47 protein-coding genes (2 of these 47 cut by a window edge) are annotated in these 57,671 nt (G+C 32.1%); 18 read left to right on the top strand and 29 right to left on the bottom strand.

Annotated features, from left to right (window positions below; genetic code table 11):
* Positions 1-728: the 3' portion of a pectate lyase family protein gene (locus KHA90_RS18685; protein ID WP_213304530.1), read on the top strand. The gene continues 388 nt to the left of window position 1, outside the view; the window shows 728 of its 1,116 coding nt (coding positions 389-1,116); its start codon lies beyond the left edge, outside the window; its stop codon occupies positions 726-728.
* Between the two features lie 318 nt (positions 729-1,046).
* Here KHA90_RS18685 and KHA90_RS18680 read toward each other — a convergent pair whose 3' ends face one another.
* The 3 genes from KHA90_RS18680 to KHA90_RS18670 all read right to left on the bottom strand — a co-directional run bounded on the left by KHA90_RS18680 (position 1,047) and on the right by KHA90_RS18670 (position 3,440).
* Positions 1,047-1,430, bottom strand: a complete 384-nt coding sequence (locus KHA90_RS18680; protein ID WP_213304527.1) for a DUF3037 domain-containing protein — start codon at positions 1,428-1,430, stop codon at positions 1,047-1,049.
* Positions 1,420-2,202: a HipA family kinase gene (locus KHA90_RS18675; protein ID WP_213304524.1), complete on the bottom strand. Its 783-nt coding sequence runs from the start codon at positions 2,200-2,202 to the stop codon at positions 1,420-1,422. Before KHA90_RS18675 ends, KHA90_RS18680 begins: the two co-directional genes overlap by 11 nt.
* 389 nt (positions 2,203-2,591) lie before the next feature.
* The gene (locus KHA90_RS18670) at positions 2,592-3,440 is read right to left on the bottom strand and encodes an NAD(P)H-hydrate dehydratase (RefSeq protein WP_213304521.1); all 849 of its coding nucleotides are present in this window, start codon (positions 3,438-3,440) and stop codon (positions 2,592-2,594) included.
* 373 nt (positions 3,441-3,813) lie between these two features.
* Between KHA90_RS18670 and gcvT the strand changes: the two genes are divergently transcribed.
* The 3 genes from gcvT (at position 3,814) to KHA90_RS18655 (ending at position 8,195) form a co-directional block, all read left to right on the top strand.
* Entirely contained in the window at positions 3,814-4,896 is a 1,083-nt protein-coding gene (gcvT, locus tag KHA90_RS18665; RefSeq protein WP_213304518.1) for a glycine cleavage system aminomethyltransferase GcvT, read from the top strand.
* A 274-nt stretch (positions 4,897-5,170) separates the two neighbouring features.
* Positions 5,171-7,201: a S41 family peptidase gene (locus KHA90_RS18660; protein WP_213304515.1), complete on the top strand. Its 2,031-nt coding sequence runs from the start codon at positions 5,171-5,173 to the stop codon at positions 7,199-7,201.
* A gap of 280 nt (positions 7,202-7,481) precedes the next feature.
* On the top strand, positions 7,482-8,195 hold the full coding sequence (locus tag KHA90_RS18655) for a YebC/PmpR family DNA-binding transcriptional regulator (protein WP_213304501.1): 714 nt from the start codon (positions 7,482-7,484) through the stop codon (positions 8,193-8,195).
* Between the two features lie 234 nt (positions 8,196-8,429).
* On the opposite strand, the gene KHA90_RS18650 is transcribed toward KHA90_RS18655, so the two are convergent.
* From KHA90_RS18650 to KHA90_RS18550, 21 genes are all read right to left on the bottom strand, one after another.
* Positions 8,430-13,115, bottom strand: a complete 4,686-nt coding sequence (locus tag KHA90_RS18650) for a hypothetical protein (protein WP_244860429.1) — start codon at positions 13,113-13,115, stop codon at positions 8,430-8,432.
* A 123-nt stretch (positions 13,116-13,238) separates the two neighbouring features.
* The gene (locus tag KHA90_RS18645) at positions 13,239-15,695 is read right to left on the bottom strand and encodes a hypothetical protein (RefSeq protein ID WP_213304498.1); all 2,457 of its coding nucleotides are present in this window, start codon (positions 15,693-15,695) and stop codon (positions 13,239-13,241) included.
* 7 nt (positions 15,696-15,702) lie between these two features.
* A complete protein-coding gene (locus tag KHA90_RS18640) occupies positions 15,703-17,046 on the bottom strand; it encodes a PKD domain-containing protein (protein WP_213304495.1) in 1,344 nt (447 codons plus the stop codon).
* A gap of 73 nt (positions 17,047-17,119) precedes the next feature.
* Positions 17,120-18,433: an IPT/TIG domain-containing protein gene (locus KHA90_RS18635; protein WP_213304491.1), complete on the bottom strand. Its 1,314-nt coding sequence runs from the start codon at positions 18,431-18,433 to the stop codon at positions 17,120-17,122.
* Between the two features lie 77 nt (positions 18,434-18,510).
* A complete protein-coding gene (locus KHA90_RS18630; RefSeq protein WP_213304488.1) occupies positions 18,511-19,563 on the bottom strand; it encodes a hypothetical protein in 1,053 nt (350 codons plus the stop codon).
* Between the two features lie 27 nt (positions 19,564-19,590).
* A complete protein-coding gene (locus KHA90_RS18625; RefSeq protein WP_213304485.1) occupies positions 19,591-20,439 on the bottom strand; it encodes a hypothetical protein in 849 nt (282 codons plus the stop codon).
* Between the two features lie 227 nt (positions 20,440-20,666).
* Positions 20,667-21,149, bottom strand: a complete 483-nt coding sequence (locus KHA90_RS18620; protein ID WP_213304482.1) for a hypothetical protein — start codon at positions 21,147-21,149, stop codon at positions 20,667-20,669.
* Positions 21,150-21,241: 92 nt separating this feature from the next.
* The gene (locus tag KHA90_RS18615; protein WP_213304479.1) at positions 21,242-21,739 is read right to left on the bottom strand and encodes an HD domain-containing protein; all 498 of its coding nucleotides are present in this window, start codon (positions 21,737-21,739) and stop codon (positions 21,242-21,244) included.
* Positions 21,740-21,836: 97 nt separating this feature from the next.
* The gene (locus KHA90_RS18610) at positions 21,837-22,445 is read right to left on the bottom strand and encodes a hypothetical protein (RefSeq protein ID WP_213304476.1); all 609 of its coding nucleotides are present in this window, start codon (positions 22,443-22,445) and stop codon (positions 21,837-21,839) included.
* A gap of 263 nt (positions 22,446-22,708) precedes the next feature.
* Complete coding sequence (locus KHA90_RS18605; protein WP_213304474.1) at positions 22,709-23,068, bottom strand: hypothetical protein; 360 nt, start codon at positions 23,066-23,068, stop codon at positions 22,709-22,711.
* A gap of 4 nt (positions 23,069-23,072) precedes the next feature.
* Positions 23,073-23,408, bottom strand: a complete 336-nt coding sequence (locus KHA90_RS18600) for a hypothetical protein (RefSeq protein WP_213304471.1) — start codon at positions 23,406-23,408, stop codon at positions 23,073-23,075.
* A complete protein-coding gene (locus tag KHA90_RS18595) occupies positions 23,408-23,599 on the bottom strand; it encodes a hypothetical protein (RefSeq protein WP_213304468.1) in 192 nt (63 codons plus the stop codon). The genes KHA90_RS18600 and KHA90_RS18595 overlap by 1 nt, the downstream gene beginning before the upstream one ends.
* A gap of 79 nt (positions 23,600-23,678) precedes the next feature.
* Positions 23,679-24,044, bottom strand: coding sequence for a hypothetical protein (locus tag KHA90_RS18590; RefSeq protein WP_213304465.1), 366 nt, complete (start codon positions 24,042-24,044; stop codon positions 23,679-23,681).
* A gap of 29 nt (positions 24,045-24,073) precedes the next feature.
* Entirely contained in the window at positions 24,074-24,523 is a 450-nt protein-coding gene (locus KHA90_RS18585; protein WP_213304462.1) for an SMI1/KNR4 family protein, read from the bottom strand.
* A 270-nt stretch (positions 24,524-24,793) separates the two neighbouring features.
* Positions 24,794-25,234 (bottom strand): hypothetical protein, encoded by a 441-nt coding sequence (locus tag KHA90_RS18580; RefSeq protein ID WP_213304460.1) that lies wholly within the window; start codon positions 25,232-25,234, stop codon positions 24,794-24,796.
* 303 nt (positions 25,235-25,537) lie between these two features.
* Positions 25,538-26,035 (bottom strand): hypothetical protein, encoded by a 498-nt coding sequence (locus KHA90_RS18575; RefSeq protein WP_213304457.1) that lies wholly within the window; start codon positions 26,033-26,035, stop codon positions 25,538-25,540.
* A gap of 213 nt (positions 26,036-26,248) precedes the next feature.
* Entirely contained in the window at positions 26,249-26,683 is a 435-nt protein-coding gene (locus KHA90_RS18570; RefSeq protein WP_213304454.1) for a hypothetical protein, read from the bottom strand.
* A gap of 1 nt (position 26,684) precedes the next feature.
* On the bottom strand, positions 26,685-27,134 hold the full coding sequence (locus KHA90_RS18565) for a hypothetical protein (RefSeq protein ID WP_213304451.1): 450 nt from the start codon (positions 27,132-27,134) through the stop codon (positions 26,685-26,687).
* Positions 27,131-32,362, bottom strand: coding sequence for a fibronectin type III domain-containing protein (locus KHA90_RS18560; protein ID WP_213304448.1), 5,232 nt, complete (start codon positions 32,360-32,362; stop codon positions 27,131-27,133). The genes KHA90_RS18565 and KHA90_RS18560 overlap by 4 nt, the downstream gene beginning before the upstream one ends.
* A gap of 2 nt (positions 32,363-32,364) precedes the next feature.
* Complete coding sequence (locus KHA90_RS18555; RefSeq protein ID WP_213304435.1) at positions 32,365-37,512, bottom strand: T9SS type A sorting domain-containing protein; 5,148 nt, start codon at positions 37,510-37,512, stop codon at positions 32,365-32,367.
* 4 nt (positions 37,513-37,516) lie between these two features.
* Entirely contained in the window at positions 37,517-39,583 is a 2,067-nt protein-coding gene (locus KHA90_RS18550) for a fibronectin type III domain-containing protein (protein WP_213304432.1), read from the bottom strand.
* A 551-nt stretch (positions 39,584-40,134) separates the two neighbouring features.
* Between KHA90_RS18550 and KHA90_RS18545 the strand changes: the two genes are divergently transcribed.
* The 7 genes from KHA90_RS18545 (at position 40,135) to KHA90_RS18515 (ending at position 44,054) form a co-directional block, all read left to right on the top strand.
* Positions 40,135-40,830, top strand: coding sequence for a hypothetical protein (locus KHA90_RS18545; protein ID WP_213304429.1), 696 nt, complete (start codon positions 40,135-40,137; stop codon positions 40,828-40,830).
* Between the two features lie 130 nt (positions 40,831-40,960).
* The gene (locus KHA90_RS18540) at positions 40,961-41,380 is read left to right on the top strand and encodes a hypothetical protein (RefSeq protein ID WP_213304426.1); all 420 of its coding nucleotides are present in this window, start codon (positions 40,961-40,963) and stop codon (positions 41,378-41,380) included.
* A 40-nt stretch (positions 41,381-41,420) separates the two neighbouring features.
* A complete protein-coding gene (locus KHA90_RS18535; RefSeq protein WP_213304423.1) occupies positions 41,421-41,882 on the top strand; it encodes a hypothetical protein in 462 nt (153 codons plus the stop codon).
* 209 nt (positions 41,883-42,091) lie between these two features.
* On the top strand, positions 42,092-42,580 hold the full coding sequence (locus tag KHA90_RS18530; RefSeq protein WP_213304420.1) for a hypothetical protein: 489 nt from the start codon (positions 42,092-42,094) through the stop codon (positions 42,578-42,580).
* Between the two features lie 145 nt (positions 42,581-42,725).
* Positions 42,726-42,926: a hypothetical protein gene (locus KHA90_RS18525; RefSeq protein ID WP_213304417.1), complete on the top strand. Its 201-nt coding sequence runs from the start codon at positions 42,726-42,728 to the stop codon at positions 42,924-42,926.
* Position 42,927: 1 nt separating this feature from the next.
* On the top strand, positions 42,928-43,482 hold the full coding sequence (locus KHA90_RS18520) for a hypothetical protein (protein ID WP_213304414.1): 555 nt from the start codon (positions 42,928-42,930) through the stop codon (positions 43,480-43,482).
* A gap of 152 nt (positions 43,483-43,634) precedes the next feature.
* Complete coding sequence (locus tag KHA90_RS18515; RefSeq protein ID WP_213304411.1) at positions 43,635-44,054, top strand: helix-turn-helix domain-containing protein; 420 nt, start codon at positions 43,635-43,637, stop codon at positions 44,052-44,054.
* A 261-nt stretch (positions 44,055-44,315) separates the two neighbouring features.
* Here the strand turns inward: KHA90_RS18515 and KHA90_RS18510 are convergent, their stop codons facing one another.
* Positions 44,316-45,245: a LamG domain-containing protein gene (locus tag KHA90_RS18510; RefSeq protein WP_213304408.1), complete on the bottom strand. Its 930-nt coding sequence runs from the start codon at positions 45,243-45,245 to the stop codon at positions 44,316-44,318.
* 446 nt (positions 45,246-45,691) lie between these two features.
* On the opposite strand from KHA90_RS18510, the gene KHA90_RS18505 reads away from it, so the two are divergent.
* Positions 45,692-46,219: a hypothetical protein gene (locus KHA90_RS18505; protein ID WP_213304405.1), complete on the top strand. Its 528-nt coding sequence runs from the start codon at positions 45,692-45,694 to the stop codon at positions 46,217-46,219.
* Between the two features lie 19 nt (positions 46,220-46,238).
* Positions 46,239-46,973 (top strand): hypothetical protein, encoded by a 735-nt coding sequence (locus KHA90_RS18500; protein WP_213304402.1) that lies wholly within the window; start codon positions 46,239-46,241, stop codon positions 46,971-46,973.
* A gap of 136 nt (positions 46,974-47,109) precedes the next feature.
* Here the strand turns inward: KHA90_RS18500 and KHA90_RS18495 are convergent, their stop codons facing one another.
* The 3 genes from KHA90_RS18495 to KHA90_RS18485 all read right to left on the bottom strand — a co-directional run bounded on the left by KHA90_RS18495 (position 47,110) and on the right by KHA90_RS18485 (position 51,708).
* Positions 47,110-48,030, bottom strand: a complete 921-nt coding sequence (locus KHA90_RS18495; RefSeq protein ID WP_213304399.1) for a LamG domain-containing protein — start codon at positions 48,028-48,030, stop codon at positions 47,110-47,112.
* Positions 48,031-48,458: 428 nt separating this feature from the next.
* Complete coding sequence (locus tag KHA90_RS18490) at positions 48,459-49,499, bottom strand: PLP-dependent cysteine synthase family protein (protein ID WP_213304396.1); 1,041 nt, start codon at positions 49,497-49,499, stop codon at positions 48,459-48,461.
* 70 nt (positions 49,500-49,569) lie between these two features.
* Entirely contained in the window at positions 49,570-51,708 is a 2,139-nt protein-coding gene (locus KHA90_RS18485; protein ID WP_213304393.1) for a S9 family peptidase, read from the bottom strand.
* 68 nt (positions 51,709-51,776) lie between these two features.
* Between KHA90_RS18485 and KHA90_RS18480 the strand changes: the two genes are divergently transcribed.
* Complete coding sequence (locus KHA90_RS18480) at positions 51,777-52,097, top strand: YbaB/EbfC family nucleoid-associated protein (protein WP_213304390.1); 321 nt, start codon at positions 51,777-51,779, stop codon at positions 52,095-52,097.
* A 259-nt stretch (positions 52,098-52,356) separates the two neighbouring features.
* Here the strand turns inward: KHA90_RS18480 and KHA90_RS18475 are convergent, their stop codons facing one another.
* Positions 52,357-53,376 carry a threonine aldolase family protein gene (locus KHA90_RS18475; protein WP_213304387.1) on the bottom strand — a complete coding sequence of 340 codons (1,020 nt, stop codon included), beginning with the start codon at positions 53,374-53,376 and terminating at the stop codon, positions 52,357-52,359.
* 151 nt (positions 53,377-53,527) lie between these two features.
* Here KHA90_RS18475 and prfB point away from each other — a divergent pair.
* The 4 genes from prfB to KHA90_RS18455 form a co-directional block, all read left to right on the top strand.
* A protein-coding gene (prfB, locus tag KHA90_RS18470; protein WP_213304384.1) for a peptide chain release factor 2 occupies positions 53,528-54,626 on the top strand; the annotation gives its coding sequence in 2 pieces (ribosomal slippage) (positions 53,528-53,590 and positions 53,592-54,626; 1,098 coding nt in all).
* Positions 54,627-54,743: 117 nt separating this feature from the next.
* Positions 54,744-55,190 (top strand): peptide-methionine (R)-S-oxide reductase MsrB, encoded by a 447-nt coding sequence (gene msrB / locus KHA90_RS18465; protein ID WP_213304380.1) that lies wholly within the window; start codon positions 54,744-54,746, stop codon positions 55,188-55,190.
* Between the two features lie 582 nt (positions 55,191-55,772).
* Positions 55,773-56,771 carry a UDP-3-O-(3-hydroxymyristoyl)glucosamine N-acyltransferase gene (lpxD, locus tag KHA90_RS18460; protein ID WP_213304366.1) on the top strand — a complete coding sequence of 333 codons (999 nt, stop codon included), beginning with the start codon at positions 55,773-55,775 and terminating at the stop codon, positions 56,769-56,771.
* A 237-nt stretch (positions 56,772-57,008) separates the two neighbouring features.
* Positions 57,009-57,671, top strand: the beginning of a protein-coding gene (locus KHA90_RS18455; protein ID WP_213304363.1) for an acyl-CoA carboxylase subunit beta. It continues 966 nt past the right edge of the window; only the first 663 of its 1,629 coding nucleotides appear in the window; it begins with the start codon at positions 57,009-57,011; its stop codon lies off the right edge, out of view.

Genomic DNA, 57,671 nt, shown 5'->3' with positions numbered 1-57,671 from the left:
AAACTAAAGATGCGTCTGGTATTATCAACATTAAAAGATGTAAAAACATTATCATCAGAAACCTTATTTTTGAAGGTCCTGGTGCTTATGATACTGACGGATGGGATAATGCAATCCTTGACGAATGTACAAATGTATGGGTGGATCACTGCGAATTTAGAGATGGTGTTGACGGAAACTTTGATATCAAAAACAAATCAGATTATATTTCGGTTACTTATTCTAAATTCCATTACTTGAAACCACCAAAAGCTGGAGGTTCTGGAGGATCAGATGATCATAGATATTCAAACTTAATTGGTTCAAGCGATGGAGCTACAGCAGATCGCGGAAAATTAAGAATTACTTTTGCTCGTTGCTGGTGGGCTCCGGGATGTAAAGAAAGAATGCCAAGAGTACGTTTTGGAAAAGTACATTTAATAAACAATTTCTTTAACAGTACAGTGAGTAACAAATGTATCGCTGCAGGTTTTGAAGCGGATATTAAAGTGGAAAGTAATGTTTTTGAAGGAGTAAAAACACCTATAGATTTAATGACAGGTTATACAGCTGTTACAGCAGTTGGAAATGTATTTACAAATACTACCGGAAATACTGCGGGAAGTAAAACTGCTTTTACTCCTCCGTATTCTATTGTAACGCTGGCAGCTTCAGCAGTTAAGGCTGATATTACTGGAGGAGCCGGAGCTGGTGCAACGTTAGGTGGAAATGTTTGCGGATCATTTTAATTAAAAAAATATTTGAAAATTCCATAATTTCAAATTGCTAAATTGAAACTATGGAATTTTAAAGAATGTGAGTTAGTTTTAGTTTAAACCACGGATTACAGTTGAATGTAATTCGTGGTTTTTTTCTTAACCGCAATGAACGCTAAGTTTTTTTTTTGAAGCTTGTAAAATTTTCGCGCAAAGAGCCAAGTCGCAAAGTTTCTAAATTCTTGGCGACTGGGCATCTTTGCGCGATTTTTAAAATAATATGTTAGACGCACTGCTGCGCACCTCTACAAAACCTTTGCACCCTTGTTCCTCCGCACCTTTGAACCTTCCTCAAAGAACTAATTCTTCAAACAATCTTTGAATCGTTTTTTCTAAATCCTGAGACAATCCCGTATGCGGTCTTGAAGTTTGAATCGCCGAACTACGAATTGCCGTTAACCAGCGAAAACGTTCCGGAATATCCATTTCGCCAATGGGTCCGCCATCTTTGGTTCCGTTTACGATTTTTTCTAAAGCGGTTACATTACAATGCAATTGCTCTATATCAAAATCATCTGATAAAGCTTCGATTTTAGCATCGTTTATGTGGTGCAATACTTTTATAAATTTGGCTCTTTTGCAAAACAAAATGATTCCGATATTCAGGAATTCTTCGCGCTCTACTCTGGGTACCACACGAATTACGGCATACTCATATAAGTGACTATCTTGCATTGTACGCTTGGTTTACAAAGATTTCTGAATTATTTAATCTCGTTTGCAAAAACTGTAAGTATACGTTTCGCAACGCTTCAGGGGTTTCATCTGTATCTTCCCATTGCAGCCATTCTTGCGGAATTGTATTTACAATATCTTCCAGCATTTCTGGAGTTAAAAGAGCTTTATATTCGGCATCAACTTCTTTTAAAAGTGAGGCTTGAGGTAATAAAACATGATCTTTTATTAATGCAAACGGACTTTTGGCGTGTTGTTCCCAGTTGTTCCAGGAATGATGAAAATACAAACATGCGCCATGATCAATTAGCCATAATTCTTTGTGCCAAATCAACATATTGGTGTTTCTAAACGTACGATCTACATTTGTAATATAAGCGTCTAACCAAACGATTTGTGAAGCTAATTTTGCATCAACTGTGGTTACAACAGGATCGAAAGTGATTGCGCCTGATAAAAAATGCAATGCTAAATTTAATCCCTGACTTCCTTGCAGTAAATCCTGAATTTCTTCGTCGCCTTCGCTTCGTCCAAATGCTTCGTCAAGATTAGCAAAAACCAGTTCCGGAAGTTGCAGTTTTAAGGCTTTGGCAATTTGTCCGCCCACTAATTCGGCTATTAAGGCTTTTATGCCATGACCGGCTCCCTTAAATTTTAAGACGTATTTAAAATCGTCATCGGCTTCTGCTAAAGCGGGTAAAGATCCGCCTTCGCGCAATGGCGTGATGTAACGAGTAACATTTACCGTTCTGAGATCGAAATTGTTTTTCATAAGCATTTACTGAAATACAAACTTACTAATTTAGATTGTTAGATTGTTAGATTTTTAGACTTCTTAGATTTCTTAGATTTCTTAGATTTTGCTTATTTAACCGCAAAGCACGCGGATGAAACGAATTTTTTTATTTTATCTGTGCCATTTTAACTGCAAAGTTGATAGCAGGTTTTATCCATTTTTGTCATCCTGTTTTCTATGATAAAAACAAATATTTTTGATATTGGATTTGGTTTTTATTTCTCGCAGATTTTGCAGATTGAGCAGATTTTTATTTTGACAAAGACTGTCATCCAGAGGAAGGCGGGATGACAAACGGTGAGCAGAAATCTAAAAGTATACGATCAGAATTATCTCATTATCAAATTATCTCATTGCCACATTCTCTACTTCTCTAATTCCAAAAACGCTTTCCCCAGATTTTCGATAATATCTGATGCTATAAACGATTGATATCCTGTTTGAGGTAAGGCAATATCAGCGGTTAATCCGTGAAGGTAGACGGCGATTTTTACGGCATATTTGGGTTCGTATCCTTGTGCAAGGAAACTGGTGATGATTCCGGTTAGGGTATCGCCACTTCCTGCGGTTGCTAAGGCGGCGTTTCCTGTGGTGTTTTCGTAGATTTCGGTTTTATTGATGATGTAGGTTGGCGCGCCTTTCATGACGATGATAACTTTGTATTTTTCAGAAAAAGCGATTGTTTTTTGGAACTTTTCCGATTCTGAATTCCACTTGCCTATTAGGCGTTCGAGTTCTTTGGGATGTGGTGTCAGAATGGTGTTTTCGGGAACTAATTCAAGCCAGGATTGATTTTCGGATAAGATATTTAATGCGTCTGCATCAAGAACTAATGGCGCTTTGTTAATTCTTAAAAATTCGAATAATGCTTTTTGCGTTCCTAGCTCCTTCCCTATTCCGGGACCAATCGCAATTGCTTGTGGTTGTAACGGAAGGTGAATATTTGTGATGAAATTGGTATTTTCATCGGTTATTACCATAACTTCGGGAATGGAGATTTGAAGAATTTGATAACCGCATTTTGGTGTAAAGGTTGTTACAAGTCCGCAACCGGATTTTAGACATGATTTTGATGCTAAAACGGCTGCTCCTATTTTGCCATAACTTCCTGCAATAATCACGGCATGACCCTGTAATCCTTTATGTGTATGAGGATTTACGGGTTTGTAGAATTTTAGAATTTCTTCTTTTGTGATTAAAAGTGGATCTTTCATTTTGGCTTATTTTTTCTGAATAATTTAATTTTTAATCAGTTTTAGATTTTGGCTGATGTTTATTGTAACGCTGATTAAACGGATTTACTTCGTAAAAACGCGGATAAAAACGGATTTTTTAATTAGCTATTGCTTTACTTTGTGCCTTAAACTGGTTATTAAAGTTACATAAAAATTGAACAATAAGGAATTTATGGTTTCCTAAAATTCCTAGCCCTGATAGGAGCGGCATCCTTTTGTTTTTTTCTTTAAAAAACAAAAGATATAGCGTATAGCAGGAAATTGCTTCTAATTATTGCGAAATTTATAATTTGGAGTATCATTTTTAGATATTTTTGAATAAATTTGCGATACAATCTTATAAAACAACACAATGAAAAATACTGCGCTTACGCACATCCATGAAGGTTTGGGAGCTAAAATGCTGCCTTTTGCAGGTTATAATATGCCTATTACTTATGAAGGAATTAACGCTGAACATGAAACGGTTCGTAACAGTGTGGGCGTTTTTGACGTCTCTCATATGGGTGAATTTTTGTTGACGGGTCCAAATGCTTTGGCTTTGATTCAGAAAGTGACTTCAAATGATGCATCGACTTTGACGATTGGAAGAGCGCAATATTCTTGTCTGCCTAATAATGATGGCGGAATTGTGGATGATTTGATTGTTTATAAAATGAAAGAGGAGCAGTATTTACTGGTTGTAAATGCTTCGAATATTGAAAAAGACTGGAACTGGATTTCGTTGCACAATGATTTGGGTGTTGAAATGAAAAATCTTTCTGATGATTATTCGTTATTGGCAATTCAGGGTCCAAAAGCGGTTGAGGCGATGCAGTCTTTATCTTCTATAGATTTATCGGCGATTGCTTATTATCATTTTGAAGTGGCGGATTTTGCAGGAATTGAAAATGTAATTATTTCTGCTACAGGATATACCGGTTCCGGAGGATTTGAAATTTATTGTAAAAACAGTGAAGTAGAACAAATTTGGAATAAGGTTTTTGAAGCTGGTGCAGCTTTTGGAATTAAGCCAATTGGTCTTGCTGCCCGTGATACTTTGCGTCTTGAAATGGGTTTCTGTTTGTACGGAAATGATATTAATGATACGACCTCTCCACTTGAAGCTGGTTTGGGATGGATTACTAAATTCACGAAAGATTTCACCAATTCTGAAAGTTTGAAAAAACAAAAAGAAGCTGGTGTTACTAAAAAATTAGTTGCTTTTGAAATGCAGGAACGCGCTGTACCAAGACATGATTATGAAATTGTTGACGCTACAGGCACTGTAATTGGTGTTGTAACTTCCGGGACGATGTCGCCTTCTATGAATAAAGGTATTGGTTTAGGATATGTTACTTTAGATAATACTGCTGTTGACAGTGATATTTTTATTAGAATCAGAAAAAATGATGTTCCTGCTAAAGTGGTGAAATTACCGTTTTACAAGAAATAGATTTTTATAAATATAGATTTAGAAAATGCATTACTTATAGTAGTGCATTTTTTTTTGCCACAGATTAAAATGATCTAAATGATTAATCTTTGAAATCATTTTAATCCGTGGCATTTTTTATAAGATTTGCTTACTGGAAAAGCCTATCTTAAACTTCTTAAACCAGATTTCTATATGTTAAAATAAATTGTTCAGATGTAAGAATTATTATAAAAAATATAACACGCAATCAAAAAATAAGCGTAATTTTAATCTAAACGAAGATTTTCGATTTATGAAAAAAATATTATTAGTATTGGTTTTAACTACAAATGTTCTATTTAGTCAAAATAGTGTTAACACCTGTGAAATACTAAACAAAATAAATGCACTTATTCAGGACGAACATATTAGACCGAAACTGGTAGACGATAGTTTATCGGTTTTTGTTTTTGATAATCTGATTAATGAATTAGATCCTTCCCGAAATATATTTTATAAAAGCGAATACGAAAATTTGTCTGCCAAATACCGTACAAATTTAGATGATCTTATCTTAAGCAATCAATGTGATTTTTTAGCCGATATTACATCTGCCTATAAAAATGGTCTTTTGAGAACGAAAGCGGTTCTTGAAAAAATCCAAAAGGAACCTATTGATTATACTAAGAAAGATACTATTAGGTTTTATAAAAAATCTTTTCCGTTTTATCTTAAAAAAGAAGATTTAGAGAAGGTTTGGTCAAAGAAAATCCGCTACCAAATTCTGGATGAAATTGCTGAAACAAGCGATAATTTAGATTCGATTAAAACGAATTTTAAGTCGATTGAATTAGCCTCGAAAAACCTGATTTTAACGAATGAAATTTGCCGAATCAATACGCTTTTAGCAACTAATCTTAAACAGGAAGAAAAACTCTACAATTACTTTTGTACTTATTTTGATCCGCATACGGCTTATTTTAGTGATGATTCTAAAACGAGTTTTGTGGCTTCATTGTCAAAAGAGCATTTGTCGCTGGGAATGACGGTAAATTTGAACGAAAAAAATGAGATAATTATAGCAGAACTGGATCCAAATGGTCCGGCGTATCAAACAGGACAAATTAAAAAGGGCGATCAGATTGTTTCGATATCTAATCAAAAGGAGACTTTGCAGGTTTCATGTGCTTCGTTAGAAGCTATTTCGACTATGATTTTATCTGAATCGAATAAAAGTATTACGCTTACGCTGAAGCGAAATTCCAGTAAAAACTTTGATGTTTACGTTGAAAAGCAAGTGATGAAGGATGAAGATAATTCGGTTTTTAGTTTCATTATTGGAAAAGACAGTAAAATAGGATATATTAAAATTCCGAGTTTCTATGCTGATTTAGATGGAAATAGCCGTAAAGGCTGTGCAGATGATGTGGCTCGCGAAGTTATAAAACTGGAAAGGGATAATATTAAAGGTCTTGTTATTGATTTAATTGATAATGGCGGCGGATCTATGGAGGAAGCGATAAAACTTGCCGGAATGTTTATTGATTATGGTCCTCTTTCTATTGTTGTAGATAATAAACAAGGGAAATCAATTATCAATGATCCTTTTAGAGGTTTGATTTATAAAGGTCCAATTGTAATTTTGGTGAATAGTAATACGGCATCAGCAAGTGAGTTTTTCTCTTCGATTTTGCAGGATTATAATCGTGCTTTATTATTAGGCAGTAATACTCTGGGAAAAGCTACGATGCAGACTATAATTTCGCTTGACGAAACTAAAAATACTGACTTTTTGAAAATTACAATTAATAAATTTTACAGGGTTACCGGTAAAAGCCATCAATATATTGGTGTTAAACCTGATGTGATTCTTCCTGAATTTTATGAGGGTGTTTATCAAAAAGAAAGTGATTTCCCTACTGCAATTAAAAATGATAGTATTGAACCTTTATTAAAATTCAAGCCTTATGTAAAAAGGGTTTTAATCGATAAACTGGCTAAAAATAGTGCTGCACGATTGGCTGATAATTACTTTTTTAATAATATTAAAAAAATTAATTTGAAAATTGATCAATCGGTTAATACTCCAAAAGCAGAGATTCCGATGACTTTAGATGCTGTTTTTAAACAGAAAAAGACTGTCAATTCACTATGGAAGGAAATCAATACTTTTAATGATGAAAATAATCAGTTAGATGTTTATAATTCGACTGTAAATCAGTTTTTACTTGGGGTTTATCCAAATGATAAAACGATAAATCAATACCAGATCGATAATCTTAAAACTAATCCGTATTTAAATGAAGCGGTGAATGTTATTAATGAGTTTAATGCGATGAAGTAGATTTTAGATTTTAGATTTTAGATTTTAGATTTTAGATTTTAGATTTTAGATTTTAGATTTTACCACATTTTCAAAGTCTTCTACTTTGAAAATGCTATTATGGATAAAACTTGTTGACCTTATATAAAATTAATCTTTAAAACCTTTGCGAACTTAGCGTAAATCTTAGCGATCTTAGCGGTTAAATTATTTATAAAAACATAATTTAAAAAAGAATTGAATTGATTTTGCTAAAAAAAGGAATAACCGTATTTTTGCATCTCAAAATAAAAAATTAGTAATGGGAAGAGCGTTCGAATTTAGAAAAGGAAGAAAAATGAAACGTTGGTCAGCAATGGCTAAAACATTTACCCGAATTGGTAAAGACATCGTTATGGCCGTTAAAGAAGGTGGTCCTAACCCTGATGCCAATTCTAGATTAAGAGCTGTAATACAAAATGCAAAAGCCGCTAACATGCCTAAGGACAATGTGGAGCGCGCGATAAAAAATGCAAGTAATAAAGATACTGCCAACTATAAAGAAATTTTGTTTGAAGGATATGCTCCTCACGGAATTGCGATTTTGATTGAAACGGCATCTGACAACAATAACAGAACTGTGGCCAATATTCGTAGCTACTTTAATAAATGTAACGGTACAATGGGAACGCAAGGCTCTGTTGAGTTTATGTTTGACCATACTTGTAACTTCAGAATTGCTAAAGGAAATCTTGATCCTGAGGAATTAGAACTTGAACTTATTGATTTTGGTGCTGAGGAGGTTTTTGAAGATGAGGACGGAATTTTAATCTACTCGCCTTTTGGAAGCTTCGGTACTTTGCAAAAAGAACTTGAAAACAGAGGTCTTGAAATTTTATCTTCGGGTTTTGAACGTATTCCGCAAATCACAAAAGAACTTACTGAAGCTCAAATCGCTGATGTTGAAAAATTGATCGAAAAAATTGAAGAGGATGATGACGTTATGAATGTTTATCATACGATGAAAGAAGAGTAAAAACTTACTTTTTATATTATAAAATGAAACTCCAGAGCAATCTGGAGTTTTTTTTGTTTATAAATATTTTATATAATCCCGTAAATAATTATCAGACAATTGATATATTTTCAAGTAGTTTTATTTGTATGAGGTATGTTTTGATAATAAGTTTAAAAGCAAAAGAGACGACTAAATAGTCGTCTCTTTTGCTTACATCAGCTTTTTTTAGAGCTTTTATTCTATCATTCAGAACTACCTGAAATTATTAGTGTTTTTATATTTATAAGTAAACTCGTTGGCTTGCTTATCTCCCGGCAAATTATATTTCATAACAATTTCGTAGTTTCCGTAACGCATAAACAGGAAATTAGAATTATGAAAACGTTTTGCAATTGCTTCAATACTGGTATCTCCGTTAATATAACCATTGATAACCTGATTGTCTAAATCAACCCAATCCTGCTTGTAAATTAAAGGCATATTGTATTTAAATGGAAAATTGCCTTTTGTCCACGACTGGTTTACATTATTTTCTATACTGGTTGTATAATGTGTATTAAGAGGTATCGCTTTTGCAGGAATTACTCCTAATTCATTTGTATCTCTGTTAGTTATAGAATAATTACCATTAAAAGGATAATCTTTATACAAATACGGAAAAATATCTGTTGTATAATATTCATCATTTAGCTTAGACTGCGCGGTTATTATTGGTTTACTATCACTATAAGACACTCCTTGCAAATCGACAACATCAAATGCTTCCTGACTTGAAATGGTATTGGTCAAATAAATGATATCTGAATCCAAGACTCCAAAATTGTAGCCCTGAGTATTTATCGAATTCATTTTAGCCGTAAATGTTTTGTATTTACTGGTATTAAATGAATAAGTCAAACGCTCAATACTTCCTTCTGCCTTAGATAGCGCATCGGCTTGGTTTTCTTTTATTTGTATGTCATTACCATCATTACTAATTGTATTTGTTTTTGATTCAGCTATTGTATTTCTCGACTGAGTTTGTTTCAGACTGCTTACAATTGAAAAATTATATTTTTTATCCTGATCAATATTTGGTAAATTATAATACACTTCATTTGAACTGGTATCATAATTAAAAGCTGTAGCTTTTGAAGTAGAAGTTCCGTCCTGATCTACTTTTATATTTGTTTCCCAATTTGCATCTTCAAATAAATAATCCTGACCGCGTTTAAGCTGAATATATCCTTTAGGGTATTCTTCTTCAAGGAAATATTTTTGATCTACGACAGGATACGAAAATTTAATATTGGTCAACGGAATATGATTTGGAGCTCCACCAGTTGTAAATAATCTTTCTTCAAATTCTGTGGCTACTTTTCCATCCACTTTTATGGGTTGGAAAGAACCATTTACCATTTTCTGGAAACTAACCTCAACCTGAACTTTTAATTCTTTATTTGGAGGTAAAATATCTGTTGAAACAAAATTAGCCTTGTCTTTCGTAGAGCTCCACTCTAAAACTCCGGGAATTTCTTTTGTGCCGTCAAAAACCTTGAATTTTTCTAATATCACTTTATAGGTAACGTCGCCGGCATCTTCAGGAATTACAAAAGCTTCATTCACTTTCATAGAAAAAGCGGCTTGTGGTACAGCAAAAACATCAACATCCGTTGAACTCTGTTTTGGAGTTACATCTGTTATTAATTTAAGCCCTCCCAGTGGTGATGCATTTTCAAATTGGCACTCTTCTCCAAGTTCAAATTTAAAACGGAATTTTCCTTTTATTAATCCACCCAGAATATTCATATTTCCACCTACATAACCTCTCATCCAGACTGGGTTTGGTAATTTTGCCTGCAATAAAACGGCAGCTGCTCCTGAAATAATTGGCACTTTCAATTTTAAGAATGATAATTTAATTCTAATTCCTAATTCTCCCTGTAAATAGGCATACGATTGTCCGTTAGCATACCAGCCATTGATACCTACACGTTCACCTGTATTAGAACATCTGGCTTCCTGATAATCTTTAAGCATGATATCAAATCCCATTCCGGCTTGAAAACGGGCATAAAAAAGCAAGAAACTCAAATCTCCTGTATCAAAATCTAAACTGGCTCCAAAGGCTAAACCTCCTCCATTTGCCAATGAATTTTCGTCACGCATATAATCTAATTCTTTGGCATCGACACCTAAAATACTAGCGACCTGCGCTGGTGGTGGCGGACTTCCGGGAAGCACTGTTCCTGCCATAAAATAGCTTGTTGTTTTTAAGTACATTCCTGCAAATCCTATTTTTACACCACATCTGTCATCTGGTGTTCCCATATACATGTACCAATCTTTTGGGTCTTTATGAAAAACTCCCCAAACTGCTCTTCCTCCTTCTCCTGTTCCTGACAAAAAATTTCCAGGTGTATTAATGTAGACATCTGTTGTAGCATGCATCGAATTATTTTGAAAATCAAATTCTATTGCAGCTGCCATTCTGATCCCTACTTTAGCAGATAAAGGATCTGGAACTGCCTTATCTGCTTCCGGAATATATTTACTGGCAAAAGAACCTTTAAGATCATTATCGGTTATGCCTAAAAAACTTTTCTTTGAAGTCATATTTCCTGCGACCTTACCAATTAAGTCATTAATATTTTTCATTCCCGGTATTTTAGCCATAACATTTGCTTTACCAAAAATTGCCAGTCTGTTTATTCCTCCTTTTGAGTTAAAAGCAATCTCAAAACCTGCTTCACCATCACAAACACTTTCTGAACCAATATTAAAATAAATAAGGGCTTTAATCCCTAAGCTTATTTTTTCATCCGGCGTATAACTCAATCCTGATGGGGAAAAATCTCCAATAGCTATATCTTCATTTCGATGCATTTTATAATAAGCACCTCCCCCAAAACCGGTAATCATAAATGGTGCGGGAGTTGGTGGCCATTTAACAGAGGCATCAAAATACCAATATCTAAAGGTCGTACGACCAAAAATAGCTTTTGCTTTTACAGTTACAATTCCTGTAACATCAACTTCCAGATCTGCATTGAATCCGTTACCATAGACAGGGTCTTTCTCCATTAAGATAAGACTTCCCTTTATTGTCAATCCGCTAAATTTACAGTCAATACTAATAGCTGATAAATCTAATCCGTCATACTTACTTCGCTGCCTGTAACCGTCGTCATACATTTTGCCTTTTATCCCTATTCGGGCTGTGGCTCCGGCTCCAACACTTTCCATAAGGTTAATCCCTAAATCAAAATCGATTCGGGAATTATCTCCGTTAATGGCAACATTTATATTACCAATCGAAACCGGGAAATTACCAAAGGAAACGGTGCCTTTATATCCCATATTTCGGACAGAGATAATAGGCGAAACTGTCTGCAATTGCAGGTTTTCGAATGAAATTCCTTTAAAATCAACTGTCTTTTTCCCTTCTACATCTTTATCATCAGAAGCTCCTTTATTGGTACCAATTGAAACTGTCCCGTTTAAATTAGCTTTAGGTAAAAATTTCCCGTTTACTAATTTTAATTCAACAGAACTATTAGGTAATAGCAAAGCCCTTGCTTTCCAGATATCAAACGATATGGAATCTTTTGTTACAACAATTAATTGCTGCTCCTCCATGGATATAAAACCATTATATTCTAAGCCCGCTCTGTTTGTTTGAGCAGGTTTAGCAGGAGTTGTTGCTGTAGCTGCTGCCCCAGTAGCTGCGGGAGTTGGTGTTGCAGTCGATGCAGTTTCTTTTTTCTCTGTTGCCTTACTTATAGGTAAAAGAATCTGACCGCTTAAATTTGCTTTTACAAAAGTATTTGCTGCAATAGTTACATCAATATGATCTAAGGAATATGCCCATGATTTTTCCTGACTTGTTATACCGCGATCCAGTGGGAAAACATTATCTGCATAAAAAGTACCCGAAACTCCAAATTTATCTATGATAAGATTTTGTGCTCCTACATGAAGTCTTTCTTTACTTGACGCAGTATCTGTTGTTTGAAATTCTTTGGGAAGACCAACGTCAAAAGTCTGAATAAATACTCCTTTCCATGCTTCCTGTGTTGGTACTAAAAGTGCATTTTTTGCATAATACTCGGGAAAAACTACTGTTGGATCATTTTTTAAATCACTTAAATCCAATACTGCATTACTAACCAGAAATTGGAAATTACCCTCAAAGTCTTTTCCGTTTCGTTTGTCTTTTAAAGTAAAAGGCTGCAAACTTACATTGACCAAAATATCATTCCAACTGCTTGCAGTAAAACTAAAATCACCTCTTACCCTATTAGGTATCGGAACCGTTTTTCCGTTGTAGTAGGTTTTAGGAACTGTTAGTTTTGCTTCGTCTACCGTTTTTGTTAACGGGTCAATTGGCAATATTAAATTTCTTGAAAACTCAACTGCTCCTGAAATTTTCATTTCCTTAAAACCATCGCAGTCAATTTTAACATAAGTCAGATCTTTGACATCTCCTGTTGCCATATCAAAACCACCATAAAGTGATACCTGCCATTTGTTATCGCTAAACGGAATGTCAACATTGCCTAATAATACTAGTTTTGCTTCTCCTATAATTCCTCCCTGATGTGATAATTGTACGTTATCTGCACCAAAAAACAATTGCATTGGCTGTCCGTTTTTATCTTTTTGCGGAATATCAACTCTACAAAAAACGGTCAAAGTTGTGTATTCCGGTGAAAAAACAGCTTTTGTTATCCCGATAGAATATTGAACATTACTTATTGTTTTACGAATACCGATTGGTAACTCTACCAAATCCTGATTCGAAAATTTATCTACCCAGCGGTCAGCAGCTTCGATCTTTTCGATAGAACTTGCAGCGACACCTAATTCTTTAGGCGGTGCAATATCCTGCCCGTAAGAAAAAACAACCGAAAGCATGATAAACAATACCGCTAAATGTATTTTGTAAAAATTTTTCATAAGCAAATAATCCTGTTTTTTTGTAAAATAAAGCATAGTAACTTTTTTATATTTTATCCAAACTATTTTTGAAATGATCTACGAATTTCTTTTTTTATTTAAAAGAATTGTATTCTTTGATCCTTAATTATTCTTTAAATATTTAAATTCAACCTCATCATCTTTAACACTTTTAAGGGCTAAATCATGATAATACGGAATTAGTTTTATTTTTAATTCTTCTACTATTTCTGCATCTGTTTTTTTGTCTTTCATCATTTTAAAGAAGTGGCTTAACTCCTGATTATTAAAATTTGAAAAGTTTTCATTTTTATGAATTTCATCTGCAGATGTATTCGCAAGGATCGAAATTTCATTAATCATCCATCGATGCACTAATAAAGGCTGTAACTTTTTATTTTTTCTTTCGACTAATTTTAAATAAGAATTATAGCTGGTTTTATTGGTCACATCCTGTTCACTTACGCCGTGCATTTTGTGTTTATTCACTCTTCCTAATGCCATGACATAATCATTTTCGAATCCTTCATCTTTTCGAATCATATCTTCTCGTAGACTTTGTACTGTTTCCAGGATATATTTGTTATATCTGTCTAAAATATCATTATTTAAATCGTACGCTTTTAAATAATCTAAAGCTTTTTCTTCAAAACTTTTATCATCCGGAGTCAGGGTTGTAAGGGTCAATAAATGTTGCAATTCATCTGAATCTTCTTTTGGCATTGGTCGTAACGCCAGCTGAAGGTCCTGTAATTGTTTTATAATTTCATTTCTTGTTCCTTCGTACGTTTTGTCTTTATGTTTAATTTTTAAAATAGGATCTGATACAATTTTCTCTTCTTTTTTAGGCTCTTTTTTAGCCGGTAATTTTAGTTTATCAATGGAGTAAGCATAGTTTAATGTAGCGGTTAAATCATTAAATTTTTGAGCGTTGCTACTGTTTCTAAACATTGAAATAATACTCATATTAAAATTATGCTGTTCGAGCAATAAATAACTACTATTGAATTTTACTCCAAAAACTGAACTTGTATTAGTATTTCCCTGAGAGCTATTGTACAGAAGTCCCACATTAGTATTCAGCTTATCTTTGAATAACTTTTTTGAAGCTCCAACTGAGGCTCCAACCGATGAATTATCGTTTTGACTTACTTGATTACTGGTGTAATTAAGAGAACTGTTTAAGCCAATTTTCGTTTGTAGAAAATTTACCGAATGTGCTACATTATAATTCTGAACGGTACTTGCCTGTCCTCTTCGTATTACTCCTCCCTGCTCATTTGCCTGACCCGCAATGCTATAATTGAAATTTAAATTTTGATTTCTCTTTTTTCCAAAAGAGTATGACATATTCATATTCGCATTTTGCGATAATTGCCTGTAATCTAAGGTATCAGCCTGTACTGTGTTTGGATTATTGATAAGCTCAAACTGATCTAATTTTTTATTGGTATAAGTAGAAAAATTAGAATAACTTCCTGTAAAATTTATTTGGTCTGTTACTCTGTAATTCATATTTATGGAACCAACAACGCGTTTAGTATCTTGCTTTTTTGCTTTTGCAAGATCATCCCTCTGATATCCTAAACTAGTCGAAACAGTAATTTTATCCTGATAAAAAGGGCGGGCAAATCGCAATGCTATATTTTCTAAATCATTATTAAAATACAATGCTCCTAATGTGTTATAATTAGGATCAATACGCTCATATGTTAATCCAATAATGCTTTTTTGAATATTATAATCAAAATTGACATTTAATGCGTTCAAATAACTGGTGCTTTCTTTACTGGAAAATAATTTATCCTTGAAATTTCCTCCCGAAAGACTTTTATTTCTCGTATCATCCGTTAAAACAGATAAAGCGTACTCAACATTTAAATTTAAATTCTTAATCAAAGAGGTACTAAAAATCAAACTGTTTACAAAGTTTTCTTTTGGAGTAACTCCTTTATCATCTATTAAGTTTAATGAATTCAAATTATCTTTTGCATAAAAACCGATCCATCCAATTTTATATTGCTGCTGTTCAAAACCTATTTTAGCTCCGTAACCATTACGCTGATAAACCGGAATTCCTCCCATTGCATCGTCACCTTCAACTGCTTTTAGCAATTGTCCGCCCATCAAGGTTATTTTAAAGGGGCTTTGTGGCGTAAGTTCTAAACCAACTCCCTTAAACGGAAAACCGCTTAATGTGTAGGGCGAAAATGTCATACTTACATTCCCTATATAGGCTTTAACCCACTTGTATTTAGGCATAATACTTAATCTGTTAAAATCAAATGGGGCGGTATAGCCTAAATTTTTTCCCTGATTGGTAATGCTGTAAAATAATGGAACACTAAAATTAAAAGCACTAATATTCAAATTCCCTGAAAGCAAATAGGTAAAAGGCTCACGTGCATTGGGCATACTTGAAGTATAATACATCGCATTCGCGTTTACACTACCTGTAACTTTAAAATTTGGTTTGTAAAAAGTCTCTAAATCTACATCTTGCGCATATCCTTTCCTGCTAATACAACAGGCAAAAACAATACATAACCACAACAAGATTTTTTTATTCTCTCTCTTCATGTATTGGTTATTGTTTTTGTACTTTGATGTCACATAAAATATAAGAACTTGTGCCGTTCTTTACCATATCTTTAATTTTGATGGCTCCTTTTCTTCCGTCTTGTGTTTTAAATAATATAATTCTGGGGTACGTAAACCCGAATTCCTGCGCTCCTGCTGCGCTATAATTTATATTTAAAGATTTTATTGGACTATCGTTTACCATTGCATCAAACTGAGCCTCGGTAAAATTCAATCCACAACTGCATAAATTTTGAGAGTTTACAAAAATGGTACTTTGTGCATTTTTTAATTCTAAAAAGCCATAATTATTTGCCTGATCCGGCGATACGAATCTATTGTAGGTGAAATTGTTATTTAAACCCTGAAAAACAATATCAATCAAACTGCTGTTCTGATCGTTAATTTCATTTGCTTTATAAACCTGTCTTGTTACGGTCGAGAACATTGCACCAATATTGTTATTATTATGTGCTGCATTTATTCCCAATTTAACATTCGTTAAAATGCGCAAATTAGTATCCGGTAAAACGGTAATAGTTGATTTATAAATTTGGTTCGTTTTATCATTCAAAGCTTCTAATGTAACTTCATGATTACCCGCATTTGTAAAAACTACTATAGGATTTTGTTCTGTTGAACTTGCGGGAGTTCCGCCTTCAAAAGTCCATTTGTAACTTGTGGCACTAATTGATTTATTAGTAAAATTAATCGTTACCGGAGCTTCATAATCATCATCTTCAAACTTAGGCTCATACGAAAATAAACTTACCAAATAAGGCGCAACAGTTATGGTCTGTGTTTGTTTATCTGATTCAAAACCATTAGAAACCGTTAAGGTAATCGTATGCTCACCAGGCGTTGTAAATACCACATTTGGCGGTGTTTTACCTGTAAAAGCTGCTGGCATTCCATCCTGAAAATCCCATTTAAAAGTTAATCCTTCCCCAACAGTTGTGTTTTTTAAAACAACCTCAACAGGAGAATAATTGCTTTTGATGATTTCATGTGAGAACTCAATATTAAGTCCCTCTTTTATTACTACTGTTTTACTAAATTCATTACTCTCGCCATCTACATTTGTAGCTATTAATTTAATGGTATAAGTACCTTGTTTGTTGTACAATATTTCGCCCGGATTTTTTTGAGAAGAACTGGACGGATTTCCTCCTTCAAATGTCCATTCGTATTGATCTGCACCGGTAATTTTATTGTCTATTTTTATAATAACAGGAATCGATTCGTCATCGTTGGCATACGACGTCGTAAAATCACCTTCTATGGCTATTGAAGTTTCCTGATAACATGAGGTAATAACAATAAATAAGAGTAAGAGTAAAGTTTTTTTCATTCAGTTTATTTTAAAACATTACAGCTTTTAAGGCTGTAATGTTTTTTTAATCTTTTTATTTTCCTGCTAAAAATTATAAATAGCGTTTGATTATCTTGTCTTTAGAAAAAGCCCAAACAACATTGTTTTTGTAGGAGATATTTCCAATAGTTTGGTCGTGCGTATAGTCTAAAGTCCAGGTAGTACCACCATTTGTTGTTTTATAGATTTTATTGTCTAAAATCGCCCAACCTGTATTTACATCTTTAAAAGTGAACTTCGAGAACATTTCACCATCATAAATCTGGCTCCAGGAATCACCACCATTGTTCGTTTTAAATAGTTTAACATCTAATAAAGCATTGTAGTAATGATTAATTAAAAGAAAACCATTTTGCTTATCAACAAAGGAAATCTCTCGCGCATAATAACCCGGCGCTTCATTAACAAACGGATATTCTTTCCATCCATCTGTTGTATTATTTTTGAATAAAATAAATGGTCGTTCAAGATTAAAGCCGTCTTTATCTTTAATCTTTTTATAACCAATTACCCACATGTGGTCGTTATCAATTTTTGTTGATTGAAAGAGATTAGCGGTATCATCTTCTAGTTCATAAACTTTTGTAAAATCAACGCCGTTAGATGTTGTAAAAACTCTTCCTTTTTGTGTAACAACTGTTCCGTCTTTCATATTGTCATCTACGTAGATGCAATAATAAACTTCGGTCGTATTTGCTATATTGGCAAATATATTATTGCCTAAATCTCCACCTGCTTTAATTTTGGTCATTCTGGTAAGTTCAGTTGAACTGGCCCATCCTTCATCGTTTTTAGTAGCGTGAGCCTCTAAACTAAAACCACCTCTCGCCCATTGACCCCATGTAATACCTCCATCAAAAGTTCTTAGACTCCCTGCTATATACACTATCTTGTCATTAATCATTTGAATATTGCCTCGTGCAACATCATATTGTGCGGTATTTTCCTGAGCTACCCACTCTGTCAAAGAATGAACAGGAAGAATCCCTATATTCCCCTCGTAATCGTTTTTTATTTCATTACTTATCGTTCTGTTCTCTATTGTAAGCTGCAATTTTGGCAGGACTTTTTCTGTTTTAGGTATTGTAAACTTAATTTCAGTAGCTGTTGCCGAAACAATTGTGGCTGCAACGCCATCAAAAGTAATTTTGGTATCGCTTACTTTTTCAGAAAAATTCTCCCCATATATACTAACTGTTTCTCCAGTTTCGCCTGAGTTTTTAGAATACGACGTTAATTTTGCTGTTTTTATCACAACAACCGGTGGTTCTTCCGGAGTTACTGCTGGCTCACTCTCCGGACCTGAACAGCTATTAAACACTATAAAAAGTTGCAACACTGCTACTAATAAAATTCTCTTTTTCATTTCTTACTATATTTTTTCATTCAGTTTATTTTAAACACTACAACTTTTAGAGGTTGCCGTCTTTTTTTTAAATCTTTTTATTTTTCTACAGCTGCAAATTTTGTCTGGAAATCTGAAATTTTAATGAAATCAGTTGTTGTTACCAAATACAAATCATTGTTTTTAATCTTAAAACTTTTAAGAGAACTAAAATCAACTGTTATGTTAGTTGAAGAATTTTTACCAAATGCAGCAACTTTTATTTCTCCATCTTTAAAAAGTGACAAAGTATTATCTAAAAGGTTTAACTTGTAAATTCCTTTTCCTTTTAATACTAACAAATCATTTTTTGAATCAAAAATAATATCTCTAAAAGCATCATTAGTAACTGTTGTTGAAAGTAAGGTTGAGACTTTCCATTGATTATTAACATACTCTAATTTTCGAAGATTAGAGCTGGCCAAAGTATTTTCACTATATAAATTATCTATAAGGTATAAAGCATTATTATGTGAAATTATTTTAGATACGCTTCCAAAACCGGCATCTAAACCTGCTCCATCAACAATTGCATTTTTTCCTGAACCTGCAACAAAAACATCGGTATTTAATTCCGGAACAAATCGTTTTATATGTCTATTGCCCTGATCAAATACAAAATAAGTATTGTCATTGTTTTCAGTGATTGCCGTAAGCTTAATTTTACTGGCAAACGGAGAACTTATTGGTTTCATTATATAAAATAGATTTATGTCTGTGTAGTTGTTCTCGAAACGAAATATTTTATCACCCTCACTTTCATCATTATATGCTATTATCAAAAAATCTCCGGTAGGCGTAACTGCTAATCTGCTTGATAATAAATTAATATTAGTTATTCCTTTCAATAATGTTAAATTTCCATTTTTATCAATCTTTTGAAATTTAATAATATAATCTTTATCATTAGATGATTGTCCTACAAAGAAAGCAGTATCATCATTGTTTATCACAAAATCATCAGGACTATATCTTGCAATAAAATCTGCTTTTATTTCTCCTTTTTGCAAATCATCCGTTGTTACCGGATCTTCACTTCCTGAATCTGAACTACAGCTATTAAACACCATAAAAAGTTGCAACACTGCTACTAATAAAATTCTCTTTTTCATTTTCTTTTTTTATATTTTTAACTCAATTTATTTTCTGTTTTCAAAATTTGGACTCCCTAAACTGTAGCCGTTTCCAACAAGTACACGTACAACATTCATAGCCGTGATATCTTTACTCATTTTATATCCTATAGGATTTCCTCTATTATCAAAAGTGGCTTTAAATACTTTATTGTCCCATGTAATCAATTCCTGATTTAAAAATTTGTCATAACCTGAAACCATTGCCGCTTTTGCATACCAGGTTGCTATCAATCGATTGTCTAAATCTAAAACATCGTATTTTAATTCTCCATTTGTAAATGGCGAAGTCATTCTAATAAAACCTATTGCCTTATCATTTGGATCTATATTTTTTGCTTTTATACTGTAAATGACACCATTATCATCAATTGCTAACTGATACGTATCTGCCAGACGGCTTGCATTATCGACATCACCCTGAACTCCTAAACGCTTTGCAGCTATACCGGCTGATTCGCCATTTAGAAAATTTTCTATTGCCTCAACATTTAAACCCTCAGCGGTGAAATAACCTCTATCCATTAATTCATAGATGATACTTCTGTCATAATTAAAAGCACTGAATTTTCTACTCTTATTTTTAAAATCTATTTCATTTGTTTTTCCAGTGGTTTCGTTTTTAATCTCTATCCACGGGAGCTTCATCGAATCCTCATTGGGTGCATTTTTTAATTCTGCTGTAATGGAAGCACTTTTATCTAAACTATATATTTTAAAAACCGGCTTTTTACCTTCTACGTAACCAATAGTTTTTTCATCCAGTTTTATTTCTCCTTTGTCTATCTTAATTTTTTGTGCAAAACTGCAAACGCTGATTAGCATTATTAGTACGTTGAAAACATTTTTTTTCATGTGTTATTTTTTTATTTTTTATTGATTTTATTCATAATTATTTTTTTAAGGCTTTTTTCGAAAAAACTTAAATCTTTGTTTTAATATTTAATATTCTTGTTTTTTAAAAAATCATACATTGGAAAAGTTAACTCTGATTCATCTTCTTTTACAAGAAGATTTGGATCATGCTGTTCCTATGTTTATTTTTGGAAAAAAAATAATAAGCTAATTACTATAATTCATTTTTAAAATTTAAATTTTATGATTAACATTGAAATTATATAAAGGACATAATAAAAAATAATCATCTTATTATTACTTTCTTCCAACGTAACATTTATTTCTTTTTCATTATCATAAGCATACTTTATAGCTTTGTTGTCTAAAATCCATAAATTTAAAGAGTCCTTATTATTTTGCATATAGTCATTAATTTCTTGTGTTGGATTTTCATATTCTAGTAAAAAACCCTTTGTTTCCGGAACTGATAAAATTAATCCTTTCTTAAAATAATAATTAATCGTAGAAGAGCTTGATGATGATTTCCCGCTCCTTGTTGTTAAAGTTTGCGATGAATCTATTTTGACCTTTATTTTTTTTATTTTAGTTCTATGGGATATAATTTTATAATTATCATAAAACTCAAATGAAATCAACAAAATAAAAAATGTTGAAAAACATATAAATGCTAATAAAATAATTCCTTTAAAACTGTTTGTTGTACTCATAAAGTATAATCTTATTCTGTTACTTCTACTATCAAAAACAATCACGTCCAGCATTGAGTTGTTTGTGTTTGAACCTCACGTTTATCGTTTGTTTAAAAGAATTGTTTATAATTATCTATTTTTTCTTTTAATCTACTAGCTAAATAGGTATTTCCTTCTTTTAAGGCATCATAAATAAGTATAGATTCTTTATGGTATTCTGTTTTTCTTTCTAATGTCCAATAATAAGGAGGTGCATACAAATTACATATTCTATTCTCCATTTGAAGTGCTTTATCTTTTATAGTACTATCTTTTGATAAAGCATTAACTGCATTTGCTACTTGTACTCCAAATAAATCTCTAATTTTATCATATGTGATTTGAGTGTCTTCTATAGTATCATGTAACAATGCACAGGTTAAAGAAAAGTCAGCATTCATTGTTTTATCATGTTCAAACGATTGTATTATTTCAAATACCACACTTCCTATATGATTTATATATTCAATTTGTTGCCCTTCCTCGTCTCCTCCATATTTTTGTCCCTGATGCAATTTAGAAACTAAATACCATGTTTCTTGCAAACTATCTATTGACCAATTTTTCATAAACTATACTATACCATATTTATATTCCATTTTGATAAACCTCCATTATGTAATCAATTTGAGACTCAGCTTCGTTATTTGCTTTTCAATATCATTTTTAATGTAAACTTATTTCTACTTTTGATATGTATTCGTCATCCATATCTAATACATCTTGTCTTAATTTTAAAACATCTTCTATATGAGCTTCAGTTAAATTGGTGTAGAATTTAATAGCCTTGCTAATTCCAATATTCAATAAAAATTTTAAAGCATCAATCTTGACAATATTTTTTCTAAAGCTTCCCATAATAATTTCTTTTTCACATACGGAGCTATTTAAAATTTCTTTAATTTTTGACTCTTCATAATTATAAGACTTAAAAAAAAATGGCGTAGATATTTCGGATCGATTGATATACTCTATATTCATAAAAAAATTAAGCTCTGCTTTAACTACAATAATATCCTGACCGTAATAACTATGTTTTGAAATTACATTTAAATTAAGATAATACGAATGATCGCCCTCATCTTCAATATAAATTGCATATAAATCAGATACATTAAAGTTTTTAAAAAATGATTTTGCGTAGTCAGTACTGAATACATCCACAGATACATTGTACTTAATATCACCTTTATAGTTAGTCTGTATAAAAGGTATGTCATCATATCCTGTAACAAAACTTTGAGATACTAAATTATATTTTCTTACTATTTCCATATCATTATTAAACTTTTTACTTTTTATTCTAAAATATAACTAACAAACTCATCTTTCTTATCAAACGGTATATCATTATGAAGAGATTTTAATTTCCTCGATTAAAAGTTTTAATATCTCGGAAAATATATTATCCCTTAAAAATTTTGCATAGGAAAAAGTGTAAATCACTTTTTAATGTTATTTTTTCTTTACAAAATCAATATCTTTCTTAAATAAAGCTCTACACGTTTTTCAGCATACTGATCTATATTTTTAAAAAATTAACAATTTTGAAATTTAATTAAATAATTTCTCCAGTCTCGGGTCAATTCATAAAGTTCTTCCGTAGGAATTTCAGCTATACATTTCCATTCATTAAATGTATCTATAACTTGAGATATATCTTTTTTGCATTCGATAGAATAAACTTCATATCCAAAATCATATTGTTCCTCCTTTCCTTCGAATAACTGTTCTAAATAAAATACTATTTCAATTAAATAATCTAAACTTAAATTCAATATTTCGGTTAGAAAATAATCTCCATATTGTTCATGATCTTCAATATAAAGAGAAGGAACAATCTTTATCATACCAGCTCTTTCATCAAAATATTCATAATTTTCAATTTTATATTTCATTATCCTAATATTTTTTATACGGATCTTTTTTGTACAAATCTGAAACACTTTTATATGTATCTCTTAAATCTTGCAATTTGTATTGCATATAAAATGCTGTATTTTCTAATTCATTAAAAATAGGCTCTACAACTTCTTCAAAAAGTACATGACCTGAATCCTTAAGATTTAATCGTTTATTTAGAGCGAATAACTCTATATACATCATATTTTTTAAGCGAAATAATACAAACTCTTCTCCTAATGTATTTTCATGATTAAAAACAACTGAACTAACCTCGTCTAAGAATTCAATTATGAGTTTATTTAATTTTACAATTGATTCTTCATATAAAATCATTAAATCAGAATATGCTTCTTAAAAATATATTTTTTCGTTAATTCTTTTGTTCTAAGTTCTAGTTTTTCCGTATCCGAAAGTAAAATCCAGTGCACGTCTTTTTTAAGCCCCTCTATAAGTTGTATTTCATATCTGTGAGTATTCTTTAAAAGATACAAATCTTCAATTTTAATTATTTCATCTAATTTCATAATTCTTTTATTACACTATTCAATAAGCTACAAAAATTAGGAGATAAATAGTTTGCTCGTGATACCTGCATTACTTCTATTAAACAATTTCTACAACTCCAAAAACACGACAACTATAATACCCTCCATATTCTTTAAAATTGAAAATCACTATAAATTCTTTATTACAAGTACTAGAAAATGTTTTTATATATCTATACTCATGTTTTCTATCTTCCTTTTCTAAATTTTCAATTTTATCAATCCCAATTTTTGCTAACTCTTCATAAGTTATATTTCTTTCAACTATAACTTCTTCATAAAGCGATATTGATTTTTTTAGTGATAAGATTACTTGATGTTTCTCTCCTTTATCATTACAATAAAAAGTAAGAGGAACTTCATCATCATAGTTGTTCACCGGAAAAGTCTCTTGACTTAATTGAATTTTCTTTACAAAAACCATATTTACTATCTTTATTATTACTTCTATAGTTATTTAATTAACAATTTTAGCCCCTCATCTTTTACAAAATCACTAAACGTATTTTTGAATTTCAATATCTCTAATCCATCATTTAAAATGTATACCTCAGGATCATCTTTCCCTGATTCACAATCAAAAAAATAAAAGATATACCCTTGCCATTGTCCAAAAAAGAAATAATTCTTTTTTATAAAAGGTTTTTCATTTTCCGCTTTTCTATCATCAAAATTTATCATTTCAATAACATCTGACTTATTTTCTTTCAATGAAGGATAAGTCATATAATAACTACCAAATAGGTTACCAGTATGACTACCAAACTTCAATAAGTATTCTTTATAAGCCAATGGAAGTTTTAGTTGAAATTCATTTTCAATTTCATCTATTGTTTCACTTGTAATTCCTTTTGAATTACCAATTTCTGATTTATAATGTGTCAAAAAAGATAAGTATTGCATAGTTTTTATTTTAATAATGTAATTTCGGACTTGTAACAACTCTAATTTTTACACTAGGACACATATCCCGCTGCTGGCGAGAGCATCTTGCTCGTGCAAACGATCTAAATCACTTATATTTATCTCTAAACAGCCTGATCATAGTTTACTTACCTTCTTCTAAACAAACTTTTAAAAGACTAAATTTCAATGAACGTATATTATTTTTTTCATTTAGCGTGAACTAACTCTCTTTGCGATCACTTGAAAGTTTCTCGTGATACTCGGGGTTTATAGATGTTTTAAACTTATACTTCCTACTAATTCTGGACTTCTCCCCATAGATACTTCTATTTTCAGTGTTTCACTAATAGGAAAATCTAAAGTTTCTCGTGGCAAAAATCTATCAATTACTTTGCTTGGAGGTCTTTTAACTTTTATTTCTGGAAAATATTTTTCCACATCATTAGATAAAAAAGGAACTTCTAATTTTTTATCGAATACAATTATATCCCCTTTATAATAGGGACTACTTTGGAATTGATAGGGATAAATTTCTATACTAGTGATTATACTTTCTTTAGCTCTAATAATAATGTACTCTTTACTAAATTCATATAACTCATATTCGGGATGTTCAGCAATATAACTCTCTTTTTTATATGGAATATTACAATATTGATTTAACCATTTCTCTATATTAATTCCAATATCAATGGCAATTTCTTCCAAGTATAATCTGTCTTTTTTGAATTATACATATTTAATACTATTTAATTTTTTCATAAGATTTTGTTATATCATTAAATTTATAATTGTATTTGGTTACTAAAGGTTCAATAAATGTTCCCCCCGCTCCCGCACGAATCCTTTCTTGTGGTAAGTCTTACTTGCGCTCTCAGAATCATTAAATTTATAATCTCTAATCATTTTTATTTTATTAAACCTTTATAAAAAACTAGATTTTGACCTGCATACCGCCCCACGAATGATTCGCGCGGAAGCGGGGGCGAGCTAAAAAATTTTTTATCTTATTTAAATTTCTGAACCGTTATCATTTTCATTTAAAATTCTTTCTAAAACAGCACTTTGTGTTAAATATAATGTATCATATTTAGTTAAATCATAATTTTCTTTTTCAGGTCTTAACTTTTTAAGTAATTCAGGTTGTCCATTAGGGAAATTTATAATGCAAAAACCTGTGTAGCCTTTCGGTAATAATTCAACCTCATAACTCCTATTTACAGATACATATTCTAAAATGGCATCTGTCTTAACATACTTTTCTACTTCATTGTGAGAAAATAAAATATCAAATTTTGTGTTGCATAATATATCAGCACACAAAGTCCTACAATCGCTTATTATTTGATTATCATTTAATATTAAAGAATTTAATTTATGTTGAGGATTCACACTATAATATTTCTTGGTTTGTTCCCAATCAGGTATCTGAATAAGTGGCAAAACAGGAAACAAACACTTTAAAATTATCTCTTCACAATCCAATTGTATTTTTGAAAAAATCGCCATAGCCAGATTTTATTTTTTAATATTGTATTTAATGGCCCCTTGTCTAGAATCTCGCTGTGACAAAAGTGACTCAACTTTGTACCTTTTCCTTTATGCTTAATTTTTATTAAACTGCATACTCTTTTTATTTCAATGAACATATATTCTTTAATCTCTATATTATTTTGCTGCAACAAGCAAGATGCTCTCAACGGTACGAGAATATTTTTTATATCATGGAATAATTTTTACCAACTCTTCCCATAATTTTTTTGAGCAGAGATATAAAAGATCTTTTTCTTCTTTATTTTTAATTAAAGGAGGAATACCGTTCGGAAACTCAATTAATGCCGTTACACTCCAAGTCGCGGGTACAACCTCTATTTCTTTCGCTCCCAATGCATATACATTCTTAATTATTGCCATCGTATGATTATTTTCATCAATATTATTACGTTTAAAGATGAAATCATAAGTATGATTAATTGGTATATCTTGATAACAGCCTAAAACGTCATAAAGAATTGCATTTTCAGGAATTTTAAAAAGAGGATTTTTTGCTAATAGCTTTTCTAAAATATCGTCTCCTGTCTTTTTACTTAATACAATATAGGGTTTTTCATACAATAACCTACTAGACCAAACTTCTTCTATGTTAATATTTTTCATTTTAATATTTCAATATTTTTTCCAGCAAAGGAATTTGAGTGATAATTAAATTATCATGATGTAAATCCTTTTTTTCCATGTAACATTGCAACTTATTTAATATTTCAGGTTTACCGTCCTCAAACTCAAATAAGCACAGAGCTGAATAGTTCATTGGTATATAATCAATTTCATAGCTTGGATTAACAGAAACATATTTTAAGACACATTTTGTTTTTAGCCAATTATCGATATTATTATACATGAATATAATATCAAATGTTGTATCTACTTTTACATCCAAATCGTAAGCCCTTGCGAATAAAAAGATTTGATTAGGATTTACAATCTTAGGTAAGTTGCCTTTTTGTAAATCTTTTTCTCTAGGAATGTCTTGCAAAAACAAAGCAGGAAACTCCCTTAAACTTCCATCAGAATAAAGTTTTGTTTCAATATTTCCAAAATTTCTCATAACTCATTATATTTTATTGCTTTTTGATAGAATTCAAATGATTTATCTAATGATGATGCTGGCCACTTTTTTAATGCTTCATTCGCTTCGTCTCTTGTCAAAGTACGTGGTAAATCAATCCCATAAATCTCTTTTACAAGTTTTCTTGCATTTTCAACAGATATTTCAATTTTAGCTGTTTTGCCAAAATTATCAGCAGAAGTGTTAAATACAATTTCTAATTCAAGTTCTATTCTCCTATTTGGCGCAGACAGACTAATGTTTCTTAAATCATTTGGAGTCCCCATTTGTAAAATCCCTTTATATCCTCCATTCTTTGTAGCGCTTTCTATAGAAAATATTGTCCCTTTTATTGGATCTGTAGAAACAGACATACCTCCTCCTTGTGCATTTGTACTACCAGGAAATAGACTACCATCTAATTTACTTCTGTTAGTTCCTCTAAAAAATGATTTTATTCCTCTTACTTCTAAATCAGAAACAGTTGTAGATTCAGTAACATTATCTAAAAATTCTATTAATTCATCCGTCGTCGTAATCTTTTTTACTCTTGATAAACTTAACTCCTTAAAAGCATTTTGTAACTCTTCAGTTGTTGGGTTTTCATATTTACTGGAAAGAATGTGATTTCCAGTTTTTAATTCTAATACGTAAAATTCATTACTGTTATTTACAACCTTCACATAGCCTGCTAGTATTTGATTCTTTTCTGCCTTTATGAAAGCATAACCTAACTCAGGATCTAAAAATAAAAATTCGTGATTTGTTGCGCTTACAGGTTTATTTAAAAACTCTAAAACTTTTGCATCAGTTACAACAGTTTCATTTACTAATCTACTAAACTTACTTGCTAAATAAAATTTTTCACTGAAAACAACAAACCTTTCTACAAGTTTTGCGGCTGTTAATAAAGTTGGTCCTAAAGCATATCCTGCAGCATACATCAATGCAATATCTGTTTGCCCGGTTGAGGCATAATAAACAATTGCCAGACCATCTATGACAACAGCTACATTACCAAAAGGCATTGAAGCAATACCAGCTACTAAAAGAGCTTTATCAATGGTTTCTCCATTACAAGATTGATTTAGGGTGAATTTACAGTCTACAATCTTAACTCGTATATCATCTGATCCTGCTAGATTATTTTTGTCTATATCTTTACGTTGAAGTTTCCAACCAGCAAACTCATCAGCGTACACTAACGCCAAGTTTAATCCTTGTTCTGAAACAAATTCTTCTTTAAGCTCTTTTAAGCCTATTGTTACATTTAATGGTTTAGTAATATTTGTTTGAGTGTCTTTGAAGAAATATTTAGCTTCTATTGCGTTACCAATTTGGTTATCAGTAACAGCCACCTTTCCATTAATATTTTTTGTTATAAATTTAAACTCAACATCAGCATTCTTTTCCTCATCTGTTGCTAATTCTATTTCATAAATGTATTGTAATTGTTTTTTGGGTACTGTTTTATAGAATTGGATTAAAGACTGACCGAAATTTTTAAACTTATTATCGTCATTAATTTTCAATAAATTATTAGCATTAGCTTTTATTGAATCGCTAATTTCCGTACCATAGGCAAAATAAGTTTTCCATTCTAATACATTTTGAGCGTTCATATTTCGCACCACTAATACATAAATCCCTTTTGCTTTTGAAATATTACTATTTTCGAAAATGTTTTTCGCAAATCTATCTCCTTCTTCTTGAGTAAAAGTACATGTTATTTCTACAAAGTTAATATGTAGTTGAATTCCTGAACTAACTTCTAAATAAGCCAATTTGTTATTTAATTCTTCAATATACTTTGGCTCAAATATCGGGTTTCCATTATATTGTTGAGAAGGATTGATATATTTTAATCCTCCTAAGCTGATCAATTTTAAATCGTCTCCAGACTTATTTTTTGAATTTTCTTTAAGATTGTGATCAAGATTCATTACAGTAACTTGTCCCCAAGTCTTAATATCATTATTGTAAGTAAATAATGATTTTTGGTAATAAGCATCCGTTCCACAATCTCTTATAATTTTAATATTCTGATCGTTTACATTAACAACACTTAAAACTTCTTTTCCTTTACTACTTTCATTCCATTCTTTAGCCTGAGGATCATTACAAATAATTGTTTTTTTCGTTTTAGAATCTTTGTATGTAAGCATAAACTCTTTAAGAGTTTTATTGCTGTCTAAATAATCTGAAACTAGAACTGTGACATACGTTGTTTTTCCACATTCATTGTCTTTATTAAAAAATAAGTATAGCCATTTGTTACTAATAGACTTTAGATTAGTAACTTTTTTTAATGGATAGCTTCCGGATTGATTTATATATTCAACATCTTTCCACCAATATGAATTTCCATTGAATACAAATCCAGGAATAGTTCCATCATTAGTCCTAACATCATTACTTGAGTAAGTATTCCTATCTACTTTGCTTCGTTCTGATCCAATACTGAATACTTCGAAATTAGGACTTACCACATAACCATCAGCAAACTCCCCACTAGCCTGACTTTGAAACGCATACAATTTAAATACAGGATCATTAATTTGTTTCCAATCCTGATGATTCAAGATAGTTCCTGAACTATAATCCATCAATAAATCAGTACTTGATTCAGAAGTTTTATAAGTATCAAAAGGGTGTTCGAGTTTAAAAATTCCGTGACCTAATTCGTGTGCAGGAGTTTTAGTTCCCCCTACCCCCGAAGGGGGAGTAAATACATAACCGAATTGGCCATTCAAACGCATATAACCTTCTTGTCCTGTACTGGATTTTTTATCGGTTATAAACAGTACGTAGCTATTTCCGTCACCCTTGTACAGAGCGTTTATGTTTTGCTGAACGGTACTGTAAGTTGATGTAAGTGTATTTTTTTCTGTCTTAATTTTATCAACACTATTTGGAACTACGCTTTCAAAATTTTCTAGTACTCCTTCTTTTTTAAAGTTTATTTTAATTCCTACTTTATCATAGATGGACTTAGTGCTGGCAATAACGGCATCAAGTTTCTTTTCAGAAACGTCATCTGTAGGAACCAAAGCAACATTCACCTCTTTTGGCGAAATATTTACCAGCATGAAAGCGCCAATTACCTGCCATTTTTTGCCTTGTTTTACGGTGGCTAATATTTGTTCTTCGGCATAACTCAGAGTTCCTTTTACAGTTAACACAAAAACTTTATCGTTTCTTTTAAAGTCAATTTTTGCGCCATTTTGGGTTTTAAAAACAATACTGTCTAATTGTATATTGCTATCCGTAACATTTACTGTAGCTAATAAGGTATCTGTATCGCCATTTAAAACTGCTTTGTAAGGCAACGCTACATTACCCACTTTTTTGTATAACTTTTGTAAAGCATCAGTTGCTTTTTCCGGCATTACATCAAACGCATATTTACTGCCATTACCAGTAAAGGCAATTGAGATTCCCTTAGCCGTAAATGCTGTTGCCTGACCGGTTTTGTCAACTCCATCTGTATTTTCTGGAATTGGTTTACCTCCCTGGGCAAATTCAGTACCTTGATTACTGCCGTTTCCTGCACTGTCTACGTTATAAACTTTAGGCGGAATTTTATTTCCTTTTTCATCTACACCTCCACTATCTGTAATAACAGTATCTTTTCCTCCCGGAATGGTTACTTGTTGCCCATCGAATCCATTTACAAGAATATCGCCATTGGCATTAATAACAATATCTTTTATGATAAACGGAACAGTTTCTTCTATTTGTCCTCCTTGACCTTCGCCGGTAAAATCTTCTACATCAGTAATATTTTTCCAGTCCGGATTATAGCTGGTTTCTACAACACCGCTTATTAATTGATAATCGGTATTGATTACGATGCTATTAAATTCAACTGCAATTTTAGTATCGGCTAAATAAGGCACAATAATATAACCTCGTCCTGAATAAGGGCTGTTTTCGCCTTTAAGTTCTAAAATCGTTACCGGAAAATCCCCTGCTTTAAAGGTTTCGCTTTGTATTAAATTAGTAAGCGGTTTTTGATTCTGAATATTAATTTCAGGCGTAATACCACAATTATATGCAGGAACACCATTCGTTTGTGTAGGTGTTGTAAATGTGCTGACTCCGGAATAGGTAAATGACTGAACTCCATCTGCTGCGGGATCACAACTTGAACCTACCCTAAACTGATAGGTAACACCAGGCTCTAAATTGGTAATTAAACTTTGTGTGTTTAAACTGTTTGTAGAGAACCATTGCGCATTGCGAACATCCTGTTTTTTGTATTGTACCTGATAGCGGGTATGTTCCGGTGTTCCTTCCCACGTAATTTTTACACTTTTAGAATTCTGGGCTTCGCTTAACAAAAAGGTTGGTGTTGCGCATGAAGCGGTATATTTAAACGAATATATCTCGCTGTATCCGTCGTTTTTAAAGACCGCGTTTTCTGAAAGTCCTGTTGTAGAAATCGCTCTTACCCTCCATGCATATCGCAAACCGGGAGTAAGAATGGGCATACTTAAATTATACAATAAAGCGGTCGAAAAAAGTGTTTCCTCATATAAAATGGGAGACATCTGGAACGCAAATTGTGGGTCTAATGTAGGATCTATAAGTTGTTTTAACTCAAATTTGTATGATACATTAGTGGCATTTATCTGGCGTGGTGTCCAGGTAAATAAAATATTCGGAAATTCTGTCGAGGCAATTTGTTCGTTTTTTTGCGGTGTATTCAATAAAGGCGGATCGTTTAATATCAAATACAAACTCGCACAGCTTTTTTGTGAAATTTTTTGATTGGTTACAAAATCATACATCTCAAAACAAAAATTGTACATTCCTTCCGGTAAGCCATTCGCATATTGTGCAGGAGAAATTCCCTGCAGGTTTTCAAGCCTGAAAAGCGCTGCAATATCAGTATTTGTAAGCGTTTGTAATTCCCCGCCATTTATAAAAATTGGTCGCTGTCCTTGTATAAAATCGCTGCTTTGTACATTAAGTCCGTTACCTTGTATGTACAATTTTAAACGTACTTGTCTTTGTGCAATCGCAATATCTGTAGGATTGATCAGCAACTGCATTTTGGTATCCATGCTAGTCACGTAATCAGTCAATTTGATGCTATACGGACTATTAAAAACCGGCGTTAACTGTACGGGATATAGCTGAGCGTAAGCTGCTGAGCCAAAGCCCCCTAGCCCCAAAAGGGGAAACAAAATGAATAATATTATATTTTTGAAAAAGTTCTTCATTTTTAGTAGATAATAATTTTTTTAACCAATGTTTGTTGCCCTGTTTCTAATACTAAAATATACATTCCGGATTCTAACGAAGTTTCAAAATCTACTTCGTATTTCTTTTTACCGGATTCTTTTTTCTGGATCATCGTATTTTGACCCGTTGTAGAAAATAATCTTAAGTTGATGGCACTGGTATTCTCTAAAGTTACAAGTGCTTTAAAATTACCATTACTCGGATTTGGCGTTACAATAAAATCAACAATAAATTGCGATGCAGTTTCACTATTTGGCAATGTGCTTCGCTGTTCTACTGTAATATTTTTGTTGTAAACTGCGTAACATTCTCCCTGCGTTTGCTCTAAACCAATGGAATAAACTCCTGTCGCATGAAACTTTAATGTGATGTATTTTTCCTTTTGTTCTACTACTTTTACTCCTTTAGGAAGTACCCAATTTGTGCTTTCGCCAAAAGGATTACTGGTATTGATTAAAATTACTTCTTCATCTAAATAGGCTTGTGAGCTTAATAAAAACTCAGAACTAATGGCTGTCTGACTTGTTTTTATTGCAATTTCATCTTCACCAATACACCCTAAACCTGAAGTTACTTTTACATGATATGTTCCGGATTTTGATATGTTTATTTTTGCTTCATTCGATGTAAATCCGTTTGTTGATGTCCAGCTGTATGTTGCTTTTTTATCTGCAATTGTCGCATCTAAATCAAGATTTTGATCGATACACAATGTTCTGTCAGGACCAATATTAACAATAACCGGTTCCGGATCTTTTAAAACAAATTTCTTTTTGTACACACAACAATCCGGACAGGTAATCGCCACTTCATAATTTCCTGCTGTAAGGTTGTTGAGGTCTTTAGTAGTTGCTCCTGTATTCCATAAATAGCTGTACGGCAAGTTTCCGCCTGTCACATTGAGTTCAATTGCGGCATCATTTCCTTTATAACAAGTAGGATTTTTGACCGTTTCTGTAGTAAATATTCCGTTAGGGTCACCTACAAAAATACTTCCCTGAACAATACATCCTTTTGCATCTGTTGCGATTACAAAGTAGTTGTTTGTTGTAATATTTTCAATTTTAGATGTTGTTTCGCCATTGGTCCACTCGTATGTATAAGGTGCAGTTCCGCCGGAAACATGCGCTTCTGCCCAACCGTCATCTCCTGTGGTACAACCTACATCAAACTTGGTAAAGGTTAATTGTAATTTTGCCGGTTCCGGCATTGGGTAGGTTACATCAACTTCTTTTACCAAAAGATTATTAACATATGTTCCAAGTTTAATTCCGTTGGCATCCTCAATATTCAGAGCATAGGTTCCGTTAGATAAGTTTTCGGCTGTTTCATCATGATCGTTCCATATTATCCACGAGTTACCCACTTGTTTTTTCCAGGTATAATAATACGGCAAACCGTTATTTTTAGCAGCGGCTAACTGAATTCCTCCTGTAACATGAGCAACTAAAATACCGTCCTGAGATTCATCTCTTTGACTGTCCTGCGGATTAGCATCTGTTTCGTTCCCAAATTGATTGCTCACATTACATGAAATAGTACGAACAACTTCAAAAGTAACTTCAAGCGGATCCGGGTCATCTAAAGCGGTAACCGAATTGGCAACGGTACAACTTGTTTTATTGGTGGCAGCATTATAATTAGCGTCACGAACCGTTAAGCTATACAATTCCTCACCCACTCCGTTTAAAGTAATGGTATAAATACCATTACTAAAAGCAGTTGTTGTTGTCGTTTGCTTTATGCCTTTACTGTTTTTCCATTCAAACCAGTATGAGTTGTCCGGTAAAATAGTACCACCGGTAACTTCTACTACAATTTTTCCATTAGTAGCTTTGTAAAAACTTGGGTTGAGCACCTCAGTATATTTAATAGCAAGTGGTGTTGCAGGTTCTTTAATTATAACACTTGCTTGTGTAGTACATTCTCTAAAATCTGTAACAAATACTGTATATGTACCGGCTTTTAAAACAGTGTTTTCATCAATTTCTACTCCATTTGACCATTTGTATGTGTACGGAGCTGTTCCGCCTGTTACAATTGCTGTTGCCCAACCGTCATTTCCGCCATTACAAAAAACATTTCCCTGAGTAATGGTAACAGATAATTTAGGCGGCTCCTGCATGAATTGTGTAACATCAATTTCTTGTGTAAGTAGATTATTTACATAAGTTCCTAACCTGATGCCGTTTCTGTCTTGTACGTTTAAAGCATAATTTCCGTGTGAAAGGTTTATAGCTGTTTCACTTGTAATATCAGCCAAGGGCAACCAAGTACCGTCTGCTTGTTGTTTTTTCCAATAAAAATAATAAGGCAATCCATTATTTTTATCTGCTTCAAGCGGAGTTCCGCCCGTAACATGAGCGACTACAATACCGTCTTGTGATTCATCACGCTGACTATCGTTGGGTGTGGTATCTTTAGCATTCCCAAATTCGTTATTTTTATTACAAGAAATAGTTCGAACAACTTCAAAAACAACTTTTAAAGGATCCGGCTCATTTAATGTCATTTTAGACTCTAATACAGAACAATTAATGATTTGGCTTGTTGCCTCATCATAATTTTTATCTTTAATCGTTAAAAAATAATCATCTGCCGGAACACCATTCATGGTAATCGTATAAACTCCATTTTCTAACACAGCGGTAGTAGTTTGTAATTCTCCTTTTGAGTTTTTCCATTCGTAATTATACAATTTACCGTTATTTTCTGTGCCATCAAAAGGCGTTCCTCCTTTTATCTCGGCTACAATGCGTCCGTTAGTAGCTCCTGAAAAAGTAGGGGTAATAATTTCATTGTATTTGTATAAGATTTGTACAGGCGATTGCGGCTCTGTTATATCAACACTTCCCGATATAGAACATTCGTTTTTATCCGAAACTGTAACAGTATAAGTACCTAATGTTAATTGAGATATTTTATTTGCATCAACAATTCCGCCACCTGTATTATACCAGATGTAGGTGTAATCGCCTGTACCTCCTGTAACATTTGCAGTAGCCCAACCGTTATTACCGTCGTGACAGGAAATATTTCCTGAGGTAAAGGATAATTCTAATTTTGTTGGTTCTACAATTTCTATCGTTGCCGGAATTGCAGTTTCCAGATCTGTAGTATTATAAGTTCCCTGAACAATATTATTAGCATCTACAATGTTTAACGAATAGTTTCCTTTGCCCAGACCAGTTGCCGTATCAGTTTTATAATCTTTTAATTCATCCCATACATTAGTTACGGTATTGAATTTTGACCAGATAAATTTATAGGGTAAACCACTATTTGCAGATCCTGTAAATTTAATTCCTCCAATTACTGTGGCTGTTAAAATCGCATCTGACAATTTATTTGCATCGCCTGTATCAGGATCGTGATTTTCTGTATTACAGGAAATTGCCTTTGTTTCCGTCAGTGTAATTACTATTTTCTCTGGTTGTGTTAACGTTTGAGATGATTCAATAATAGAACAAGTTGCCTTATTTACGGCATTACTGTAATTTTTATCTTTTACTGTTAGTTTATATTCTCCTTGAGGAACGTTTTCTAACGTAATATTATATGTTTTATCTGCAGTGTTATATTGACCAGTTGCGGGTAACACAACTCCACTGCTGTTTTTCCACTCATAAGCATATGTTTTATCATCATTAATAGTTCCGCCGGTTATTGCAGCTACAATTTTTCCGTTAGCTGCTCCATAAAATGTTGGTTCAGTTTTTAATGTGTAATTCAATGCTAAAGGCAATAATGGCTGTTCTATTGTTTTTTCTAAAATTTTATCCAGACCAAGTTGAATCTCTTCACCAACCAATGTTTGTATTTTGGCAATACAGCCCATCATATCTTTTACTTTAATCTTATAAGTACCAGGTGTCAAACCCGTAATAGTATGTGCTTTATTATTTGCAAAAGGAACCCAGGTCGATCCATTGTCTAACGAATAATAATCATTGCCTGATGTGCTTCGCGTTCCTCCGGTTGGTGTAATAGTTATAGTCCCGTCACCTCCATTATAACATTGAACATCTGTAGCGTTTAATGTAAAATCTAAGATAGGCGGAGAAGCAATTGTAAAAGTTGCAATTGCAAATAAATCCTTGCTGTCAGGAGAAGTTGAAGTATTTAATCCATTTATAAAACCAATTAATTGAAGCGTATATTGACCTGCCTCTATGCCTGAAATAGTAAAATTTTTATTACTATCAATTAATAAATCACCATTATAATCACTAGGAGTACCGGTGCCAAGATCCAGTAAAGTATATCTTAATTGTTCACCAGGAAATAAAATTCTATTAAACGCAAGCTTTACAGATCCATCTTTAGAATCGCTACACGTTGGCTGTTTAGCTGCTGCTGAAAGTACTTTAGGAGCAGATAAACGTACATTATATTTTACAGGATCAGAAACAATATTACATGCTTTCTGCCTAAAATAAATTGGCTTACCTACATAGTTCATTACATTATTACCTAAAATGTCAACAGCATTCGCTGTAAAGCTGGATTCACCATTATATTGTGGTAAATTTATCCAAAGTGGGGAATTAGGATCTCTATTATCAGGCGGATTAAAAGAATATTGCCATCTATACTCCGAAGATAAAAATCCTGTATTTGATTTTATTGTAATTTTAGTTTCTGTTGGGAAGTCAGTATAAATTCCCGGATCTACAACAACAAGATTAGGAGTTTTAACAATAGTCAATTGATCATCCCACCATCTTACAATATCTGAATAAGTATTGGTACAGGAATTAAATTGGGTACTTTCTGTTAAAGCATCATTAAAAGAACCACTTCCTCCGCAACCACCAATTTTTCTTTTCCAGTTTCTGGATGCAGTAACTTGAATTTTACTGAATTTTCTCGTTGAAGAAATATTCCTTGTATTTTCAAAAACTGTGTATTGGTCTCTTGAGGTGCTACTTAATCCTTCGTTAATTAATAGTTCCGGATTACCTGTAGTAAAGAGTAAATTAATTCTTACGTCGTTCCTGCAGCTTCCGCCATAACTTCCGGAAGATGGTCGTATTTTTAATGTTGTTGTTACTTTATAATCTCCAACACTTTGTGCAAAACCAAATCCTGAAACCAATAAAATTATCAATAAGTAAAAATTCTTCATAGGCTTAATATATAACTGTTAAGGTTTCTGCTTTTGCAGGACTATCGCTTTCTAAATTAGGAACAAAATGATATTCGAGTTCCTGATTAATTTGTAAATTCTTATCTTCTAATGTCAAAACATTGCTGTTTAACTCCTTCCACAACGTTGGTGGTGATCCTTTTGTATTTTTATAAATACTTACTCCCAGTATTTTGCCTTTATTTTTGGCATAATCCCATGTGAGTACTATTTTTTTATTTTCTCTGTCAGCTACTCCCTGTAAAAATGTAATTATTTTAACGGGCGTAAAATTCAACACGTTTACTGTTATCGTAGAATGATCCAGTGACGACCAAAGATTACTTTTATCCTTAGCCAAAATAGCATATTGATATGTTTTCCTGTTTTCGACCCTGTCATCTGTAAATTCCTGAATGGTATCATTTATCTGTTTTATCTCCAGCCACTTTTCCTGTCCTTTCTCTCTCCTTCTTAGGCTATATCCTACTACATCTTCACTGTAACTGCGTATCCATTTGAGATGTACTTTGCCATCTTTATTATCGTAATCTTTAAAAATAGGCGCTGCAGGCGGAATTTTATCCGGTTTGTCTAAAACCAAAACATCAGATACATCTGAAATATTAAAACGCATGTCTTCGGCAGCAATTCTGTAATAAACCTTGCTGTTTGTCATTTTAAGGCTTACGCTGTCTTTATAATCATTTCCCACATAGGATTGATGGTAAATATCTACAAATTCCTCATCGGCATTATTGGCTTTTAGAATTCTGTATCCTCGTAAATCTTTTTCGGTGTTGGGCTTCCATTTCAAACGCACCACTCCAAGACTATCAATTACACCTTCAAGTCCTGTTGGTTTTGCCGGAGGTATAGAATCTACAGGCTGCACCAGCATACTTTGAGACGTCAGCCTTTGATTATTTTTACCTACAACAGATATGGTAAAATAGTTTGACGGAAATAAATTCTCCTTAAAATTAAGTTTCCTCTCAGTTGGCGGAATAATTTTAGAAACTACTTTATAAGGACCTCTATCATTATTGGCTAAATTAATTTCATATCCCTGAATAAAACCTTCTGACTCTTTAGGATAATCCCATTCAAGATTAACTTCGTTTGAATTAACAATATTATAATCTACTAATCTTGCAGCCGTAACTATCGCTGACACTCCTGTTGCCGAAATTGGTTTTGTTACTTCGCCTTTTTCTCCAAAAGAAGTTATACCATACAATCTATATTGATATACTTTATCATTTACACTCAGTGTATCAATGTAATACATGGTTTTAGACGGATGTTCGTCTTTATCATTTAAGTTTACCAATGGTGTTGTCGCTATTGGGGTATAGTTAATTCCGTCAGAAGATTTCTCAACCATGTATGAAGTGTAAATTCTTTTAAAGGTTTCATAATCCCACGAAAGCAATACTTTTTTATCGTCTGGAATGGCAATAAAATCCGTTGGCGCCGGAAGTGCACCGTAATCTTTTAAACCTATCATATAAGAAGATTCCTTAACCTTTGGGCTTTCAAAAACACGCACCTGATAGGCATAAACTTCATTTTTCTTTACATTGGTATCAATATATCCCCAACCTGCTTTTACTGCGCCGCTAAAACTCATATCAGCAGCATACAAAGCAAATGTATAACGCTGATCCAGCTCATCAGCCATATTGACAATTTTTGATAAGTCCCCTTCTTTAGCAGATGTTATCTCAAAGCTTTCACCATAAATAGATTGCGCAATAATAGCAGCATTATTATCTTTTTGTACCAGATCCATCCATAAGTCTAAAGGTTCAGGAAGCAATGGTTTTGGGGTAAGTACTATTTTTTCGGGCTTTGCCAAAACATTTCCGTCTCGAAAAATCGTAGTTCTGGTAACTATAAAGCCTTTTTTATTTGCTTTTTGCCACTCACTAGGAGAATTAAGCGCCCATCTGATCAAAATTTGATCCTTTTGAGCTCTGGCATTGACCATTACTCTGGGTTTTTTATCCTGTGAATAACCTAACGAAATAAATAATAAAAATAAAAATAGAAGCTTGATTTTCGACATTAATGTGTAATTAATTCCATGTTAAAAAAAGCACAAAAATAGTACTTTAAATGAACTGACAAATAAATATTTACAAAATAAGTAAGCAAAAAATTACTAAAGTAAAAAGTGGTTATTTCTTACTATACAAAGGTAATAAGAAGCTGATTTTTACCATGTAAAAAACTACAAAATAAAAACGCTAATTTGGAAAAATCTGACACTTACAAAAACATATGTTTCTCATTTTAAATTTGTTTTTTAGTCCGAAAATAACTTCCATATTATGATTTTTGTATGTCCATTGGATTACGACAAAAGAAAGATTGCAAGAATTAAATAAACATATTAATTTTTCATATTGTTTTGCTTTAAAATTATAGTGCTAAATAACAGTTATATGAGATATAAAGTTTCCCTAATAGGACATAAAAATAACATTTTAAGGTATTTTCTAAACAATTAAAGATATTTCTTAAAAAATTAATAATACTACTCAATTTACTACCAAAAATAAATCAGTAAGTTTGTCAGAAACCAAAGCTTAAAAAGAGAGATTTTTGTAACCCGATATGATACAAATAAAGCAAATTGAACATTTAAGTTTATTTAAAACTATAAATAAACAAATTGAGTTAAAATATATGGGATGGGAAGAACCTAATAGAGGTCAGAACATTGTATATTATTCGGTATTGATTGACGGTATTGATAAAACTGAGGAATTATTTTCAGAAAAAACAATTCAATGTCTAGTAAATGAGAAAATTGAAACAGAGCATCCCACTAAAAATTTTGTGTTCATTCCGTCCATTGATTGTTATTTACTCAATACTTTAGATTATACAAAAAAAAGATTAAAAGTATATTTTCGGGAAAACGGAAATACAACTACAGATGGCTTATCAGGAAGTTTTTTTTATCGCGATAAACATTTGTTGATTAATGGAAGAAGTTTGATTTTAACAGATTTGCTAACTTTAGAAAATAAAAAAATAAAATTTGAAGACGATGTTACTATCGAATGGGCATATTTAATAAATTCAAAGCAAATTCAAGTTATTCAGTCGTTTTCTAACATCTGTTTTATATATGATTTAGACGAACAAAAAATTATAGATAAAAAAAATATTGTCGATGAATCACATTATCCCAATATTTTCAGATGGATTTACAGAGGGCAAGATTATGATACAAATCAAGTAGAAATGGAACTGGTACAAAAAGCAAATAACCAATTTACTAGTACTTATTTTAAAATAAATTAAATGATAACATTTTTTTTGAAAGACCTACATACTAAAAAATGAAAAAAACAGTAGAGCTTTTAAAAATTTATTTTATTTGTTCGTTAGTACCGTCATTAATTTTACTAATAATTATAATGAAAATTAAACGATGAAAGGAAAAATCATATTTCATGGCTTTGTATTACTATTGTTTCTGGTATTCCTTCAGCGAATAATCGTTAATATTAAATATTATAACGAAGATCTTGTCAAAGGCATTATTTATGATAGTTCGTCATACAAACGAGGATCAAACTCTGCTACAACGTATACTTATTTTATTAAAGATAAAATTGGGAAAAAGTATGAAGATGGCGGAAGTAGTGATACCGCAGAATATGGATTCTTAATAGGAGATAGAGTTACATTTAGAAAACTTCACAATGGTAGTTCAACTTCTGTACGAATGATAAAGCGCAATGGAGAACAAGTCAGGAATTATTATGGCTTTGTCGATTATGCAAGTGTAATTTGTATTATACTTCTAATTCTCGGTTATATATTTATACCAAAACTTTTAAAAACGTAAGCTACAGACAAAAAATTACAATGAAAAAATAATACTAATTATGAAAACACTTTGTTTAATAATATTTTTTTTAGGATTATCAATAATAGGAATTGAAACAGTAAATGATTTTACTAAAACTAAAATATTTTTTGCCTCATTTAATCCTCAAAAATATTATCATAAAGATATATTGGTGGTAAACGAAAAAATCCCACCAATGAGTAGTAGCAGTAATAAAACTTCTTGGATATTTTATGGATATTGCAAATCTGATAAATTAAAAATTGGAATTACGATTCCTACAAGCACAGTTGAAAGTCAAAATACAAGTGAAATTCAAATTTGGAGAATAAGCTCTATAAAAAATAAAATAATTTACAGAGGACAATATAACATAATAAATAGTCCTTTTTCTTATGAAATGCGCGACTATTGGATGACTCCAATATTTATGTTAGCGATAATACCCGCCATATTTTATTACATCAAAATCAAAAGAAAAGAACGAAAAAATCGCTAACCCGCATTTACACACCAATAGCGTGGATTTGCAATCCGTGCCCATAAAGATTGGAAAATAACAAGTAGAGAAACTTTTCTAAATACAAAAATTCTGCAAATCAGAATGCTCAACGTGTTATTAGTGCGGGCACGGATTGCAAATCCGCGCTATTGGGTTTGAAGATGTAAAAATCGAAACCCCACCATTTGAAATCAATTTAAATCAAAATGAAAAAAATATACTTGTTACTTGTAGTTATAAATATTTTGATTTTGCCAATTATCTTTTTATCTACTGCTTACAAACAATACTCTTATCTAACTGGAAATTACGCAGAAAGAATCATGAGAATCGAAAAATGTACCAGTGGTTCTAGTTCAAAACGAATATCTACATCCGTGGAGGGTAAAATAAATAATCAAAAAGTTTCATTTGGTCTATATGATGACGATGCCTATGATTTTTTATCTTATTTAAAGAATGACAGAAAAAAATATTTAAAGAATAGTGATTACAATGATCTCACATTATTAAAATTAAATGTTAGAGTAGTTCAATTTGGAGATTCTAAAAATGTTTTATACTTAAAAAAAGAAGAGACAAAAGACGAAATAATTAAAAAAAAATTATATCCTTGGATATTTATAGAATTTTTTATAATTAGCTTATTATTAATATTTTATTTTTTAAAGAAATACAATAAAAAAAGAAATTAGATTATTACTATTAATTATAATTTTCCATCAGTGTAATTGTTTTGAACAAAAAACCAGATAGAGCGGATTTGTAATCCGTGCCCATAAAGATTGGAAAACAACAAGTAGAAAAACTTTTCTAAATACAAAAATTCTGCAAATCAGAATGCTCAACGTGTTATTAGTTCGGGCACGGATTACAAATCCGCGCTATCGGGTATTAAAACCAAGTGAATTTAATGAATACCTTGGATCCACAAAAGATTTTTCAGGATTTAAAATAGAAGGACTAACACCTGAGACGATGGGGACAACAAAACAAGAATTATTAGAAGGGGCATTAGAATTAATTAGAAAAAAATTATAACATGAGCGTAAGCATCAAAATATTTGGAATATATCAGAATATCATTTTATCAAATTTAATAAGTAGCTCCAATAAAATAAAAGAAAAATATGAAAATAAGCAACACCGCTTTTCAGTTCAAGATCTATATTTATTATATTATGAAAATTTGTTTGATACATCAGATGAGGTAGATAAAGGTATAAATCTTCTCTTTTTAAACTATACAAAGCAACATTGTTTTCTGCTTGCAGAAATGATGGATTATTATTTTAGCGATTTTAATTGGCAAAATGTAAATAATCTTGAAAGTTATAATGCCAGCTACATTTTAGAAAAAAGTCAATTATTAGGTTTAATAGATTGGTATATTGCGCTTTCAATACCAATTGATGAACAAGGTCAAATTTATTTTAAAAATAAATATTTTAAAGAAGCTCAAGACATTACAAATAAATATTATAATGATTTATCTGATATAGAGTTTTTTAAAATATCAGGTAATAGTTTTATAAAATTGAAAGAAGAAATACAGAACTCAAAATTTGATTATTATTTCTATACTTATTCTTTTTAAACGTTCCAATTGTAGTAAATATTCATTTAAAAACAATAAAATCATAGTAAGACTAAAGCAAACGGATCTTTACTTATCTCGTATCGTACCGCTTTTGAACCTGTTTTTTACATATTACTTAATTTTCTATTGATAATTATTATCTTTGAACTATGAGCACATTAACAAAACCAATTCATATAGGGCGAAAAATTAGCCGTATTCGTGAACTTAGAGATATGAAACAGGAAGCTTTGGCGCAAGCCTTAGGTACAAACCAGCAAGCTATATCGGCAATAGAAAATAGCGAAACTATAGACGACGAAAAACTTGCAGAAGTAGCAAAAGCACTTGGTGTAACTGTTGAAGCAATTAAGAATTTCTCTGATGAAGCTGCAATTAATTATTTCAATAACATTTATGACAACGATATAAGTGGAAGTATTGTAAATGCAAACGCAAATCAATGTTCATTCAATCCTTTGGATAAAATGATGGAAGTTGTTGACGAAAACAAAAAGCTTTACGAACGTTTGTTACAAGCCGAAAAAGATAAAATCGAGTATTTAGAAAAATTACTCCAACAGAAATAGACTTTATAAATACATTAACCCCATTTAACCATTCATAATGCAAGCATCAAAATACACAAAATACGTAGTAATCGTTCTGGTAATTTTATTTGTAGTTCTTAGTGTTATAAACTAAAAACAGATAAATGACAAAATCAAAAAGCCTTCTAAAGTTAAATTTCAGAAGGCTTTTTTCTGCTCAAAAAAATAAATTGCTTACTAAACAAAATAAAAACTTTAATTAATATTTTCTATAACCGAAATCTGGTTTTAATCTGAAAATTATTTTTTTGAAGGCATATTTGTTATTTTCAATAAATACGTTCCTTCCGGCAAATCATTGATATTTGTTGCATTTGTACTTCCAAAAACTTTTTTTCCTTGCGAGAAAACCTCAACATTTTTAGAACCAGTATTTACTTCGGTAGTACTAGCTGCCGAAACAGCAGGTGAAGTTTTCGCCACAACTGTAGGTTTTACGGTTGTCGCTGCAGCAGCAACTTTTTTTACTGGAGCAGCAACCGGAGCACTTTCAGCTACAGCAGCCGTAAAAGCGGGTTTTGAGCTATTATAAGACTCTGCAACTTGTTCCGGCGTCATTGCAACGTTATATATTTTTAAATCGTCTACATCTGCATTAATGCTTATGCTGGCGTTTAATTGTCCTAATCTCAGGATATAACCTTTCGTTAAACGTGAAATTCCGTCAACTGATTTCAATAATTCACCATTACGATATAGTTTTGAAGTTGTACCGTCATAAGTCATATTATATTGGTACCAAACCTCTTTTTGAAGCGGAACTGAAACTATAATATTATTTGTATCTCCCCAACCCACCAGACTTAAATCAGAATTTCCGGAAGCTACAGTTTGTTGCAACAATCCAAAATATTGAGTATTTACCGCACCACCATAACCCAAAATATAATTTGCCGAAGCAACAGTATTGAATTTTATCCAAAGAGATATTGACCTTGGCTTATTATCCTGCGGAAGATCCCCTACTACACCCTGCAAAATTTTATTAGTAAGTCGCTGCGCTGCTTTTGGAGTTCCCATTCTGTCATTAACAAAATTAGGAGTTCCTAAAAGTGTAATTGTTTTATCACCATTGTTTAAAGATCCATTGAAATTAAATTCCTGAACCGGATTTTGGGCATTCGTATTTAAAAAACTTACAAACATTAATGTCAGTAATAATTTTTTCATATGTACAGATTTAGGGGATTTAAAAAAGTGCCTTTAACAACACTAATCTATATTATAATATATGTGAGCAAAAATTTATTCGGCAACGAACCAAAATAATCGTTAAATAACCAAAATTGATAATTTTAAACTCTCAATTAAATTTATTTATACTTTAGCATTTTGTGTTAAAACTATAAATTTAATTCAAATTTACAAAACAATTCTTTCGCATAAGTACACTATTCATATAAAATTTAAAAAATTCAATACTTTCAAATACAAAAGTCCATTATTTGTAAATACATCTTTACAAAAAAATCTGTCACACTACAACAAAGAATTTTATACCTCTAATAAAATAAAAATTTCAGTTGTTTATAAAATTGAATTCAACATTATAATACTAGATTTGTTTTTACTTATTTAGACAAAAATCTAAATAGTGATAAACTAATACAAGTAAAATGAAACTAATCGAGAAATTTTATTGCATACAAACCGAAATTTTTGGAAACGGTACTAAAAACAGTAATGGAAGCATAGTTTCAATTAAAACTGAATTATTACGCCCAAGTATAAAAATTTTAAATACCAATGGAAGTATTAACCTTTCAGAAAGTAAAGTTTACAGAAAAAGATTGCTTTCAAATCCGTACACAGATTCCAATGAAACTTTCACTATAAATGAATTATTATTTTTATCTAAAACTTATGAATTTGAAATCGAAGAGCATTTTGAATATAAAGGATATTTCACAAGTGTTTTAAAAATTCATAAACTTTACAATACTTCGGGAAATATTATTTTAACAGAACAAGACGGAAAAGAATATCTAATGATTCAATTTACAAGATGGCAATCTGAATCTCAACCCAGAAGCGCCGGAGAAGATAGTTTAGGGGAAGATATTACATACGTTCATGGAATCTGGGAAAGTCCATTATTAACAGATGAGATAATTGCAAAATTCTTAGGATCTAATAGGAAATAAACATAAAAAAATTTCAATTATGCTTAAGTACAAATTTTATAAAAATGACTTGGGAACTCCCATGTTTCATATAAATGGTGATCTGGAAGCATTAAATGAGCTAGGATCATGTAATTATGAATATCTGCAAGAAATTGTAATGAATTTAACCAAAGTAAGATCAGGTGAAATAGAAAAATATGATTTTGGTTATGAAGTTTTTACTCTTGAATGCCAAAAAGAAATCTCTAAAATTATAGATACTTTCGACGATTGGAAATGCATTGCCGAAGTTCCTACTCAGGAAATTTACAACTTAATGAAAGATTGGAAGGATTATCTGGATGGAAAACTTTTAATAGAAAATGAGGAAACTTCGAAAGATCATTTAGAAATTTCATTTGATTATATCTTTTTCGATGGCAAAAAAATACATCAAGTAACGAATCAATTTGATGATTGGTTAAGTTCTGTAGATTATTCCGTTTGGAGTAACTCGTATATAGAAATTAAAAATAAAAGGATTTACATTATAAAAGAAAATGTAAAAATATTATCTACTTTGACAAATTTTGACCAATTACAACTTGAATCATTATCACAAAAATACAATCTCAAAATAAAAGAGGAAAATGGGATTTATTACGCTTATACAGACAATCACAATTCAGAACAATTTCAAATTTCTCAAAATAATGCTTTAACTGTTATTTATTGTCTTGAAGGAGGAAAAGCACCTGAAAGCATTTTTATTCTTGGAGTTTTTGAAAATTAAAAATAATAATGCCAAAAATCAAAAAAGCCTTATAAAGTTATACTTTCAAGGCTTTTTGACTATCCAAAAAAATTGCATACTAAACAATATAAAATAAAAATTAACTAACTATTTTCTATTAACCGAAATCTTATTTTTAATTTGAAGTTACTTTTTTTGAAGGCGAGTTTGTTATTTTTAATAAATACATTCCTTCAGGTAATTCATTAATATTGACTGCATTTGTACTGTTGCCATAAATCTTTTGGCCTTGCGAAAACACTTCAACATTTTTTGCGCCACCACTAACATCGCCAGTCGCAACAATTGTATTTAAAGAAGCACTTTTACTTGCGGTTTTTGTTTTAAGTGTGCCTTTTTTTACCACTTTTAGTTCAGTACTTGCAATAGCACTTACAAGTGGTTTCGAACTATTATAATACACCTCAACCTGCTCATCAGTCAAAGCGACATTGTAGATTCTTAAATCGTCGATATCTGCATTAATACCAATTGTGGTATTAATTTCACCTAATCTAAAAATATTCCCTTTTGTAGAACGTATAATTCCATCTACAAATTTTAATAATTGACCGTTACGGAATATTTTAGATACTTTTCCATCATAGGTTATTGTATAATTATACCAAACATCTTTTGCAAGTGGAGTTGTAACAATAACATCATTAGATGCTCCCCAACCTGCCAAACTTAAATCTGAATTAAAAGACGTTGTACCCTGTTGCAACAAACCGCAATATTGTGCACTATAAGCAGTTCCGTAACCCCAAATATAATTAGCCGATTGTATATCATTAAATTTAACCCAAATACTTATTGATCTTGAAGTATTTCCTTGTGGAAGATTATCAACAACGGCTTCCAGTGCTTTATTAGTCAAACGCTGCGCTCCTTTAACAATTCCTGCTCTGTCAGTAACAAAATTACCGGTTCCGATAAACGAAGTTGTATTAGCGGTATTGTTCAAAGTTCCATTAAAATTAAACTCCTGAATTGGATTCTGAGCGTTCACATTCAAATAACTTACAAACATTAAAGTAAGTAGCAATTTTTTCATAATAGTAGATTTAGGATTAAAAAACATTTCGTTATTTAATATTGCTAAACTATATTATTATGTTTTTTTGTAAAAATTAACTCGATGACGAACCTAAATAATCGTTTAAATAATCAAAAATGATCATTTACAATCTATAATTGTATTTATTTATAGTTTTGGCTAATTTATCAAAACAATAAATTAACCTCAACAAAAACTAAAGCTTCCTACGTATAAATACGGTATTCGTAAAATTTATTCCGATATTAACATTTAAAAAAAGCTGATTTTAGAGGATTAACATGAAAAGCCTTTGGAAAATATAAAACATTTTAAATAGTTTTCATCTAAATAATTAATCCGAGAGATCAATTTAAAAATAATAGTATAAAAAAAGCTCCATTCACAAAACGAATGGAGCTTTATATTTAAAAAAAGTAATGCTATTACTTTACAAATTCAATTTTTTGAACTTCCTCTTCATTGACACTGTCAAAGAAACCTTGTTCGTTCATCCAGTCATCGCTAAATACTTTACTCATATATCGAGAACCGTGATCCGGGAAAATAGCAATAATATTACTATCCTTTGTAAATTCGCCTTCCTCAGCATATTGCTTGATTGCCTGCATTACTGCTCCGGAAGTATATCCAACAAATAAACCTTCTTTTCTGGTGATTTCTCTTGCCGAGTGTGCACTTTCCTCATCGGTTACTTTGATAAATTTATCGATAATATCAAAATCTGTAGCTGATGGAATCAGGTTTTTACCTAAACCTTCAATACGATACGGATAAATTTCTTTGTTATCGAATTCTCTTGTTTCGTGGTATTTCTTTAAAACAGACCCAAAAGCATCAACACCTAAAATTCTAATATTTGGATTTTGCTCTTTTAAGAATTTTGCAGTTCCTGAGATAGTTCCTCCAGTTCCGCTACAAGCCACAAGATGTGTGATTTGTCCCTTAGTTTGTTCCCAAATTTCAGGACCTGTAGTGTTATAGTGTGCATCAATATTCAATTGATTAAAATACTGATTGATGTAAACTGAGCCTTTGGTTTCTTCGTGTAAGCGTTTAGCAACATTGTAATAGGATCTCTCATCATCTGCTGATACGTGAGCGGGACAAACATAAACCTTTGCTCCTAAACTTCTCAACATGTCAATCTTATCTTTGGATGATTTTGAGCTCACAGCAAGTATGCAGCTGTAACCTTTTATGATGCTTACCATTGCCAGACTAAAACCCGTGTTTCCAGATGTCGTTTCAATAATAGTATCACCTGGCGTTAAGATCCCTTTTTTCTCAGCTTCTTCAATAATATATAACGCTATTCTATCTTTTGAGGAATGTCCTGGATTAAAAGCTTCTACTTTTGCGTAGAAATTACCTTCTAACTCTTCAGTAATTTTATTTAGCTTAATAAGTGGGGTATTACCTATTAACTCTAAAACATTATTATAAGCGTTTATTTCTTCTTTCATAAAAAAATAGTTAATCGAAGGTATTTTTAAATATCCTTGATAGGTTGCAAATTTAACAAAAAATTTCTAATTAGCTTTTAATTTTTTCTAAATCTAATAAAAAACTAAATTCCTTTGCTAAGTCTTTTAAAGCCTCAAAACGTCCAGAAGCTCCGCCATGTCCCGCATCCATATTGGTATCTAAAAATAAAAGATTATTATTTGTTTTCAGATTTCTCAATTTGGCTACCCATTTAGCTGGCTCCCAATACTGTACCTGCGAATCGTGCAATCCGGTAGAAACATACATGTTAGGATAGTTTTGCGCTTTTACATTATCATACGGCGAGTAAGATAACATATAATCGTAATATTTTTTATTATTTGGGTTTCCCCATTCGTCATATTCTCCAGTCGTCAGCGGTATACTGTCGTCCAGCATTGTTGTAATAACATCTACAAAAGGCACCTGAGCAATCACTCCGTTGTATAATTCATGGGCTTCATTGATAATAACGCCCATTAAAAGTCCTCCGGCAGATCCTCCTTCAGCATATAAATGTTCAGCAGAAGTATATTTCTCACTTATTACAAATTTAGAGCAATCGATGAAATCTGTAAAGGTATTTTTCTTTTTTAACAGTTTTCCATCTTCATACCATTGTCTTCCCAAGTCCTCTCCTCCTCTAATATGTGCGATTGCATAAATAAAACCGCGATCTAATAGCGAAAGTCTTGTTGATGAAAAATACGTATCCATCGTGATTCCGTAGGAACCATAAGAATAAAGCAATAACGGGTTTTTACCGTTTTTATTCATTCCTTTGCGGTAAATTAGGGAAATAGGCACTTTTACACCATCTCTGGCAGTTGCCCAAACGCGCTCTTCAATATAATTTTCCTTATCAAACTTTCCGCCTAAAACCTGTTGTTCCTTTAGGATTTCCTTAGCTTTAGTCTTCATATTAAAATCAATTACAGACGATGGCGTTGCAAGCGATTGATAGCTATAACGCAAAATATCAGTATCAAAATCAATATTTGTCGTGGTATAAGCACTATAGGTTTCACTGCCAAACGGAAGATAATAATCTTCTTCTTCCTTATTCCACGGCATAATACGAATATGATTTAATCCGTTTGAGCGTTCTTCAACAACTAAATAGTTTTTAAATATCTCGATATCTTCTAACAAAACATCATCACGATGCGGAATAAGATCTACCCAGTTTTTCTTTCCTGTCTTATTTTCAGGCGTTTTCATCAACTTAAAGTTGGTCGCCTTGTCTTTATTGGTCAGAATATAAAAAGAGTCTTCAAAATGTGAAATACTATATTCCAAACCACGCACGCGAGGCTGAAACACAACAAATTCTCCGTCAGGATTATCAGAGTTTAAAATTCTGTATTCAGTAGTTAACGTACTTCCTGAACCAATCACAATATATTTTCTGGATTTTTCTTTGCTTATTGAAACATTAAAAGTGTCATCTGTTTCATTAAAAACTAAAACATCAGCCGTAGTTTCTGTATTTAATTTATGTCTAAAAACCTTGTCAGCTCTTAAAGTAACTTCGTCCTGTTTCGTGTAGAAAATGGTATTATTATCATTTGCCCAAACTGATCCTCCGGTAGCATTTTCGATTTTATCCGATAAAATCTCGCCTGTTTCTAAGTTTTTTATCTGAATGGTGTAAATTCTTCTTCCTACCATATCAACTCCAAAACTTGCAAATTTGTTATCAGGACTTATACTTAAACCTCCCAGTTTAAAATAAGCGTGTCCTTTTGCCAATTCGTTGCAATTGAACAAAATTTCTTCATCTGCAGAAAGGCTTGCTTTTTTTCTTGAAAAGATGGGATAATCCTGACCAGTTTCAAAACGAGTGATATAAAAATAACCATTATAGAAATAAGGAACCGATGAATCATCTTCCTTAATTCTCGCTTTCATTTCTTCATACAAATTTTCCTGAAGACTTTTTGTATGCGAAGTCATATCAGCATAATAAGCATTTTCCTGATTTAAATAATTGATAACTTCAGGGTTTTCGCGGTCATTTAGCCAAAAATAATTGTCAACTCTTGTTTCTTTATGTTTTTTTAATGATTTTGGAATTTCTTTGGCTTTTGGAGCCATTATATCGTTTTGCATTGATTGAGCATTAGTTTTTAAATACGAAGCAGCAAAAATACTATAAAGACAACAGAACGGAATTAATTTTTTCATAAAATATTCTATTGTTATAATACAGCAATATACTAATTTTGTATGAAATAATTTAAAAATCAACAAAAATGGATTTAATGGGAATGATGGGTAAACTTAAAGAAACCCAACAAAAAATTGAAGATACAAAAAAGCGTTTGGATACTGTTTTGATTGACGAACAAAGCGCTGACGGATTATTAAAAGTAACATTGACTGCAAATAGAAAGGTACAATCGATCTCAATTGACGACTCTTTGCTTGAAGATAAAGAACAACTTGAAGATTATTTAATCGTAACATTAAACAAAGCAATCGAAAAATCGACTAGGGTTAATGAACAAGAACTTGACGCCGTTGCAAAAATGGATATGCCGATGATTCCTGGGATGGATGATCTTTTCAAATAAAGGTACAAAGAGTCAAAGTTGCAAAGGGTCAAAGGTTTTTATATTGTGACTTTGCACTTCCTGAACAAAAAAAGATGCACAATTGTGCATCTTTTTTTGTTAAACCTTTGAACCTTTTTCAAAAAACCTTTGTCCCTCTAAACCTTTGTTACTTTGAGCCTTTGTTACTTTGAACCTTTCTCAAAAAACCTTTGCTACTTTGAACCTTTTTCAAAAAACCTCTGTCCCTTTGAGCCTTTGCAACTTTGAACCTTTTTTCCTAAAACTTCTGCAAAGTCTCAATCACATAAGTATGCATAACTTCTTTATAATCTAAATGCGTTACAATTCTGAGTTTATTGTTTCCCATTGAGCTTATCAAAATATTTTTTTGTTTTAATTTCTCAATTAAAAGCTGATCACTGTAACCTTCGGCTAATGAAAAAATCAAAATATTAGTTTCAACAGGTTCTATTGCAGATATCCATGCTTTTGTACTCAAAACGGCTGCAATTTCTTTGGCTCTTCTGTGATCTTCGGCTAATCTTTCAATATTATGTGCCAAAGCATACAATCCGGCTGCTGCCAAATATCCTACCTGACGCATTCCTCCGCCTAATATTTTTCTGATTCTTAAAGCTCTGTGCATATCGGCTTTAGATCCTAATAAAACAGAACCAATTGGTGCGCCTAATCCTTTTGACAAACAAACCGAAATAGTATCGAAAATAGCTCCGAATTCCTTCGGGTTTTGTCTTTTGGCAACCAATGCATTCCAAATTCTGGCTCCATCAAGGTGGAATTTCAAATTATTAGTCTCGCAAACCTTTTTTATTTCTCTTAAATCTTCTAATTCATAACAAGCTCCACCGCCTTTATTAGTGGTGTTTTCCACGCAAACCAAACTCGTTAACGGACTGTGATAAAATTCAGGATCGTTAATCGCTGCTGCAACCTGAGCGGCAGTAATCATTCCGCGATTTCCATCTATTAAACAGCAGGAAACTCCACTATTAAACGAAACTCCTCCGCCTTCATAATGATATACGTGAGCATATTTATCTGCAATTAATTGCTCTCCTGGTTGTGTGTGTAATTTAATAGCAGTTTGGTTTGCCATAGTTCCTGAAGGAAAAAAAAGTCCCGCTTCCATACCAAAAAACTCCGCCACTCTAGTCTCTAATTCGATAACCGTAGGATCTTGCCTGTATACATCATCGCCAACATGCGCATTAAACATATACTGCAACATTTCGTGTGTAGGTTTGGTAATAGTATCGCTAATTAAATTTATTTCCATATTCTAAAAACTATATCTTATTTTTGTACAGCAAAATTACGTATTACTGTTTGTTAATTTCTGCAAGTTTGATTAAATTTTAACTTGTCAATTATGATACAACCAAATTAACGTAATATTTATAAAAAACATATAAAACTACTATTAATTTATGACAACTACCGAACAAATAAAAGGTATTGTGGAGCGCCTTGGTGCGTTGAGGAGGTATCTTTGACGTTGATGTCAAACTAATTGAAATCGCTAACGAGGAAGAAAAAACTTTCGCACCCGACTTTTGGAACAATGCAAAAGAAGCTGAAGTCATTGTAAAAAACCTTCGAAACAAAAAAAAATGGATCGAAGATTACAATAAGGCAATCGAACTTACAGATGAATTACAACTTGCTTATGATTTTTATAAGGAAGGTGAACTTTCCGGAGAAGAATTAGACGAGCATTACAAGACAACGCAGGCTCATATTGAAAACATTGAGTTTAAAAACATGCTTTCTGACGAGGGCGACAGTTTAAGTGCCGTAGTTCAAATTACTGCCGGTGCGGGCGGAACCGAAAGTTGTGATTGGGCAGGAATGCTAATGCGCATGTACATGATGTGGGGAGAAAGTTATGGCTTCAAGATAAAAGAACTTAACTTTCAGGCTGGCGAGGTTGCGGGAATCAAAACCGTTACGCTGGAGTTTGAAGGTGATTATTCTTTTGGATATTTAAAAGGAGAAAACGGAGTTCATCGTTTAGTTAGAATTTCGCCTTTTGACAGTAATGCAAAACGTCATACTTCATTCGCTTCTGTATATGTATATCCGCTTGTGGATGATAGCATCGAAATTGACATTAATCCTGCTGATATCGAAATTACAACATCACGTTCAAGTGGTGCCGGAGGGCAAAATGTGAATAAGGTTGAAACCAAAGTTCAATTGGTACACAAACCAACCGGAATTCAGATTCAATGTTCAGAAACTCGTTCTCAGCAAGATAACAGACAACGCGCCATGCAAATGTTACGTTCTCAATTGTATGAAATCGAGTTGAAAAAACAACAAGCCCAACGTGCAGATATTGAAGCCGGAAAAATGAAAATCGAATGGGGTTCGCAAATACGTAATTATGTAATGCAGCCTTATAAATTAGTAAAAGATGTTCGAACAGGCTATGAAACCAGCGATGTTGATGGGGTCATGAACGGAAATATCGACGCTTTCCTAAAAGCATTTTTAATGATGATGGGACAACGGGAAGAAGAATAATTTTTAGTACTCAATCTCAGTTTTCAGTCACAGTAACTCATAGAGTGACTGAAAACTGAGACTGAGACTGAAAACCGAGACTGAAAACTGAGAAGAAAAAAACTAAATAAAAAAGTTATGATAAAATGGGCAGATATAATTCGTTTTACGAATAAAGGAAATCCACTTCCGGACAAAAAAGTGGAGAAAACTCCAGAAGAATGGAAACAAACTTTAACGCCTGAAGAATTTCAGGTAACTCGTTTAAAAGGTACCGAAAGATCTTTTAGTTCTGAGCTTTGCAGTTTATTTGATCCGGGAATTTACGAATGTAAATGTTGTGGTACTTTACTTTTTGATGCCAGTGAAAAGTTTGAATCAGGAACTGGTTGGCCATCATTTACTCAGCCTCTTAAAGAAAATGCCATTGCATATAACGCAGACAAATCACACGGAATGATTCGTGTTGAGGTTGTTTGTAATACTTGTGATGCACATTTGGGACACATTTTCCCCGATGGACCGGAACCAAGCGGATTACGCTATTGCATAAATGCAATATCATTATCCAAAATAAAAGAATAAATATAAAAAGCGATTCATTTTTTAATAAAAGAATCGCTTTTTTCTTTTAATTCAACTTAATTACTAAAAAGACATTTGTAAAATAATTTATTTTAATTAAGATATAACTTACCAATTTAAACAATAAACAAAGTTAAACTCAAAGTGAAAGCTAAAAAATAAATCTCAACCATAATTTTAACTTTTAAAAAATATCTAAAAAATATCTTTAAAACAAGAATCCAACAGACCTACAAAACATCTTGATATTTAGCACAGCCAATCACAACACCTGTTTCTCTAAAAAAACTTCTTAAATCAATTGATTTAAAACGATATAACGGCTTATATTTTTTATTAAATGTTAAAATTAAAAGCGATTAAAAAGGTATTTTTTGCCTTACAAATCACACACTTTAAAGTTTAAACATTTAATGTATATTCAAAAACACGTAAAATTTTAATAGATTAAGTGTTAATTTTGTAATATTTAAATTGTTATTTACAACACTATTTAAAAAACTTCAAAATAAGATTAGGTAATTCGAATCTAATTGATTTTATTTGGTCCGAAATAACCCCTAAATCAATAAATTCATTTCAATGAAATCCTATTCAATTCAAGAAATTAATGAAGTTATCAATGGCGTAATTTACGGCACAACTTCGCAATGCATAACAGCAACAGAACAATTAGAAAAAGCAACGACTTCTGAAATTTCATTTATAGGAAACAAAAAATATGAAAAATTTTGGGAAGGATCAAAAGCTTCTATTGCAGTTGTAAACGAGGACATTTCGATTGAACCCGGACACAATCGTGCTTTTATAAAAGTGAAAAACGCTGATTTAGCAATGTCTCAAATTTTAGCACTTTTTGCACCTCCTACTCCTATATTCCATACCAATATTCATAAATCAGCAAATGTTGATGAAACGGCTATTATTGGCGAAGGAGCAAGAATTGGTGCAGGTTGTTACATAGGTCCAAAAGTAGAAATTGGTGCAAATGTTACTATTTACCCGAATGTTACTATTTTAGATGAATGTACTATTGGTAAAAATACTATCATTTGGTCAGGAACTGTAGTTAGAGAACGTTGTCATATTGGTAATGATTGTATCATTCATCCTAATGCAACAATTGGAGCCGATGGTTTCGGATTCCGTCCTTGCAGTGAAAAAGGTTTAGTAAAAATTCCACAAATTGGAAATGTAATTATAGGAAATGGTGTTGAAATTGGCGCTAATACTTGCGTAGATCGCGGAAAATTCAGCTCAACTGTACTTGGTGACGGATGTAAAATTGACAATCTGGTTCAAATTGGACATAATAGTAAATTAGGTAAATTTTGTATCATGGCCGGAAATAGCGGTTTAGCCGGATCTGTAACTTTAGGAAACGGAGTTATTATTGGCGGAAGCGCATCTATCAAAGATCACACAACTATTGGTGATGGTGCTATAGTTGGTGCTGGATCAGGTGTAATTGGCGATATTCCTGCAGGAAAAACAATGTTAGGATATCCTGCCGTTGAAGCTCGTGATGCTTTAAAACAATGGGCAATATTAAAAAGATTAGTTGGCGAGTCTAAAAAATAATTAGTCTGCATACAAAATATAAAAAAACAGAAGCTTGTCTTCTGTTTTTTTTGTTTAAATAATTCTCATTCTACAAATTATAAGAATCTCTTATTTCTATTATTTTATTTCTAAAAATATATTTTAAGGAATCTTATAAACTCTGATTTTATTTTATCTGATGATAATATTTATTATGTAGGTTTCAATTGATTTTGTAAATTAGCCAACACTATTTTGTAAAAACCACAATATATTATGGATTTAAACTTCAATAAAAACGAAGATCACAATAAATTACTACTTTCTGACCTAAAACAAAAATTTGCCAAAGTAAAATTAGGCGGCGGCGAAAAACGTATCGAAAAGTTACATGCCGAAGGTAAAATGACAGCTCGCGAGCGTATCGCATATCTTTTAGATGAAGGTTCAAAAAATATTGAAATTGGAGGATTTGTTGGAGACGGAATGTATGCTGAACATGGCGGTTGCCCGTCTGGTGGCGTTGTCATCAAAATAGGATACATTAGAGGAAAACAATGTATAGTTGTTGCTAATGATGCGACTGTAAAAGCAGGTGCCTGGTTTCCTATTACAGGAAAAAAGAATCTTCGGGCACAGGAAATTGCAATGGAAAACAGGTTGCCAATTATCTATTTAGTAGATAGTGCAGGTGTTTACTTACCTCTTCAGGATGAAATTTTCCCTGATAAAGAACACTTTGGAAGAATCTTTAGAAATAATGCCCAAATGAGCAGTATGGGAATTACTCAAATTTCGGCCGTAATGGGCAGTTGTGTTGCAGGAGGTGCTTACTTACCTATTATGAGCGATGAAGCTTTAATAGTTGATAAAACCGGGAGTATTTTTCTCGCCGGAAGTTATCTGGTAAAAGCTGCAATTGGTGAAACTATTGATAAT

The sequence above is a fragment of the Flavobacterium psychroterrae genome, from assembly GCF_018380615.1.
GTDB lineage: Bacteria > Bacteroidota > Bacteroidia > Flavobacteriales > Flavobacteriaceae > Flavobacterium > Flavobacterium psychroterrae.
Note: the sequence above shows the minus strand (reverse complement) of the source record. Positions and strands in the feature narration are given on the sequence as shown.

Excerpts from the sequence above, each read along its gene's own strand:
- KHA90_RS18500 (WP_213304402.1), top strand. The coding sequence starts at position 46,239 with ATGCTTAAGTACAAATTTTATAAAAATGACTTGGGAACTCCCATGTTT.
- KHA90_RS18535 (WP_213304423.1), top strand. The coding sequence starts at position 41,421 with ATGAAAACACTTTGTTTAATAATATTTTTTTTAGGATTATCAATAATA.
- KHA90_RS18615 (WP_213304479.1), bottom strand. The coding sequence starts at position 21,739 with ATGAAAAATTGGTCAATAGATAGTTTGCAAGAAACATGGTATTTAGTT.
- KHA90_RS18575 (WP_213304457.1), bottom strand. The coding sequence starts at position 26,035 with ATGGCGATTTTTTCAAAAATACAATTGGATTGTGAAGAGATAATTTTA.
- KHA90_RS18545 (WP_213304429.1), top strand. The coding sequence starts at position 40,135 with ATGATACAAATAAAGCAAATTGAACATTTAAGTTTATTTAAAACTATA.
- KHA90_RS18590 (WP_213304465.1), bottom strand. The coding sequence starts at position 24,044 with ATGGTTTTTGTAAAGAAAATTCAATTAAGTCAAGAGACTTTTCCGGTG.
- KHA90_RS18680 (WP_213304527.1), bottom strand. The coding sequence starts at position 1,430 with ATGCAAGATAGTCACTTATATGAGTATGCCGTAATTCGTGTGGTACCC.
- KHA90_RS18655 (WP_213304501.1), top strand. The coding sequence starts at position 7,482 with ATGGGAAGAGCGTTCGAATTTAGAAAAGGAAGAAAAATGAAACGTTGG.
- KHA90_RS18475 (WP_213304387.1), bottom strand. The coding sequence starts at position 53,376 with ATGGAAATAAATTTAATTAGCGATACTATTACCAAACCTACACACGAA.
- KHA90_RS18560 (WP_213304448.1), bottom strand. The coding sequence starts at position 32,362 with ATGAAGAACTTTTTCAAAAATATAATATTATTCATTTTGTTTCCCCTT.
- KHA90_RS18670 (WP_213304521.1), bottom strand. The coding sequence starts at position 3,440 with ATGAAAGATCCACTTTTAATCACAAAAGAAGAAATTCTAAAATTCTAC.
- KHA90_RS18480 (WP_213304390.1), top strand. The coding sequence starts at position 51,777 with ATGGATTTAATGGGAATGATGGGTAAACTTAAAGAAACCCAACAAAAA.
- KHA90_RS18495 (WP_213304399.1), bottom strand. The coding sequence starts at position 48,030 with ATGAAAAAATTGCTACTTACTTTAATGTTTGTAAGTTATTTGAATGTG.
- KHA90_RS18550 (WP_213304432.1), bottom strand. The coding sequence starts at position 39,583 with ATGTCGAAAATCAAGCTTCTATTTTTATTTTTATTATTTATTTCGTTA.
- KHA90_RS18530 (WP_213304420.1), top strand. The coding sequence starts at position 42,092 with ATGAAAAAAATATACTTGTTACTTGTAGTTATAAATATTTTGATTTTG.
- KHA90_RS18625 (WP_213304485.1), bottom strand. The coding sequence starts at position 20,439 with ATGAAAAAAAATGTTTTCAACGTACTAATAATGCTAATCAGCGTTTGC.
- KHA90_RS18585 (WP_213304462.1), bottom strand. The coding sequence starts at position 24,523 with ATGCAATACTTATCTTTTTTGACACATTATAAATCAGAAATTGGTAAT.
- KHA90_RS18610 (WP_213304476.1), bottom strand. The coding sequence starts at position 22,445 with ATGGAAATAGTAAGAAAATATAATTTAGTATCTCAAAGTTTTGTTACA.
- KHA90_RS18660 (WP_213304515.1), top strand. The coding sequence starts at position 5,171 with ATGAAAAAAATATTATTAGTATTGGTTTTAACTACAAATGTTCTATTT.
- KHA90_RS18675 (WP_213304524.1), bottom strand. The coding sequence starts at position 2,202 with ATGAAAAACAATTTCGATCTCAGAACGGTAAATGTTACTCGTTACATC.
- KHA90_RS18650 (WP_244860429.1), bottom strand. The coding sequence starts at position 13,115 with ATGAAAAATTTTTACAAAATACATTTAGCGGTATTGTTTATCATGCTT.
- KHA90_RS18570 (WP_213304454.1), bottom strand. The coding sequence starts at position 26,683 with ATGAAAAATATTAACATAGAAGAAGTTTGGTCTAGTAGGTTATTGTAT.
- KHA90_RS18520 (WP_213304414.1), top strand. The coding sequence starts at position 42,928 with ATGAGCGTAAGCATCAAAATATTTGGAATATATCAGAATATCATTTTA.
- gcvT (WP_213304518.1), top strand. The coding sequence starts at position 3,814 with ATGAAAAATACTGCGCTTACGCACATCCATGAAGGTTTGGGAGCTAAA.
- KHA90_RS18605 (WP_213304474.1), bottom strand. The coding sequence starts at position 23,068 with ATGAAATATAAAATTGAAAATTATGAATATTTTGATGAAAGAGCTGGT.
- KHA90_RS18595 (WP_213304468.1), bottom strand. The coding sequence starts at position 23,599 with ATGAAATTAGATGAAATAATTAAAATTGAAGATTTGTATCTTTTAAAG.
- KHA90_RS18485 (WP_213304393.1), bottom strand. The coding sequence starts at position 51,708 with ATGAAAAAATTAATTCCGTTCTGTTGTCTTTATAGTATTTTTGCTGCT.
- KHA90_RS18630 (WP_213304488.1), bottom strand. The coding sequence starts at position 19,563 with ATGAAAAAGAGAATTTTATTAGTAGCAGTGTTGCAACTTTTTATGGTG.
- KHA90_RS18490 (WP_213304396.1), bottom strand. The coding sequence starts at position 49,499 with ATGAAAGAAGAAATAAACGCTTATAATAATGTTTTAGAGTTAATAGGT.
- KHA90_RS18515 (WP_213304411.1), top strand. The coding sequence starts at position 43,635 with ATGAGCACATTAACAAAACCAATTCATATAGGGCGAAAAATTAGCCGT.
- KHA90_RS18510 (WP_213304408.1), bottom strand. The coding sequence starts at position 45,245 with ATGAAAAAATTATTACTGACATTAATGTTTGTAAGTTTTTTAAATACG.
- KHA90_RS18600 (WP_213304471.1), bottom strand. The coding sequence starts at position 23,408 with ATGATTTTATATGAAGAATCAATTGTAAAATTAAATAAACTCATAATT.
- KHA90_RS18635 (WP_213304491.1), bottom strand. The coding sequence starts at position 18,433 with ATGAAAAAGAGAATTTTATTAGTAGCAGTGTTGCAACTTTTTATAGTG.
- KHA90_RS18540 (WP_213304426.1), top strand. The coding sequence starts at position 40,961 with ATGAAAGGAAAAATCATATTTCATGGCTTTGTATTACTATTGTTTCTG.
- KHA90_RS18565 (WP_213304451.1), bottom strand. The coding sequence starts at position 27,134 with ATGAGAAATTTTGGAAATATTGAAACAAAACTTTATTCTGATGGAAGT.
- msrB (WP_213304380.1), top strand. The coding sequence starts at position 54,744 with ATGATAAAATGGGCAGATATAATTCGTTTTACGAATAAAGGAAATCCA.
- KHA90_RS18640 (WP_213304495.1), bottom strand. The coding sequence starts at position 17,046 with ATGAAAAAAACTTTACTCTTACTCTTATTTATTGTTATTACCTCATGT.
- lpxD (WP_213304366.1), top strand. The coding sequence starts at position 55,773 with ATGAAATCCTATTCAATTCAAGAAATTAATGAAGTTATCAATGGCGTA.
- KHA90_RS18525 (WP_213304417.1), top strand. The coding sequence starts at position 42,726 with ATGCTCAACGTGTTATTAGTTCGGGCACGGATTACAAATCCGCGCTAT.
- KHA90_RS18555 (WP_213304435.1), bottom strand. The coding sequence starts at position 37,512 with ATGAAGAATTTTTACTTATTGATAATTTTATTGGTTTCAGGATTTGGT.
- KHA90_RS18645 (WP_213304498.1), bottom strand. The coding sequence starts at position 15,695 with ATGAAGAGAGAGAATAAAAAAATCTTGTTGTGGTTATGTATTGTTTTT.
- KHA90_RS18505 (WP_213304405.1), top strand. The coding sequence starts at position 45,692 with ATGAAACTAATCGAGAAATTTTATTGCATACAAACCGAAATTTTTGGA.
- KHA90_RS18620 (WP_213304482.1), bottom strand. The coding sequence starts at position 21,149 with ATGAGTACAACAAACAGTTTTAAAGGAATTATTTTATTAGCATTTATA.